60 protein-coding genes (1 of these 60 cut by a window edge) are annotated in these 56,203 nt (G+C 59.6%); 32 read left to right on the top strand and 28 right to left on the bottom strand.

What is annotated here, in order from left to right; genetic code table 11:
* The first annotated feature begins 641 nt into the window (after nt 1-641).
* Both K6U75_11085 and K6U75_11090 read left to right on the top strand, forming a co-directional pair.
* On the top strand, nt 642-881 hold the full coding sequence (locus K6U75_11085; protein ID MCL6475581.1) for a hypothetical protein: 240 nt from the start codon (nt 642-644) through the stop codon (nt 879-881).
* 231 nt (nt 882-1,112) lie between these two features.
* Complete coding sequence (locus K6U75_11090) at nt 1,113-3,116, top strand: hypothetical protein (GenBank protein MCL6475582.1); 2,004 nt, start codon at nt 1,113-1,115, stop codon at nt 3,114-3,116.
* Here K6U75_11090 and K6U75_11095 read toward each other — a convergent pair whose 3' ends face one another.
* From K6U75_11095 to K6U75_11130, 8 genes are all read right to left on the bottom strand, one after another.
* Nucleotides 3,117-3,629 carry a hypothetical protein gene (locus K6U75_11095; protein ID MCL6475583.1) on the bottom strand — a complete coding sequence of 171 codons (513 nt, stop codon included), beginning with the start codon at nt 3,627-3,629 and terminating at the stop codon, nt 3,117-3,119.
* Complete coding sequence (gene ppk1, locus K6U75_11100; protein ID MCL6475584.1) at nt 3,596-5,716, bottom strand: polyphosphate kinase 1; 2,121 nt, start codon at nt 5,714-5,716, stop codon at nt 3,596-3,598. Before ppk1 ends, K6U75_11095 begins: the two co-directional genes overlap by 34 nt.
* A 192-nt stretch (nt 5,717-5,908) precedes the next feature.
* On the bottom strand, nt 5,909-6,415 hold the full coding sequence (sixA, locus tag K6U75_11105; GenBank protein ID MCL6475585.1) for a phosphohistidine phosphatase SixA: 507 nt from the start codon (nt 6,413-6,415) through the stop codon (nt 5,909-5,911).
* Nucleotides 6,412-7,512 (bottom strand): CHAD domain-containing protein, encoded by a 1,101-nt coding sequence (locus K6U75_11110; GenBank protein ID MCL6475586.1) that lies wholly within the window; start codon nt 7,510-7,512, stop codon nt 6,412-6,414. Before K6U75_11110 ends, sixA begins: the two co-directional genes overlap by 4 nt.
* Nucleotides 7,513-7,523: 11 nt before the next feature.
* The gene (locus tag K6U75_11115) at nt 7,524-9,026 is read right to left on the bottom strand and encodes a Ppx/GppA family phosphatase (protein MCL6475587.1); all 1,503 of its coding nucleotides are present in this window, start codon (nt 9,024-9,026) and stop codon (nt 7,524-7,526) included.
* 38 nt (nt 9,027-9,064) lie between these two features.
* Nucleotides 9,065-9,619 (bottom strand): hypothetical protein, encoded by a 555-nt coding sequence (locus K6U75_11120; GenBank protein ID MCL6475588.1) that lies wholly within the window; start codon nt 9,617-9,619, stop codon nt 9,065-9,067.
* A gap of 79 nt (nt 9,620-9,698) precedes the next feature.
* Nucleotides 9,699-10,394, bottom strand: a complete 696-nt coding sequence (gene radC, locus K6U75_11125) for a DNA repair protein RadC (protein MCL6475589.1) — start codon at nt 10,392-10,394, stop codon at nt 9,699-9,701.
* Between the two features lie 9 nt (nt 10,395-10,403).
* Nucleotides 10,404-11,459, bottom strand: coding sequence for a Gfo/Idh/MocA family oxidoreductase (locus K6U75_11130; GenBank protein MCL6475590.1), 1,056 nt, complete (start codon nt 11,457-11,459; stop codon nt 10,404-10,406).
* Between the two features lie 213 nt (nt 11,460-11,672).
* Here K6U75_11130 and prfB point away from each other — a divergent pair.
* The 4 genes from prfB to K6U75_11150 all read left to right on the top strand — a co-directional run bounded on the left by prfB (nt 11,673) and on the right by K6U75_11150 (nt 14,687).
* Nucleotides 11,673-12,801 (top strand): peptide chain release factor 2 gene (gene prfB / locus K6U75_11135; GenBank protein MCL6475591.1). Its coding sequence is split into 2 segments (ribosomal slippage): nt 11,673-11,741 and nt 11,743-12,801, totalling 1,128 coding nucleotides; the frame shifts between segments, so codons are not numbered across the junction.
* Nucleotides 12,776-13,429, top strand: a complete 654-nt coding sequence (locus K6U75_11140; protein MCL6475592.1) for a 5'-nucleotidase C-terminal domain-containing protein — start codon at nt 12,776-12,778, stop codon at nt 13,427-13,429. The genes prfB and K6U75_11140 overlap by 26 nt, the downstream gene beginning before the upstream one ends.
* A gap of 19 nt (nt 13,430-13,448) precedes the next feature.
* Nucleotides 13,449-14,375 carry a M28 family peptidase gene (locus K6U75_11145; protein ID MCL6475593.1) on the top strand — a complete coding sequence of 309 codons (927 nt, stop codon included), beginning with the start codon at nt 13,449-13,451 and terminating at the stop codon, nt 14,373-14,375.
* Between the two features lie 39 nt (nt 14,376-14,414).
* Complete coding sequence (locus K6U75_11150; protein MCL6475594.1) at nt 14,415-14,687, top strand: hypothetical protein; 273 nt, start codon at nt 14,415-14,417, stop codon at nt 14,685-14,687.
* A 192-nt stretch (nt 14,688-14,879) separates the two neighbouring features.
* Here the strand turns inward: K6U75_11150 and trxA are convergent, their stop codons facing one another.
* Complete coding sequence (gene trxA, locus K6U75_11155; GenBank protein ID MCL6475595.1) at nt 14,880-15,290, bottom strand: thioredoxin; 411 nt, start codon at nt 15,288-15,290, stop codon at nt 14,880-14,882.
* 120 nt (nt 15,291-15,410) lie between these two features.
* On the opposite strand from trxA, the gene K6U75_11160 reads away from it, so the two are divergent.
* Nucleotides 15,411-16,118, top strand: a complete 708-nt coding sequence (locus K6U75_11160) for an N-acetylmannosamine-6-phosphate 2-epimerase (protein MCL6475596.1) — start codon at nt 15,411-15,413, stop codon at nt 16,116-16,118.
* An 11-nt stretch (nt 16,119-16,129) separates the two neighbouring features.
* Here the strand turns inward: K6U75_11160 and pth are convergent, their stop codons facing one another.
* The 6 genes from pth to K6U75_11190 all read right to left on the bottom strand — a co-directional run bounded on the left by pth (nt 16,130) and on the right by K6U75_11190 (nt 22,218).
* A complete protein-coding gene (gene pth, locus K6U75_11165) occupies nt 16,130-16,756 on the bottom strand; it encodes an aminoacyl-tRNA hydrolase (protein MCL6475597.1) in 627 nt (208 codons plus the stop codon).
* A gap of 4 nt (nt 16,757-16,760) precedes the next feature.
* The gene (locus K6U75_11170) at nt 16,761-17,726 is read right to left on the bottom strand and encodes a ribose-phosphate pyrophosphokinase (GenBank protein ID MCL6475598.1); all 966 of its coding nucleotides are present in this window, start codon (nt 17,724-17,726) and stop codon (nt 16,761-16,763) included.
* Nucleotides 17,727-17,777: 51 nt separating this feature from the next.
* A complete protein-coding gene (gene glmU, locus K6U75_11175; GenBank protein ID MCL6475599.1) occupies nt 17,778-19,178 on the bottom strand; it encodes a bifunctional UDP-N-acetylglucosamine diphosphorylase/glucosamine-1-phosphate N-acetyltransferase GlmU in 1,401 nt (466 codons plus the stop codon).
* 154 nt (nt 19,179-19,332) lie between these two features.
* A complete protein-coding gene (locus K6U75_11180) occupies nt 19,333-20,388 on the bottom strand; it encodes a DUF2961 domain-containing protein (GenBank protein MCL6475600.1) in 1,056 nt (351 codons plus the stop codon).
* A 64-nt stretch (nt 20,389-20,452) separates the two neighbouring features.
* Entirely contained in the window at nt 20,453-21,340 is an 888-nt protein-coding gene (gene rsmA, locus K6U75_11185; GenBank protein ID MCL6475601.1) for a 16S rRNA (adenine(1518)-N(6)/adenine(1519)-N(6))-dimethyltransferase RsmA, read from the bottom strand.
* 65 nt (nt 21,341-21,405) lie between these two features.
* Nucleotides 21,406-22,218 carry a G5 domain-containing protein gene (locus K6U75_11190; GenBank protein ID MCL6475602.1) on the bottom strand — a complete coding sequence of 271 codons (813 nt, stop codon included), beginning with the start codon at nt 22,216-22,218 and terminating at the stop codon, nt 21,406-21,408.
* 291 nt (nt 22,219-22,509) lie between these two features.
* On the opposite strand from K6U75_11190, the gene K6U75_11195 reads away from it, so the two are divergent.
* From K6U75_11195 to K6U75_11225, 7 genes are all read left to right on the top strand, one after another.
* Nucleotides 22,510-23,721: an MBL fold metallo-hydrolase gene (locus K6U75_11195; protein MCL6475603.1), complete on the top strand. Its 1,212-nt coding sequence runs from the start codon at nt 22,510-22,512 to the stop codon at nt 23,719-23,721.
* A gap of 79 nt (nt 23,722-23,800) precedes the next feature.
* Entirely contained in the window at nt 23,801-24,049 is a 249-nt protein-coding gene (locus tag K6U75_11200; GenBank protein ID MCL6475604.1) for a sulfurtransferase TusA family protein, read from the top strand.
* Between the two features lie 14 nt (nt 24,050-24,063).
* Complete coding sequence (locus tag K6U75_11205; GenBank protein ID MCL6475605.1) at nt 24,064-24,645, top strand: DsrE/DsrF/DrsH-like family protein; 582 nt, start codon at nt 24,064-24,066, stop codon at nt 24,643-24,645.
* 11 nt (nt 24,646-24,656) lie between these two features.
* A complete protein-coding gene (locus K6U75_11210) occupies nt 24,657-25,844 on the top strand; it encodes a putative sulfate exporter family transporter (protein ID MCL6475606.1) in 1,188 nt (395 codons plus the stop codon).
* Nucleotides 25,845-25,859: 15 nt separating this feature from the next.
* Nucleotides 25,860-26,435, top strand: a complete 576-nt coding sequence (locus K6U75_11215; protein ID MCL6475607.1) for a YeeE/YedE family protein — start codon at nt 25,860-25,862, stop codon at nt 26,433-26,435.
* Complete coding sequence (locus K6U75_11220) at nt 26,432-26,989, top strand: YeeE/YedE family protein (GenBank protein MCL6475608.1); 558 nt, start codon at nt 26,432-26,434, stop codon at nt 26,987-26,989. The genes K6U75_11215 and K6U75_11220 overlap by 4 nt, the downstream gene beginning before the upstream one ends.
* 59 nt (nt 26,990-27,048) lie before the next feature.
* Nucleotides 27,049-27,324, top strand: a complete 276-nt coding sequence (locus tag K6U75_11225) for a metal-sensing transcriptional repressor (GenBank protein MCL6475609.1) — start codon at nt 27,049-27,051, stop codon at nt 27,322-27,324.
* A 175-nt stretch (nt 27,325-27,499) separates the two neighbouring features.
* Here the strand turns inward: K6U75_11225 and hypF are convergent, their stop codons facing one another.
* Nucleotides 27,500-29,761 carry a carbamoyltransferase HypF gene (hypF, locus tag K6U75_11230; GenBank protein ID MCL6475610.1) on the bottom strand — a complete coding sequence of 754 codons (2,262 nt, stop codon included), beginning with the start codon at nt 29,759-29,761 and terminating at the stop codon, nt 27,500-27,502.
* Between the two features lie 150 nt (nt 29,762-29,911).
* Between hypF and K6U75_11235 the strand changes: the two genes are divergently transcribed.
* The 4 genes from K6U75_11235 to K6U75_11250 are packed head-to-tail and all read left to right on the top strand — an operon-like array spanning nt 29,912 to nt 31,509.
* The gene (locus tag K6U75_11235; protein MCL6475611.1) at nt 29,912-30,403 is read left to right on the top strand and encodes a hypothetical protein; all 492 of its coding nucleotides are present in this window, start codon (nt 29,912-29,914) and stop codon (nt 30,401-30,403) included.
* Nucleotides 30,400-31,059 (top strand): class I SAM-dependent methyltransferase, encoded by a 660-nt coding sequence (locus K6U75_11240; GenBank protein MCL6475612.1) that lies wholly within the window; start codon nt 30,400-30,402, stop codon nt 31,057-31,059. Before K6U75_11235 ends, K6U75_11240 begins: the two co-directional genes overlap by 4 nt.
* Before the next feature lie 15 nt (nt 31,060-31,074).
* Nucleotides 31,075-31,272: a class I SAM-dependent methyltransferase gene (locus K6U75_11245; GenBank protein MCL6475613.1), complete on the top strand. Its 198-nt coding sequence runs from the start codon at nt 31,075-31,077 to the stop codon at nt 31,270-31,272.
* A 33-nt stretch (nt 31,273-31,305) separates the two neighbouring features.
* Entirely contained in the window at nt 31,306-31,509 is a 204-nt protein-coding gene (locus tag K6U75_11250; protein ID MCL6475614.1) for a hypothetical protein, read from the top strand.
* Nucleotides 31,510-31,554: 45 nt separating this feature from the next.
* Here the strand turns inward: K6U75_11250 and hypB are convergent, their stop codons facing one another.
* From hypB to K6U75_11265, 3 genes are read right to left on the bottom strand one after another with little or no spacing between them, the layout of a single operon-like run.
* Nucleotides 31,555-32,235 (bottom strand): hydrogenase nickel incorporation protein HypB, encoded by a 681-nt coding sequence (gene hypB, locus K6U75_11255; protein MCL6475615.1) that lies wholly within the window; start codon nt 32,233-32,235, stop codon nt 31,555-31,557.
* Nucleotides 32,225-32,584, bottom strand: a complete 360-nt coding sequence (hypA, locus tag K6U75_11260; GenBank protein MCL6475616.1) for a hydrogenase maturation nickel metallochaperone HypA — start codon at nt 32,582-32,584, stop codon at nt 32,225-32,227. Before hypA ends, hypB begins: the two co-directional genes overlap by 11 nt.
* Nucleotides 32,577-33,044, bottom strand: coding sequence for a hydrogenase maturation protease (locus tag K6U75_11265; GenBank protein ID MCL6475617.1), 468 nt, complete (start codon nt 33,042-33,044; stop codon nt 32,577-32,579). The genes hypA and K6U75_11265 overlap by 8 nt, the downstream gene beginning before the upstream one ends.
* A 178-nt stretch (nt 33,045-33,222) precedes the next feature.
* On the opposite strand from K6U75_11265, the gene K6U75_11270 reads away from it, so the two are divergent.
* The 6 genes from K6U75_11270 to K6U75_11295 are packed head-to-tail and all read left to right on the top strand — an operon-like array spanning nt 33,223 to nt 38,980.
* Nucleotides 33,223-34,656, top strand: a complete 1,434-nt coding sequence (locus K6U75_11270) for an efflux RND transporter periplasmic adaptor subunit (protein ID MCL6475618.1) — start codon at nt 33,223-33,225, stop codon at nt 34,654-34,656.
* Nucleotides 34,653-35,591: an ABC transporter ATP-binding protein gene (locus K6U75_11275; GenBank protein MCL6475619.1), complete on the top strand. Its 939-nt coding sequence runs from the start codon at nt 34,653-34,655 to the stop codon at nt 35,589-35,591. Before K6U75_11270 ends, K6U75_11275 begins: the two co-directional genes overlap by 4 nt.
* The gene (locus K6U75_11280) at nt 35,588-36,541 is read left to right on the top strand and encodes an ABC transporter ATP-binding protein (GenBank protein MCL6475620.1); all 954 of its coding nucleotides are present in this window, start codon (nt 35,588-35,590) and stop codon (nt 36,539-36,541) included. The genes K6U75_11275 and K6U75_11280 overlap by 4 nt, the downstream gene beginning before the upstream one ends.
* A gap of 2 nt (nt 36,542-36,543) precedes the next feature.
* Nucleotides 36,544-37,677 (top strand): ABC transporter permease, encoded by a 1,134-nt coding sequence (locus K6U75_11285; protein ID MCL6475621.1) that lies wholly within the window; start codon nt 36,544-36,546, stop codon nt 37,675-37,677.
* A gap of 9 nt (nt 37,678-37,686) precedes the next feature.
* Nucleotides 37,687-38,820: an ABC transporter permease gene (locus K6U75_11290; protein ID MCL6475622.1), complete on the top strand. Its 1,134-nt coding sequence runs from the start codon at nt 37,687-37,689 to the stop codon at nt 38,818-38,820.
* Nucleotides 38,821-38,824: 4 nt separating this feature from the next.
* On the top strand, nt 38,825-38,980 hold the full coding sequence (locus tag K6U75_11295) for a hypothetical protein (protein MCL6475623.1): 156 nt from the start codon (nt 38,825-38,827) through the stop codon (nt 38,978-38,980).
* Nucleotides 38,981-38,992: 12 nt separating this feature from the next.
* Here the strand turns inward: K6U75_11295 and K6U75_11300 are convergent, their stop codons facing one another.
* Genes K6U75_11300 through K6U75_11320 form a run of 5 tightly spaced genes read right to left on the bottom strand, consistent with a single transcriptional unit; the run spans nt 38,993 to nt 43,533 of the window.
* Nucleotides 38,993-40,282 (bottom strand): Ni/Fe hydrogenase subunit alpha, encoded by a 1,290-nt coding sequence (locus K6U75_11300; GenBank protein MCL6475624.1) that lies wholly within the window; start codon nt 40,280-40,282, stop codon nt 38,993-38,995.
* Complete coding sequence (locus tag K6U75_11305) at nt 40,272-41,051, bottom strand: oxidoreductase (protein ID MCL6475625.1); 780 nt, start codon at nt 41,049-41,051, stop codon at nt 40,272-40,274. The genes K6U75_11300 and K6U75_11305 overlap by 11 nt, the downstream gene beginning before the upstream one ends.
* Before the next feature lie 2 nt (nt 41,052-41,053).
* Nucleotides 41,054-41,869, bottom strand: coding sequence for an FAD/NAD(P)-binding protein (locus K6U75_11310; GenBank protein MCL6475626.1), 816 nt, complete (start codon nt 41,867-41,869; stop codon nt 41,054-41,056).
* Nucleotides 41,870-41,888: 19 nt separating this feature from the next.
* Entirely contained in the window at nt 41,889-42,362 is a 474-nt protein-coding gene (locus K6U75_11315) for a cyclic nucleotide-binding domain-containing protein (protein MCL6475627.1), read from the bottom strand.
* Nucleotides 42,349-43,533 carry a 4Fe-4S dicluster domain-containing protein gene (locus K6U75_11320; GenBank protein ID MCL6475628.1) on the bottom strand — a complete coding sequence of 395 codons (1,185 nt, stop codon included), beginning with the start codon at nt 43,531-43,533 and terminating at the stop codon, nt 42,349-42,351. Before K6U75_11320 ends, K6U75_11315 begins: the two co-directional genes overlap by 14 nt.
* Nucleotides 43,534-43,712: 179 nt before the next feature.
* On the opposite strand from K6U75_11320, the gene K6U75_11325 reads away from it, so the two are divergent.
* The 5 genes from K6U75_11325 to K6U75_11345 all read left to right on the top strand — a co-directional run bounded on the left by K6U75_11325 (nt 43,713) and on the right by K6U75_11345 (nt 48,234).
* Entirely contained in the window at nt 43,713-44,960 is a 1,248-nt protein-coding gene (locus K6U75_11325; GenBank protein ID MCL6475629.1) for an MFS transporter, read from the top strand.
* A 33-nt stretch (nt 44,961-44,993) separates the two neighbouring features.
* On the top strand, nt 44,994-46,397 hold the full coding sequence (locus tag K6U75_11330) for a bifunctional folylpolyglutamate synthase/dihydrofolate synthase (protein MCL6475630.1): 1,404 nt from the start codon (nt 44,994-44,996) through the stop codon (nt 46,395-46,397).
* On the top strand, nt 46,357-47,541 hold the full coding sequence (locus tag K6U75_11335) for a trypsin-like peptidase domain-containing protein (protein ID MCL6475631.1): 1,185 nt from the start codon (nt 46,357-46,359) through the stop codon (nt 47,539-47,541). Before K6U75_11330 ends, K6U75_11335 begins: the two co-directional genes overlap by 41 nt.
* Before the next feature lie 110 nt (nt 47,542-47,651).
* Entirely contained in the window at nt 47,652-47,867 is a 216-nt protein-coding gene (locus K6U75_11340) for a hypothetical protein (GenBank protein ID MCL6475632.1), read from the top strand.
* Nucleotide 47,868: 1 nt separating this feature from the next.
* Nucleotides 47,869-48,234, top strand: coding sequence for a hypothetical protein (locus K6U75_11345; protein ID MCL6475633.1), 366 nt, complete (start codon nt 47,869-47,871; stop codon nt 48,232-48,234).
* On the opposite strand, the gene K6U75_11350 is transcribed toward K6U75_11345, so the two are convergent.
* Nucleotides 48,182-49,306, bottom strand: a complete 1,125-nt coding sequence (locus tag K6U75_11350; GenBank protein ID MCL6475634.1) for a Gfo/Idh/MocA family oxidoreductase — start codon at nt 49,304-49,306, stop codon at nt 48,182-48,184. The two genes, K6U75_11345 and K6U75_11350, sit on opposite strands and share 53 nt — an antisense overlap.
* A gap of 121 nt (nt 49,307-49,427) precedes the next feature.
* On the opposite strand from K6U75_11350, the gene K6U75_11355 reads away from it, so the two are divergent.
* Together K6U75_11355 and K6U75_11360 are read left to right on the top strand one after the other, a co-directional pair.
* Entirely contained in the window at nt 49,428-50,201 is a 774-nt protein-coding gene (locus K6U75_11355) for a siderophore biosynthesis protein SbnG (GenBank protein ID MCL6475635.1), read from the top strand.
* Nucleotides 50,179-51,228: a glycosyltransferase family 9 protein gene (locus tag K6U75_11360; GenBank protein MCL6475636.1), complete on the top strand. Its 1,050-nt coding sequence runs from the start codon at nt 50,179-50,181 to the stop codon at nt 51,226-51,228. The genes K6U75_11355 and K6U75_11360 overlap by 23 nt, the downstream gene beginning before the upstream one ends.
* Here K6U75_11360 and lspA read toward each other — a convergent pair.
* The 3 genes from lspA to rfbD are packed head-to-tail and all read right to left on the bottom strand — an operon-like array spanning nt 51,213 to nt 55,332.
* Complete coding sequence (gene lspA, locus K6U75_11365; protein MCL6475637.1) at nt 51,213-51,680, bottom strand: signal peptidase II; 468 nt, start codon at nt 51,678-51,680, stop codon at nt 51,213-51,215. The genes K6U75_11360 and lspA overlap by 16 nt on opposite strands.
* Complete coding sequence (gene ileS, locus K6U75_11370) at nt 51,677-54,442, bottom strand: isoleucine--tRNA ligase (GenBank protein ID MCL6475638.1); 2,766 nt, start codon at nt 54,440-54,442, stop codon at nt 51,677-51,679. Before ileS ends, lspA begins: the two co-directional genes overlap by 4 nt.
* Before the next feature lie 8 nt (nt 54,443-54,450).
* The gene (gene rfbD, locus K6U75_11375; protein ID MCL6475639.1) at nt 54,451-55,332 is read right to left on the bottom strand and encodes a dTDP-4-dehydrorhamnose reductase; all 882 of its coding nucleotides are present in this window, start codon (nt 55,330-55,332) and stop codon (nt 54,451-54,453) included.
* Between the two features lie 174 nt (nt 55,333-55,506).
* On the opposite strand from rfbD, the gene K6U75_11380 reads away from it, so the two are divergent.
* A protein-coding gene (locus K6U75_11380; protein ID MCL6475640.1) for a dockerin type I repeat-containing protein crosses the window boundary here: on the top strand, nt 55,507-56,203 show its beginning. 1,439 nt of this gene lie beyond the right edge of the window; only the first 697 of its 2,136 coding nucleotides appear in the window; the start codon lies at nt 55,507-55,509; its stop codon lies beyond the right edge, outside the window.

Consider the following 56,203-nt stretch of genomic DNA (forward strand, 5'->3'; position numbering starts at 1 on the left):
GTAGTCTAAATCATCGCATTTGGGCGGGTTCATTTTCTGCATCGCTCCCCTTGACTGGCTTCCGTTTTCATGTTATCCATGTTATCATAGTATTGTCGATAGGGGTTCGCGGTCAACTGCGTAACTCCTACTCCGGAGAAGGAAGAGGTTCACGATGCGCAAGGTACTGGTATGGACAGCGGTGGCGCTGTTCGTGGCAAACGTGTTCGCTCTGCCCCGCACGCTCGCCGCACTCGGACTGCGTGGGGGGGCGGCTCCATGTCTTCCCATAGTCAATGATGGATGTGTAGATTGCGTGGAAGGTCTACCCGCGTCTGTTCCCAGTCAGCAGCGACCAGCGAAGAAAGGCGAACTTAAACCCCTTCGAGCAGGGTGCATTGATGTCTATTCACAATGCTTCCCTATGAGTGGAGACTTTCAATACCGTTGCATAGACGTGTTTTGGCCTTGCGACCTGTTTGGCGGTTGGCACGAAAGGCAGCGGCGCGAGCGAGCAATATGGTTTTGTCAGATGCCAAATGGGGGGGAATGCTTCTTTACCTGACTACCGCCCGTTCACGGATTTGTATCGGCACATCATGGAACGGGCAGAGCCAAACCACGGGATCGCGGTGTGTTAGTTGCACGGCAGAAGGCGCCCGATGCCTCCGGCATCCAAAGCGGATGTAGACTACGTGGGGAAGGTCTTACGTCTGCGCCTGGATGGTTCAGTCTCCAGCGCCTATGCGGAGATTCTCTGTTTTAGAGAAAGCCCTGAACGACATTACCCTTCAGAGATGCGCCACCCGTGGTACCTGTATACCGATATTCCCCCCATCCCGCAGGAGGTTATCGATACCGACCCCTATTTGCGCGGAAAGGAGTACTGGCCGTGTGAGTGAGGGGAAGTGGGCTGGATGAATCGTGCCGGTACACCGCAAAAAGCAGCCACATGGGTATCTCCATGATATGTTCAAGTGGGTGGAACCATCCCGCTGCTGCCCCGCCTTTCGCTCGCTCGGTAGGAACTTTCCTCCTTCTGCAGAATTAGAACAAAAGGAATCCGCCCTCGCTTTTCAAAACGTTATAATCGATTTGTGTAAGCGTTATATAGCGGAGGTTTATTCCCATCGATGCAAAAGGCAGCGGCTAAGGTTCCCTCGGAGACGTCGCAAAGGGTGGGTGAGACTCTTTCGGTGACCTTGCCCGTGCGTCCGCGTGCGCTGGTGGTGGGGTTCGTCGGGATTGTGGTGCTGTGCGTGATTGTGTCTGCAGGAGAGCTGATTGCCAAGAACATCCAGATAGGCATGATGCAGCTCGCGCCCGCGCTGGTGGGCGTGCTGTTCGTGATAGTGGTCGTTAATCAGCTGCTGGCGCGATTCGCTCCCCGCTGGAAGCTGACGCCTGCGGAGCTGGCAGTGGCGTTTGTGTTGATGATACCCGCGCCGATGATCACCTCCCGTGGACTGATGGAGCGGTGGCTGCCGCTGCTGGTGGGCGTCAACTATTACGCGCCCGGCAACCGCTGGGATGTACTGTTCTTTCCGCACATCCCTCCGCAGCTCGTGCCGTGGGACCCCGCGAAGGGCGCACGGCAGGATGTTGCCGTGTGGTTCTATGAGCGGTTGCCCGGCGGCGTTGCCCTGCCCTATGCGCAGTGGGTCGTACCTTTGCTGGTGTGGCTTATCCTGATACTCGCCGTGTACGCCGCGTTCTTTTGTATGACCGTCATCCTGCGCAAGCACTGGGTGGAGGGGGAAAAACTCTCCTTCCCGCTGGTGCAACTGCCGTTGGAGATGATGTTGCAGCCGCAGTCCTTCCTGCGAAACAAGCTCATGTGGGCAGGGTTCGTGGTCTCGTTTGGCTTATTTCTGGTCAACGGCTTGCATCAGTGGGTTCCATCGGTTCCCGAAGTGCGATTGTCCATCCAGTTGAACCCGCTTTTCACCGAGCGTCCGTGGAACCAGGTGAGTTACTGGGCTATCTGGATTTCACCTGCCGCTATCGGCTTTTTCTATCTGATGCCCACCGACCTGCTGTTCAGCTTCTGGTTCTTCTACCTGCTGGGCAAGTTACAGGAAGCGGCAGTGGGTTTGTATGGGGAGAACACGCCGTTTGAACACGCGGCGTTTGCGGCGCATGTCGCCTATCAGGGAGCGGGTGCGTTCTTCATGCTGGCGATACTCACCCTTTACAGCGCGCGCCATCACCTGCGTCACGTGTGGCGTCGGGCGATTGGCGCTGTGCCCCCTGACGAGGCGGAAAGCAGGGAAATGTTCTCGTACCGCGTGGCGGTGTGGGGGCTTGTCGTAAGCTTGCTTGTCATCTTACTGTGGGCAACCTATTTCGGGATGACGTGGCAGGTGGCGCTGTTCCATTTTGGGGTGTATCTTTTTGTGCAGGCGATTATCATGGCGCGGTGTACCGCCGAGGGCGGCTTGCTGATTACTGAAGGCTGTTTCACGCCGATGGACATTTATACCTTTGGTGAGCGGCAGATGCTCGGTGCGCGCCAATTGACTTTACTCTCCTTTCTGGACGGCATGCATACCCGTGACCTGCGCGGGATGTTGCTGACGGGCTTACTGGACGCGCAGAAGGTGGCAGAGCAGGCACGCCTGCGGGCGCGGCGCGTGCTGTGGCTGCTGGTAGGAGGGATACTGTTAGCCATTGTGGTGGCGCTGGTGATACAGATGTGGCTGCCCTACAAGTACGGCGCCATGAACCTTTACAGCTACGTGTACAGCGGGGCAAGCATCCAGTTCTTCCGCGAGAACGCGCCGTTTATGGGGGGCGTGCCAACACAGCGTGAGTATCCGAACGGGCCGCTGTTTACCCTGATCGGCGCTCTGGTGTGTGCATTGCTGAGCTATTTTCGGTGGCGCATTTCGGGGTTTCCCCTGCATCCGCTCGGCTATGCGATGGCGCCGTCGTGGGGGATTGTGGTGTTCTGGTTCTCGATGCTGGTGGCATGGTTGATCAAACTGCCCATCGTGCGCTACGGGGGGATGCGCACCTTTCGCCTGCTGCGCCCCTTCTTCCTGGGCTTAATCTTCGGCGAGTTTCTGGCAGCGTGCATGTGGTCGTTGATTGCGTGGTTCTGGCAGCTGCCCACGCCCACCTTCCCGTGGCCCTGATTACAGCAGCCCGCCCGTGACACAGCTGAAAAAGCCCAGCACGGCATTGAGCAGGAACACTTCGTACCAGTCCATTTCGAGGAAGTAGCGCAGGATGAACAGGTCGATGAACCACGCCACAATGAGTATCAACCAGACCTGCGTGAGCAGTGCCACGAGGAGGGTAACGCTGGAGTTCAACACCATGAGCATGGTAATAGGGAGCATCGTGCGGTAGCCTTCCCAGAAGCCCACATGGAACGGTTCGCCAGCGATGCTGCCCGTGATGCGCACCGCAATCCAGAGGATGAAGGTATCGAACAGCCACTTGAAGCCGGTAACCACAGGTATCCACAGGATTGCCAGTCTGCGGATGCTCGCAAGTAATTCAAGGGGAGCAGGCAAGCTTTCTTGCGCCGCCTGCAACGCGCGTGCAAGCACGAATCCCAGTATCACCCCGCAGAACAATACGGTCAGCCCTACCGTCCACAGCGGCAGGTTCAGCACTCGTTCTCGCCAATCGGGAGTGTCCACGGTCGTTGCACCAGCATGGTCTGCACATCGATCTCAGGCTGCCCCTGCGGGGGGTAGAGCCGCTGATAGGTACCGTCCGGTTGCATAATTCGGGCGCGACGGTTGTCCTGCAGGTAGCACTCCAGCACCCGGTCTCGCAGATAGCGGATATGTTCCGGGCTTTCCACAGGGAAAAGCACCTCCACCCGATGGTCGAGGTTGCGTGGCATCAGGTCTGCGCTGCCGAGGTAGATTTGCTCGTCGCCGTTGTTCCAGAAGTAGTAGATTCGGCTGTGCTCGAGGTAGCGTCCCAGCACGCTGATGACGCGGATGTTTTCGCTCAGTTTGGGCACTCCGGGGCGCAAACAGCAGATGCCCCGCACAATCAGGTCTACCTGAACGCCCGCGCACGAGGCTTCATACAGCAGGTCTATCATTTGCTTGTCCACCAGCGCGTTCATCTTGAAGATGAGGCGTGCGGGCAGCCCCTGTTGCGCGTGGGCGATTTCGCGCCGAATCAGCGCCATCAATCTCTGCCGCAAGTTCACCGGCGCAACCAGCAGCTTGCGGTAGTCGTGCTTTCTGGAGTAGCCGGTGAGATAGTTGAACAGGTCGGTGGCGTCTGCGCCAATCTCCTCGTCGCAGGTGAGCATGCCGATATCTTCATAAACCTGGGCGGTGGTGGCGTTGTAATTGCCGGTGGAGAGGTGGACATAGCGCCGAATGCGGTCGCCTTCCTGACGCACCACCAGCGCGACTTTGCAGTGGGTTTTCAGCCCCACGAAACCATATACCACGTGAACACCCGCCTGCTCCAGCCTCTGCGCCCAGCCGATGTTGCTCTCCTCGTCGAATCGCGCTTTCAGCTCCACCAGCACCGCCACCTGCTTACCCGCTTCTGCCGCTTCCAGTAGTGCCTGCACCACCGGCGCGTTTTTCCCAACGCGGTAAATAGTCTGCTTGATAGCTAGCACGTGCGGGTCACGTGCTGCGGTGCGCAGGAACTCGATAACTGGCTCGAACGAGTCGTAGGGATGGTGTAACAGGATGTTGCCCTGTTGAATCGCCTGAAAGACCTGGAATCTGTCTGTGCTCTGCTGCAAGGGCGGCGGAGTGGATGGATGATACGGCGGGAACTTCAGGTCAGGGCGCGGAATCTCGGCGTACACCTGCATCAGACTGCTCAGCCCCAGGGGGTGCGGCAGCACGTACACATCTTGCGGATAGACCTCCAGATTCTGCATCAGCAGGTTGCGCACCCGGCGGGGCATCTCGGGACCAATCGCCAGCTGCACGACGGAACCGAACTTGCGCCGATGGATGGTCTGGCGGATGGTTTCGAGCAGGTCGTCCGCCTCCAGCTCGCGGATTTCAAAGTCGGCGTCCCTCACGACTCGAAACGGGTAGGCAGCTATCACGCGCATCTCGGGGAACAGCTCGTGCAGGTTGGCGGTAACGATGTCCTCTATCCATGTAAAGTATAGTTGCGCGCCTGTGTTTGCCGGCCCGTCGTGATTGGCACGGTGCAGGGGAACCAGACGCGGCAGGGTATTGGGCACCTTCACCCGCGCGAACCGTTCATTGCCGTCCTCGTCGGCCACCACCACCGCCAGATTCAGGCTCAGGTTGGAGATGTGCGGGAAGGGGTGCCCCGGATCGAAGGCGAGGGGCGTCAGCACGGGGAAGACGAACTCGTGGAAGTACTGGTTTGCCCTGCGCTGCTGTGCTGCCGTCAGCCGGGAGTAGGGCACGATATGGATGCCCGCTTTGCGCAGCTGGGGGATAATCTGGCGGTGCAGGCACGCCACCGACCGCCGGTAGAGCTGAAGCGATTTGCGACGGATGCGCTCGATCTCTTCTTTCAAACTCATACCGTCGGGTGGGAGCTGGGTGACCTGCGCCTCGATTTGCTCACGGATGCCGGAGACGCGCACCATGAAAAACTCATCCATGTTCGAGCCGAAGATGGCAAGGAACTTCAGCCGCTCCAGCAAGGGGTTGCGTTCATCCTCTGCCTCCTCCAGCACCCGTTGCTGAAAATCGAGCAGGCTCAGCTCACGATTGAAGTAGCGAATATACTGCTTTCCTTCTGATTTCGTTTTGGGCATAGCCACGCACTTGAGACTGAAGTATCATTCTGCGCGAAATGTCACCCTGAGCGAAGCGAGGAAACGCCGAGATGCTTCGCTAATGCTCAGCATGACAGTGCATGTCCTTCATCATGCCAACATCATGTCACTCTGAGCGAAGCGAAGAGTCTCCAAGATGCTTCACTCCGTTCAGCATGACAAAGAGTGCATCTACTTCTTATTGCCAATCGCAATCATCTGCTTCGGCGTAAGCAGCCACTGCAGCACCGCCGCTGGTGCGCCACTCAGGTCGTCCACCGTCATGTGGCAGACGCCGCCCTTCTTGAAGACAATCTGCAGGCGCGTTACACCCAGCAGCAGGTTCGCCAGCGCGCTCATGTTGGGTTCGTGCCCGACGAGGGCCATCGAGTCGACACCACTGTATTGCTTCAGTTCTTCCCACATGTGGTCGGGATGGGCAAGGGGCAAAAGGTTCTCCGTGAAAACGATGGGGTTTTGCACATCCAGACCCTCCCGCAGGATTTCCGCGGTTTGGCGCGCGCGGACGTAAGGGCTGGAGAGAATAATCTGCGGAGCTACCCCCAGTGCCTTTAGCCCCCGCGTGATGTCGCGCATCTTCGCCCGCCCCTTGTCCGTCAGCGGACGCTGGCTATCGTCTTCGTAGTCCGGCGTGAAGTGTGGAACCGCAATCGCGTGGCGCACCAGATAAAGCTTCACGACCTGTCCTCCTCCTCTTGCGATGTTGCAGACGCAAGTCCATCCCCGTCACCGGGTGTCTGTGCTGTTTCCGGCGTCTCTGCGTCTGGTTGCAGTGCCTCAGACTCTGCTAGGACATCTGCATCAGGTTGTCCGGGTGTTGCTACCTCTTCCAATGCGTCACCAGACACCACCGGCTGCTCGGCGATCGCTGGTTCCTCGCACAAGATGTCGGTTTCTTCCAGCGTTTCCTCCACGCTCGCCAGGGGCGCACCAGCCTCTTCCTGCCACGGGAACAGTGCGTCTGGAGCGGCGCGCCAGAAAGAGTGTACCCTGTCCATGTTCTGAAGGTAAACGTCTACTCGCTCGCGGTGGAGCTGCTCGTAAAACTGGCGTACCGGAGTAAGGTCTGCGCCATCCTTGCGCGGGCGGCTGGTGTACTCTTCCAGCGTGCGCAGGAGTACCTCGGCGTCCTGAATCTCGCCCATCAACGTCTGGTAGCTGTGCATCTGTGCGGGCAGGTCTTCGGGCATATCGTTCAGCAGCGGCTGTACAATCTCGAAGCTGTAGCGGAAGCGTTTGAAGGCGATGCGCACGCGATGGATGGTGGCCACATTTGCCGCATCAACCATCGCCAGCCGGCTCAGCACCGTGTGATAGGCATCGTCCACAGGAGAAAACACGTCGACGGGCATTTCCTCTACCGATTTTAATGCAGCTCGGATGGGCTTTGAGTAGGTGTTATCGACATCCTCAATATCCTTCTGGGCGCGGCGCAGCAATCGCTTCTCCGTCTTTTGCAGGTAGCAGTGGAAAGGCTCGATCTCCGGCAGCTGCGCCAGTCGCTGTCCTGTTTCCAGCAGCATCACCTGGGTATCGCGCAAGGCGTCAAAGGCGTCCAGGTGAGATTTGAGGCTGCGCCGCACTTTTCGCAGGGCTGGTGACGCCGCGAAGAAGTTGAGAAAGTCCACCAGCGCCAGCAATCGGCGCATCGCCACCCGCAGGTCATGCACTGCCTCTTCGCTGAACTGTTTGCGGCACAGCTTCGCTTGGGCACGCAGGGTGCGCAAGCGTGTTTTGGCGGTTTTTGTCAAAAGAGAGAGCGCAGTAACATCCATCGTGTCACCTCCTATGCGATTTCCAGGGAGACTCCAAATACTTCCTCAAAGAGGCTCTTGCGCTTGCGAATCTGCCACTTCTCCAGCAGCATATCCCTTTCACCGGTGAGCAACAGTCTCCACCGGTTCTTGTCCATCGGAACCAGTGTCAGGTCTTGTACGGCGCGGCTGCGGCTGGTGTCCAGTCCGTCGGCTAGTCGGAGGATGGCAGTCAACTTGGTCACGATGAGCCTGTCGCCCTGAGACAGGGTACGGAACTCCTCATCCTTGGGCGAAGGCGGCTCGCGGCGGTGGTAGCGGATAATCTGAGCCACAATCTCCTGCTGTCTGGGCGTCATGCCGAGGAGGGGGCTGTGCTTGACGATGTAATACCCATGCTTTTCGTGGTCCACCGGCTGGATGAACTGCCCGATGTCGTGTAACAGCGCCGCCACCTCCAGCAGGAGTCTCTCTTCTGGGCCCATGTGGTGCAACGGCTCGGACTGCTCGAACAGGCGCAAAGCCATCTGGGACACGTGCCTGCCGTGTTGCACATCCATCCGGTACTTCTGCGCCAGCCTCATCGCTGACGCCCGCACTTGCTGCTCGACGGGAGGGCGTTGTACGATTGCAGCGGGCAGCATGTCCCACAAGATGCCGTCCTTGAGACCCACGTGCGGGATGCGTATCTCCCGTAGCCCGCTTTCCCGCGCCAGCATGTGCAGCACGATGCCTGCCGGAATGATGACGTCCGCACGGTCAGGACGCAAGCCCAGTTTCTCGATGCGTTCCTGAATCGTCATCTTGCCGATGGTTTCGATAAGCGTTTCGAGCTCGTACAGGGTGATGAAGGTGTTACTGCGCCTGCGCAGTAATCGGCAGCGCAGGTCGCCCAATGCTTCGACGTTACCCCCGGTGCCGATGCACAGGTTGATGCGTTGCGCCCCAATCTCGCGATCGATGCGCTGACGCGCCAGCTCGGCGTACTCTCTCACCAGGCGGCTGAAGGAGAGCAGGTCATCGGTCACACACCCGAATTTCTGTAGCAGGCGCACAGTGCCCAGCCGATAACTTTCACTCGACAGAATGGTCTCACCCTCGCTGAGAACGACCTCCACGCTGCCTCCCCCGATTTCGATGAGCATCGCGTACTTGCCGTGCAGGTCCATGGCTTTGGTCACCGCCAGATGAACCAGTCGCGCCTCCTCTTCGCCCGAGATGACCTCCACCTGAATGCCCGTTTGCTGGGCGATGCGGTCGACGAAGATATCACGGTTTTCTGCCTCTCGCACTGCGCTGCTCGCGACGGCACGCATTCGCGGCACGCCCAAGTGCTCGATGATGTCGCGAAACCGCTGCAACGCCTGAATCGCCGCCTGGATGTTCTGCTCGGAGATAAAGCCTTGCGAAAAGGTATCCTCTCCGAGGCGCACAGGGGCACGTTGATAATCTACCAGTTCGAATCGGGTGGTGTCGATGAGTCGTACCACCTGCATTCGAACGCCGTTTGAACCAATGTCAATGGCTGCCAGCATTGTCCTTCTCTATTACCTGCGTTATTGGCACAAGGTAATTACCCGCGTCTGTGTCCTTTTCCTTTTTGCACCAGTGGTTGCAATGGTAAGCCATCCTGCTGCCACTGCGTGATGTTGCGCCAAACCACGTGCCCGTCCAGGTACGCCACGTTGCCGCCATCCTCGTGGTTGCCCACCCAGTTAGAGTACATCACATCGCCGAACAAGGGCACCGAGCCCTCGTCGCCTGAGGAGCGGGGGGGAGTGTACCAGTAGGATACAGCCACCTCAGCGCGCTCGCGTCGGGGGCGAGGGCGGTCGTCCGACGGGCAGAAGAACACGTTCAGGTTGTCAGTGTAAGCCGAGACAAGGCGCACCCAGCGGGCCTGCGTGGGATAATGGTCATCATAGTCTTGAGCGTACAGGTGCAGTGCCTGAGCCAGGTGGCGCAGATTAGCCCGGCAGACGGTGCGGTTGGCGGCTTCACTGCCCGTGCCGTAGAGATGAAGCACCATGCCCATCACAATCAGCATAATCAGGAACACCACGAAGGCTTCAAAGTGGCGACGGTGCAGGGCACGGTCCAGCCAGCGTTCTTTGAATTTGTATGGCATGCTCGACCCCTCCTTTGTGTCTGCAGGAGGCGCAGGATGTTCCCACCCATATTGTAGCACAAAGTGGGAGCGTTGAGGATCAGAAAATTCCCTGTGCTTTGAGGCTGACCCACCTGCCGTCGCCGAGGATGACGTGGTCGAGCAAATCGATGCCCAGCAACTGCCCCGCCTGGTGGATGCGCTTCGTCATCTGGATGTCCTCACTGCTGGGGGTGGGGTCGCCGCTGGGATGGTTGTGCGCAAGGATGATAGAGGACGCGCTGTGGCGGATGGCTTCGCGAAATACCTCGCGCGGATGGAGCAGACTCGAGTCCAGCGTGCCTTTGGTCACGGTGCTTTGCTGTATCACACGGTTTTTGGTGTTGAGCAGAAGCAGGATGACGTGTTCCTGCTTCTCGTCGCGCAGCTGGTGGTGGAGCAGGGCATACACATCTTCGGGGCGGGTGATGGCAGGTTGTTCGCCCATCGCTTCCAGGGCAATGCGTCTGCCCAGCTCCACCGCCGCCAGCAGCTGTGCTGCCTTTGCCAGTCCGATACCCTTCACCTGCGCCAGTTCGGAAGGCTTTGCACTCGCGATGGCACGCAGGCTACCCATGCTGGTCAACAGATGCTGCGCCAGCTGCACCGCCGTCATCTCCGGGGTTCCAGTGCGCAGCAGGATGGCGAGCAGCTCTGCACTGGAGAGCGCGTTCGCTCCGAACTGCACGAGCCGCTCGCGTGGTCGCTCATCCTCGGGCAGCTCCTTGATGGTGTATTTGACGGGAAGCTCGGGCATTTGGTAGTCCTATACGCGTACGAGCTCTGCCGTCTCCGCAGAACGGTAGATACCGTCCAGAATGCGCATCACTGCCACGCCATGCTCAATGGGTGCGATACATGGCTTGCGCTTCAGGATGCACTCCACGAAGTGTTCGATCTCCGCCAGGTGTCCGGGGATGTTGGGCGCATGAGGCACGTAGTCCTCCGGCACGCCGTGGCGGTCGGTGAAGATACGCAGGGGCTCCAGTGTCGCACCGCCCTTCGTGCCCATCAACTGCGAGTAGAACACGTCTCGCTCGATATGCGATGCCCACGAGGCATCCAGTTGACACACCGCACCGTTCTTGAAGCGGATGAGCGCGGTCGCCAAATCTTCCACATCGAAGGTACCGCCCTTCTGCGGGGTTCCCCAGCCGCCCTGTCCGCGTCCGTAGGGACCGAACTTGGCGAAAGTAGCACCGAACACCGCTTCTGGCTCCGGACAACCCATGAGCCACCACGTCAGGTCAAGCACGTGTACGCCGATGTCGATGAGCGGTCCACCGCCCGACAGTGCTCTGGTAGTGAACCAGCCGCCGAAGCCCGGGATGCCGTGCCTGCGCAGCCATCCGCACTTGGCGTAGTAGATGTCGCCCAGGTCACCCGCGTCGATATGGCGCTTCAGCGTCTGGCTTTCGCCGCGGAAGCGGTTGTTCATGCCCATCATGAACAGCACACCCGTCTTCTGTGCTACCTGAAGCATCCGTTCGGCATCCTGCGGATTGTGCGCCAGCGGTTTCTCGCACAGGATATGGCAACCCGCTTCCATGGCAGCGATGGCAACGGGGGCGTGCAGCGCGTTGGGGGTGCACACCGACACCGCATCCAGTTCGACCTTCTCCAGCATCTGCTGGTAGTCGGTGAACACGTGTGGTACGCCGTACTCGTCCGCGACCTGCTGTGCCCGCTTTTCATCGATGTCGCAGACCGCAACGACCTCTGCCTGCGGAAGGCGTTGATAGCCCTGAATATGCAAACTGCCGATACCGACACCGACAACGCCGACTCGCACTTTCTTTTTACCGGAACGCGTTGCTGGCACTGTGGATTACCTCGCTCTTCACACGAAATGGAGTAGTATACAATTGGGCAAGAGAGAAGCAATATCCTGCGCTTGAGCCGACCTTGCGGTTTTCGACGGGGTTACTGCTGTAGGGGAGAGGCACCGTGCGCAGGTTGTCGCGGCACGGAATGCGTGGGACGGTCGCTTTATGGTACAATACCCTTTGTGAGACCATGAGGAGGGAGGGAGCCTGTGTTAGAGGTTTTGAGCCGCGAGCTGCAGGCGTATGGCGAGCGTCTGCGCGCGCTGGGCGAACACCTTTGACGTTGTCCATGTAAAGCAACAGATTGCCCGGCTGGAAGAGGAGACCACCCGCCCCGGTTTCTGGGACGAGCCGCGCGAGGCGCAGGAGACCATTCAACAGCTGAACGCGCTGCGCCAGCGTATCGCCGGTTGGGAGGAGCTGGAACGGCAATGGCAGGAGCTGCAGGCGATGTCCGAACTGCTGCAGGAAGAGGAGGACACGGAACTGCTCGAAGAGCTGCAGCAGGGCTTGCAGGAGCTGGCGAAGCGACTGGACACGCTGGAGATGGAGACCCTGCTTAGCGGCGAACACGATGCCAATAACGCCATCCTGGAAATCAACGCCGGCGCGGGCGGCACCGAATCGTGTGACTGGGTGCAGATGTTGTTAAGGATGTATTTACGCTGGGCGCAGGAACACGGCTTCCGCACCGAGATTTTAGACGAAACTCCGGGCGAAGTTGCCGGTCTAAAAAGTGTAACGGTACGCATCGAGGGTCGCAATGCCTATGGCTTGCTGGAGTCCGAGCGGGGCGTGCACCGACTGGTGCGGATTTCACCGTTTGACGCCAACAAGCGAAGGCATACCTCTTTCGCCTCGGTGGACGTGATACCGGAACTTTCCGAGAGCGAAGAGATTCAAATCAACCCGGACGACCTGCGTATCGAGACCTTCCGCGCGGGTAGCGCGGGCGGTCAACACATGCAGAAGAACGAGACGGCGGTGCGCATCACGCACATCCCGACGGGCATCGTGGTCACGTGCCAGAACGAGCGTTCGCAACAGCGTAACCGCGACATGGCGATGCGCGTCTTAATGGCGCGGCTGGCGGAGCGCGAGCGTCGTGCCAATGCAGAGCGTATTGCCGCTTTGCGTGGCGAGCCTCCGCCGATTGAATGGGGACATCAGATACGTTCCTATGTGTTTCAACCGTATTATATGGTGAAGGACCACCGGACAGAAGCGGAGACGGGGGATGTGCCTCGGGTGATGGATGGCGACATTGACCTGTTCATCCACGCCTATCTCCGATGGAAGGGGGCACGCAGAAATGAAGACAATCCGCCGAGCAGTTAACAGCATCCTGTGGGCAGTGGTTCTCCTGCTGATAACAGGTGTGGCCGGTTGGGCGCAGGAGCTGAGCACCAAAAACGTACGCACAGAGGAGAGCGACCTGGCGAACGTGGTGGTGGATGCCCTGCGCGATGCGAGCGGAGCGGATATCGGCTGGCTTCCGGCGGCAGCGTTCAACGAAGTCACCTTGAGCAAAGACACCCCACCCGCCGAGGTCGTGAGCAGGTTACTGCCCTATCGCGACGACCGCGTGGTGGTGCTGAAGCTCACCGGCGCGCAGATTCAGCAGGCTCTGGAGCGTGCGCTTACGCTGTATCCACAACCCAACGCCGGCTTCCTGCAGGTGAGCGGATTGCAGGTAACGTTCGACCCCGCGAAGCCGGCAGGCGAGCGGGTGGTGCGCGTTCAGGTGGGAACCGAGAACAAGCAGGATTTGAACCCTCAGCGTGAGTACCGTGTGGCGACTTCGGCTACGCTCGCTTACGGTGCGCTGGGCTACTTCAAGGTATGGGAGCGTTCGGCGATAGAGCGCGAAACCGAAAAAACGGTCGGCGATGCGGTGCGGGCATACCTGGAAGCAGGCAAACCGATTGCTGGAGTCTCCGAGCGCATCGTGGCAGTGAAACCGTAACGAGAAAGGAGATGCTTTTTTGCGCCTGGCTGAAAGATTACTGAGTTTTTTATCCCTCTTTGGGCTGTTCCTTCTCTGGGGCTGTGCGCCAGGGGCGGTGCAGGCAGAGCGTCCCGCCTTTGACGGTAAACGGGCGTTCGCCGACCTCGAAAAGCAGGTGTCCTTCGGTCCGCGCGTGCCTGGCACACAGGCTCACCTGCAGTGCCGCGACTGGCTGATGACGGAGCTGGAGAAGGTTGCCGACCGGGTGGAAGTGCAAACCTTCACTCGGGTGGTCAATGGCAAAAGCCTGCGCCTGTACAACATCTTCGCGATTTTCAACGAGAACGCCAGCAAACGGGTGATGCTCTGCGCGCACTGGGATACCCGCCCCACTGCGGACGAAGAGTTAGACCCCGCCAATCGCAAAAAGCCGATTCTGGGTGCAAACGACGGCGCGTCCGGTGTGGCGGTGTTGCTGGAGCTGGCACGGCAGTTCAAACTCAAGCGTCCTGAGGTGGGTGTCATCATCGCGCTTTGGGATGGTGAGGACTATGGACCCACAGTGGACAACATGTTGCTGGGTTCGCGCTATTTTGCGAAGAACATGGGCAAACTGCGCCCCACGTACGGCATCCTGCTGGACATGGTGGGCGATAAGGATTTGCAGATATACAAAGAGGTCAACTCCGTATATGCTGCCCCGCAACTGGTGGAAAAGGTTTGGCGCACAGCGGGCGAACTGGGCTACCGCAAGTATTTCCCTGACGCCCAGAAGTATGCGATTATCGATGACCACATCCCGCTGATCGAGGCGGGTGTGCCCTGCATCGACCTGATTGACTTCGATTACCCTTACTGGCACACGCTGCAGGATACAGTGGACAAATGCAGTCCCCAGTCCCTGCAGATAGTGGGTGAAGTGGTGGCGGCGGTGGTCTACTCGGAACGCGAATCCAAGCCATAATACTGGTAGTGGAGCATAAACGGATATGCAGGTGCTGTCATGGACGAGGTACGCCTCAAAATCTGCGACCTGTGTGGTGCTTTGAACCTGATGGAGAACACCGAGTGCCACGTGTGCGGCTGGCGCGGGCACTTCAGCACCGAACCCGCAAAGGTGCGTTCGGTCATCGAGGTCACCCGCAAACTGCAACTGCACGGCACGGCACAGGCGCGCAGCCTCTTCTGTTTACTCCACCAGAAAGTAGAAGACATCGGTTGGAGCCTGCGCAGCTGGCTGAGCCGCCGCAGACGGTCGCCCCATTTTCCTTTGTAACTACTTTTGAGGCTGGTTTTGCCCGAAAACCAGCAGCAACCCCAGCACTGCCCCGTAGATGGCGGCAATGACAGGGTTGCAGAGAATGCCTCAAGTGCTGCCCATCTTGCGGGACAGCGCGGACAGTATCACACCCGCCACTGCCCCGCCGGCGATGGCAAGAATAGCTTTGAGCGGCATGAGCAATTCCTCCTACACGGTCTCTGTGTTGCCTGCTGTTGCAGGTGCCTCTGCTGGCAGGTGCGGCAGTATCTTCGCCATGATATGCTGTTTGGGCATCAGCCCCACCAGCCGCTCGCGGGCGAAACCGCGTGTGAACAGGATGAGCGTCGGGATGCCCTGAATGCCGTAGGCATTGGCCGTAATCGGGTTCTCATCGGTGTTCAGCTTCACCACCTTTAGCCGCCCCTGATACTCGCGGGCTATATCTTCCAGAATAGGCGCGAGCATCCGGCAGGGTCCGCACCACGGCGCCCAGAAGTCCACCAGCACCGGAATGTCCGACTCCAGTACCTCTTGCTTGAACGTGCTGGCGTTGACATGCTTGATCAACCCGCTTTCGGAGTGGTCAGTTGCCTGTCTTCGCCCGAACAGTCCGAACATACTGGTATTTTCAACCTCCTTACGTTGTACTTTGGTGTTATTCCGAAACATTAGATACCCTTTCGGCAGCGGAAGATTCACGGTAGAATAGAGAAGGCTGCTTCACATTCGGGGGTGAACATGCGTTTAACACAGAAAAAAGGGGGTCTTATCGTCTCCTGCCAGGCGCCGGAAAACACGCCGTTGGGAAAACCGGTTGTGCTGGCGGCACTGGCAGAGGCGGCCGTGCGCGGCGGGGCAGCAGGCATTCGCGCCAACCTTCCGCAAAACATCCGTGCCATTCGGGAGCTGGTTCAGGTGCCGATAATCGGCATCTACAAGCACACTCTGCCAGACTACCCGGTGTACATTACTCCCACTTTTGAGCACGCCCGTGCGGTAGTAGAGGCTGGTGCGGACGTTGTGGCGATAGATGCGACCGACCGCGACCGCCCTGAGCCATTGCAGGAGTTGATACAGCGCATTCATGAGGAACTCGGCGTGCCGGTGATGGCGGACATCTCGACGCTGGAGGAAGGCGTTGCTGCAGCGGAGATGGGGGCGGACCTGGTCGCCACCACGATGTCGGGCTATACTCCGTACACCCAGCACCGCCGCACGATGGGGGCAGATATCGCACTGGTTGGGCAGCTGGCGCAGAAGGTCACCGTGCCTGTTATCTGCGAAGGGCGCATTTCGTCGCCAGAGGAAGCCCGTCTCGCGCTGGAGGCGGGAGCATGGGCGGTGGTGGTCGGCACTGCGATTACCGCCATCGATCAGGTGACTGCCCGTTTTGTGGAGAGGATGCGACAGCGCACCGCCGGTAATGGCAACGAGCACAATAGCTGACCAACAAGCGTTTATGTTTCCCCGGAGCCTGCGGCAGTGTTCTGTGCGTTGAAGCGGTTCATCGCCGCCTGCACCCCTTCGGCGATAATCGCTTCGACTGCGTCGGCGGCGCGTTGTAGAGCCTCGTCGATAATCGGTTGCTCTGGAGGGGCAAAGCGGGAGAGCACATACTCCACCATCTGCCCCGGTGGGGGACTGCCAATGCCCACGCGCACGCGCGGAAACGCCTGCGTGCCCACGCACTGGATGATAGACTCCAGGCCGTTGTGCCCGCCATCAGAGCCAGAAGGGCGAATGCGGATCCTGCCCAGAGGCAGCGCTACATCATCCACCACCACCAGCAAATGAGAAACGTCTCTCGGATAGCGTTGTAGCAGTGCTCGTGCCGCTTCGCCACTGCGATTCATGTAGGTCATCGGCTTCGCCAGCAGCACAGGTACCTCGGCAATCATTCCCAGTCCGTAGCGGGCATGGTCGCGGCTCAGGTTCAGGCGAATGCGATGGCGGCTGGCGAGGATGTCTACCACGTCAAAACCGATATTGTGCCGGGTATGGGCATACTCCGCACCCGGATTGCCCAACCCCAGCACAATCCACTCCGGATGTACCTCTTGAGTTCTTCCAAACCATATCCGCATGGGTTCAGGAGTTCCGCATCCGTACCTCTTCGCTCTGCTGTTCGAATAACTTACTGACAGAGTGGTCGAGGTGAATGCGCAGGATGGCGTCTGCCAGAAGCCGGGATACCGTCAGGACGGTAATTTTTTCGTTCCTTTTGTCCGGTGGTAAGGGAATGGTGTCCGTGACAACAAGCTGCTGGATGGGCGAGCGGCGGATCCGCTCGGGGGCGTCGCCGGAAAGCACCGCGTGGGTGCAACAGGCAATCACGTCCGTCGCACCCCGCTCGATCAGCGCTTCTGCTCCCTGCACCAGCGAACCGCCTGTGTCCACCATGTCATCGATCATGATGGCGGTCTTGCCTTCCACGTTACCCACCACTTCCATCACTTCCACTTTGTTGGGCTCCGGACGTCGCTTGGCAATGATGGCGAAGGGCACATCCAGCATCTCCGCCAGCGCCTTGGCGCGAGGAGTACCGGCTACGTCAGGCGAGACCACCACGCAGTTTTTATGCACCAGTCCCTGTTCGATCAGATACTTGCCAATGATGGGACCGGCATAAAGGTGATCGACGGGCAGGTTGAAGAAGCCCTGAATCTGCTGGGCGTGCAGGTCTACGGTCAGAATGCGGTTTGCACCTGCCACCTCCAGAAGATTAGCCACGAGGCGGGCGGTTATCGGCTCACGGGGTTTCACCTTCTTATCCTGCCTCGCGTAGCCGTAATAGGGGATAACGCACGTGATACGTCTTGCTGAGGCACGCCGGAAGGCGTCCAGCATAATCAATAACTCCATCAGATTCTCATTGACCGGAGCGCAGGTTGGCTGCACAATGAACACGTCCAGTCCCCGTGCGTTCTCTCCAACCTGTACGCGAATCTCCCCGTCTGAGAAGCGGGACACCAGTATCTGCCCCAGCTGCTTCTTGAGGCATTCTGCGATTTTCTGAGCCAGCGCGGGGTTGGCGTTGCCGGTGAAGATGCGCATGCGGTCTTCGTTTGCTCTGTCTTTGTTGTTATTCAAGTCGTCATCCATAGGCTATCCCTCAGAAGAAGATTGTTCCCGACGTCGTTTTGCCCACTCCTCTTTGACTACCTGTCGGCAGCGGGCGATTGCCAGCGAATCCGGTGGCACGTCATCGGTTATCGCCGAGGCGGCGGCGACATACGCACCATCGCCTATCTGTAGCGGGGCAATTAACGTGGCGTGCGAGCCGATGAAGCATCCCCTGCCGATGATAGTGCGATGCTTGCGCTTGCCGTCGTAGTTGCAGGTGATGGTGCCGGCACCGATGTTGGTATTCGCCCCGACCTGCGCATCGCCCACGTAGGTCAGATGCGCCATGCTGACGTTTTCTTCGATAATGGAGTTCTTCACCTCCACGAAGTCGCCAATCTTCGTGCCGTTGCCCACGACAGTGCCCGGACGCAGGTTGGCAAACGGGCCCACGCGCACGCTGTCACCCAGCCGACTCTCCACCACCTGCGACGCCAGCACCGTGGTGCGATTGCCTATCTGGCTGTTCTCGATTCGCGCCATAGGTCCGATTTCGCACTCTTCTCCAATAACGGTGTTGCCCAGAATGTAGGTGTTCGGGTGGACGACGGTATCCTGCCCGATTTGCACGTCAGCGTCGATGTAGGTGTTCGTTGGGTCTACGATGGTAACCCCCGATAGCATCAGGTTTTCCATGATGCGCCGACGCAGGCGCGCCGCGACGTCCGCCAGCTCCACGCGGGTGTTTACCCCCAGTGTTACCTGCCAGTCGTCGGCAATGACAGCTTCCACCCGGTCGCCTTTGCGGGTGAACAGCCCAATGACATCGGTCAGATAGTACTCGCCCTGTGCGTTGTCGGGACGGATTTCCCCCAGCGCGCCAAACAGGGCAGGCGCGTTGAAGCAGTAGATGGATGTGTTGATTTCTCGCACAGCCAGCTGCTGGTGGGAGGCGTCCTTTGCTTCTACTATGCCTGTTACTTTGCCGTTGGGGTCGCGCAGCACGCGCCCATACATCCCTGCATCGTGGGGCAGTACTGCAGTCAACAGGGTGGCAACCGCGCCGCTGCTGTGGTGATGTTCCGCCAGTTTGCGCAGGGTTTCGCCGTCTATGAGCGGGGTATCGCCCGGAAGCACCAGCAGGTCACCTGCGTAGTCGTTCAGCAGCGGCCTTGCGCTCATCACGGCGTGTCCTGTGCCCAGCTGCTCCTCCTGAAGGACAAACTCGCACTGTCCGCGAAAAGCCTCCTGCACACGCTCCGCTTCGTGACCCACCACCACAATGGTGCGGGCGACTCCTGCCGACCGGCAGGCATCCAGAAGGTATGAAAGCAAGGGTTTTCCGCACAAGAGATGAAGCGGTTTGGGCAAACGGGATTTCATTCGGGTGCTTTTGCCCGCCGCCATGATGACGGCAGTCAGTGAAGGTTTACTCACGCCCATCCTCCATGAAAGAAGCAACGCCCTTCCGGGTGTCCTTCAGTGCTCTTTAGCGATAACATGGTATCAAACCCACGCCGAAAATGTCAAACGCGCCAACACCCTCATTTGGTCAAGGGGACGGGGCGTGGGTCAGCCTCGCCCACACCCCTGTCGTTTACCGCGACCATCGCTCGTGCATCGGAGGCAAGGTGGGGAAGGGCGCGTGCGGCTCTGCCTGATACCAGTATGCCACCGATGCGATGTCGTCGGTGAGCGGCTGGAACTTGCCGTTGGGCCACCAGCCCAATGCCTGGATGGTTACCTTCAGGCTTTGCTTGAAGCGGATGGGGTCGTAGATGTGCCAGCGGTACAGTCCGTGCCGGGGCACCTCGCCGGGTTCCTTGCGCCACAGGGGATAGCCTGTAAAGGGCGCGTTGAAGGTTTCACCAAAGCACCATGCGCCGCAGAAGTAGTCTTCCGTGCCCGTACCGCAGATGGTGGGATACTCGGTATCGCCATCCATGTAGAACTTGATTTCGCCTTCGCCCCACCAGCCATTGGAGAGCTGCGTCCACGCCAGAAACGTGCCGACGTAGTGTCCCTGCCCCTTGACCCCGTCCACGATGACGTGTTCAGGGCATTCACGCGAGGTCATGGAACGTCGCCACTGCGCATGAAGATAAGCTGCGTTGTCGGGGATGTCCGTCAGCGCGTAGGTAATCTGGTAGAAGAAGCCGTGAATGGGCTCCCACCGCTGATTCTCAATAGTGATTCGCGCTCGCTTGCGGAAGGGCATCGGCAGGTAACAGTTGAAACCGCCCGACGGGTTAACTGCGACAGGGATGGATACCACGTTATAGCGCAATCCATGCCCGTTGCAGAAAAAGTCTCCCAGAGGCACTTCTACCGACGGCGTGCTTTCGTCATCCCAGTACATGCGCAATATGGTATCGCGGTAGGCTTTCACGTCAACGGTAATCCAGATATGCTGGATGATGCCCGGTCCCTGAATGTCTGCCAGCGTGGTAGTGGTTCCGGGTTCAAGGGTGATGCAGGGACGAACCTTCCAGCCTCTGCCCAGCATGGAAGCGGCGTTATGTTCGTCGGGTTCCGCTTTCGCGCCGCCGCCTCGCTCGCCGTTGGGGTTTTCGGCGGAAATGGAGCGTGTTTCCGCGCTGGACAACAGCGGAAGGCTACCCAATCCCAGGTTCAGCAGGTGCAACTCGTTCATCCAAATCCTCCGTGCAGGGTTTGTCACCGGATAGCATAAAACCTTTTTCGCAGTTCAGTACGGGCTATCCTTCCGCAGACGACTTTTCCCGTGCGGTCTGGACATCGCCCAGTAGCCACCGCGATAGCACGATAAACTCCTCCAGGGTCAGCGTTTCGCCGCGCCGCTGTGGGTCAATGCCAGCGTTTCGCAGTCCGGCTTCCACCTGCTCGCGCGGCAGACCCAGCCCGCCACTGAGGGCGTTGAGCAGGGTTTTTCGCCGCTGCCCGAATGCCGCGCGCACCACGCGGAAAAGCCTCTTTTCCTCGTCGGGCGGCAGACGCTTGGGAAGAGGAGTGAAACGCACAATCGCGCTGTCCACTTCTGGCGGTGGATAGAATACCGTGCGCGAGACCCTCTGCACGATTTCCACTCTGGAATGGTACTGGGCGAAGACGCTGATGGCGCTGTATTCGGGAGTACCCGGCTCCGCGATCAACCGTTCGGCGACCTCGCGCTGCATCATCAGCACCGCGCGATCCCAGCCGCTGGCAACGCCGAAGAGCCGGTCCAGGATGGGGCTGGTGATACCGTAGGGGATGTTCGCCACCACTTTGAAAGGCGTATCTCCAAAGGTGTCCTGTATCAGCTGCGGCAGGTTCTGGCGGAGAAAGTCGCCGTGTATCAGGCGGACATTTTGCAATCCGCGCAGATGGTGCTGGATGATGGGTATCAGTTTGGTATCCACTTCAAAGGTGAGAACCTGTTTGGCGTGTTGCGCCAGCGCACGGGTCAGCGTGCCGATACCGCTGCCGATTTCCATCGCCCCCTCTTCCGGCGAGAGGTCGGCGGCTTGAAGGATTTTCTCCAGGATGTTGTGGTCACCCAGAAAGTGCTGTCCCTTGCGTTTGTCGGGTGTCAGCCCAAATTGCAGCAGCACGAGACGTATCTGAGATGGCGAGGTGAGCTTCACGCCATGCCCTCCGCAGTCAGGGAATGGAAAAGGCGGAGCACAAAGGCTCCGCCCATGTTCAGGTGTTAGTCCAAGATGTATACTTTGACCTTGCGCATACCGACTCGCTTCGCTTGGTGATAAGTGTCGTGCCCAAGGTCGATGCGATTGCCTTTAATGTCTCCGCCGGTATCTGCAGCAATCGCATAGCCATAACCTTCGATATACAGGCGCGTGCCAAGCGGGATGTAGCGCGGGTCTACGGCAACCGTGCCGTAGCCGGCTTTAATCCCGGTCGCGGTGCGTCCCGTACGGCTGCCGCCACAGGCATAAGGTGCGTAGCCCGTAGCGATCATGGTAAGCACACGCCGTCCGCTGAAGAAACCTCGCGCGGGCAGCGAGCCGCCCGCCCCGTACCGCTCGATGCGCGGCTTGGGTTGCGAGATTACTTTGGACGCTAACACCTTTCGGGACACCTCCTGCCCGTCCACGGTGGTGACGAGCCACTGGATGCGCTTCCTCCCATCCTGTCCCTCCTCTACCACCCGCTTGACGCCCGGACGCAGTGCCGGGTCCGCAAATCGCTTCACAGGTGCCGGGATTCTCTGCTCCTCGGTAACCATCTGCTGGCGCACCCGGGTCACCACCACTTCCATGCCATCGGCAAGAGGCGTTGCCGGAGGCGGTTGGACGCGGTCCAACTTCTCCAGGCGTATCTCCGCTTCGCGCAAGAGTTCTGCGACGGTTGCGGCTTGTGTGTCCAATGTACGCACCGTGCCACTTTCGCGCAGGCGCACCGAGAATCGGCGTCCTGCGTCTGCGGTCACGAACGCACACAGGGTTGCAGCTATCAGCAGAGACGCGAACAGCGCTCTGCCGTACGCTTCACGCAAGTGCACGTCGGTACCTCCTTTCGGGCACCCCCCGAGGGGGCTTTTTCGGTGCCGTCGGGACGCAGGTTGTCAAGTTACCCCCGCCTTTGAACAGGCGTTGTAACGCTCGTGCATTTTACCACGAAACAACCGCGGGTGTCAACCGATACGCGGCGAAAATACCCAAAATGTAGCCGCAGGCTTTAGCCTGCACTTTTTCCTTTTTGAATGTTTTGCTTTTGGAAACCTTGCATATACTATACCCCGTATGGTATACTGCTAGCGACAATAAATAGATGAGCTAAAGGAGGTGTCATCATGGCAAGCCTGACCGCTACCAAAACCGAGTGGACGGCGCAAGAGCTGAAAGAGCGACTCGACCGAGAGGAGCCGTTCTACATTCTGGATGTGCGCAACCGCGACGAGTTCGATGCGTGGAAAGTGGAGGGACGCCGTCCTATCCCGACGCACAACGTACCCTATTTCGAGATTCTGGAGCAGGGTGGGGCGGATGACGTGGTGGAGTCGGTCATTGCCTACGCAAAGCAGGAGCTTGCAGGGTGGCTTCCCAAGGACCAGCCCATCCTCGTGGTCTGCGCGAAGGGTGGCACCTCTGCCTTGGTGGCTGAGGGGCTTCGTGCGCTGGGCTACGAGGCAATCAATCTGGCAGGGGGAACGCTGGCATGGGGTAACTTCTACGATGTCAAAGCCGTCGTGGAGCAGCCTGCATTGAGCATCTATCAGGTGAGCCGACCGGCGCGCGGTTGTCTCAGCTACATCATTGCTTCCAATGGCGAAGCAGCGATTGTCGACCCACTGCGGCATACGGAACACTACCTGCGCTTCGCGGAGGAGAAGGGGCTAAGCATTCGCCTGATTCTGGATACGCACGCCCATGCTGACCACATCAGCGGCGGCTCGTATCTCTCCAGGCAGCTGGGTGTGCCATACTACATGCATCCCTACGATGGTATCCACCCGATCGATGTGTTGCCTCCGCGCCTCGAATACCAGCCGCTGTGGGATGGTCAACAGTTCCGCGTGGGCGAGGCGACCATCGAGACCATCCACATTCCCGGCCATACGCTGGGCAACGTGGTGTATCTGGTCAACGGGCAGTACCTCTTGACCGGCGACAGCATCTTCATCGAGTCTATCGCTCGTCCCGACCTCGGCGGTCGCGGCGACACCTGGGCACCCATTCACTACCATTCGCTGCGCAAGCTGCTGAGCCTGCCCGATGAGGTGGTGGTGTTTCCCGGACATTTCAGCTCGCTGCGAGAAGCGGACGCAAACGGCGTGTTTGCAATGACCCTGGCCGAGCTGAAGCAGAGGAACGAGGGGCTGGTCATGGCACAGCGCAGTGAGAAAGAGTTCGTGGAGTATATCCTGAGCAGCCTGCCCGTCTTCCCGCCCCAGTATGTGGATATCAAGCGGGTCAACGCGGGGCTGCTCATCCCGGACGAGGAGAAGGCATCTGAGCTGGAGCTGGGCAAGAACATCTGCGCGCTGGCGCAGGCATACCAGTAAGACCGTGACAGGTTGGGCTGGCGCAAGCGCCAGCCCAACCGCCCATCCCTTCTAAAGAACAACGACAAAGGAGGTAACGATGATGAACTTCGACAAGATGCTGGACGTTCGTGGACTATCGTGCCCCATGCCGATTGTCAAGGCACGGCAAGAGGTAAACACGCTGCAGCCCGGTCAGGTGCTGAAGGTATTGAGCACTGACCGCGGCTCGGTGAAGGACTTCCAGGGCTGGGCGCAGGCAGCGAAAAACATCGAGCTGCTGGCTCAGGAGACGGAGCAGTTAGACGGCAAGGAAGTGTATGTCCATTACGTCAGGCGAGTGAGCTAGAAGGAGGTGCGAGCATGAATCCGCAGACAGAGGTGTTGCAGCACGACGTATCGTCCAACGGGCACGCCGTGTACGAGCGTCTGCAGGCGCTCGAGGCGCGTGTGCAGGAGCTGGAGAGCCGTCTCCCCGATGACCGCGTGTCCATCGTGGTGTTCTCGGGTGAGTTGGACCGGGTGCTGGCAGCGTTCGTGATTGCGACTGGCGCGGCAGCGTTGGGACAGAACGTCTCGATGTTCTTCACGTTCTGGGGTCTCAACGCGCTGCGCCGCAAGAAGCAGCTATCGGGCAAGAAGTTCGGGGAGAAGCTGATGGCGCTGATGTCACCATCCGGTTCGCGCGACCTGCCGCTGTCGCGGATGAACTTCTTCGGCATCGGCGCGAAGATGATGCGGGCCATGATGCATGAGAAGAAGGTGAGTTCACTGGAGGAGCTGATGCAGCTGGCAGACGACCTGGGCGTGCGCACCATCGCCTGCGAGATGTCGCGCGATGTGATGGGCGTCACCGACGAAGAAATCCGCGACGGGGTCGAGCTCGGTGGCGTTGCCACCTTTTTGGGCGAGGCACTGCGCTCGCGCGTGACTCTGTTCATCTGAGGAGGTGACCTATGACCACGAACGTTGTCAATAATCGCCTCGCGTATGCGCTGTTTGGGGTCGGTCGTTTCAGCGAGGTGCGTCAGCTGCTGCCGGGTGTGGCAGTGGCGGCAGGCATCATGCTGGTGTCCCTGTGGCTGGCGGACGTCATCGGCATCGCTCTGCTCCGGGCGCAGGGCATCGACCCCACGGGCAAAAGCGCGCCTCTATCCGGGGTGTTGGTGGCGATACTGGTGGGCATCTTGCTGCGCAATGTGTTGCCCCTGCCCCAGAGTTTACAGCCCGGTATCCATTTCGCCGTCACCAAGCTGCTGCGGCTGGGCATCATTCTGGTGGGCATCAAGCTCAGCCTGCTGGATGTGCTGAAACTGGGTGCCTGGGGCATTCCCATTGTCGTGGTGGCGATTGCCAGCGGTCTGGTGCTTATCAGCTGGTTCAACCGGATGCTGAAACTGCCGGAGCGGTTAGGCACTCTCATTGCGGCGGGCACAGGCATCTGTGGTGTGACCGCGATTGTGTCTACCGCTCCTGCCATCAAGGCAGAACAGCGAGAGGTGGCATACGCCGTAGCGAACGTAACCCTGTTCGGGCTGTTGGGCATGTTCCTGTATCCCTATCTGGCACATTCCCTGCTGTCTACTTCCGAGCAGGTGGGGCTGTTCCTCGGCATCGCGGTTCACGAAACCGCTCAGGTGGTGGGTGCCGCGCTGGCATACAAGGAGATGTTCCATGACGATGTCGCGTTTCAGGCGGCAACCGTGACCAAGCTCACCCGCAACCTGTTCCTGGCGGTGGTCGTGCCACTGATGGCTTTCTACTACTTGCGCCAGCTGCGTGCGTCGGGGCAGGACGGGGGCGATTCGCGCGTGAGCATCCTGAAGCTGTTCCCCGCTTTCGTGCTGGGCTTTCTGGCGATGGCGCTGGTGCGCTCGGCTGGGGATGCGACGCTGGCGAACGGTGCCGCCTTCGGCGTGTGGAGTGCGGAGCAGTGGAAAGCGATGACCACCCTGATCGGCGAGCAGTGGGGCTCGCGCTATCTGCTCGGCACGGCGATGGCAGCGGTGGGACTGGGTACCAGCTTCTCGGTGTTCAAGGGGCTGGGCATGAAGCCTTTTGCGGTTGGCTTCGTGGGCGCCCTGCTCGTCGGGGCGATTGGGCTGGTGCTGTCCCTGCTGCTGGGGCAGTTCGTGAAACTTTAATCGCGGAGGGATACCATGACGACTGTATCGCAGACCAAGCAAACTTCCACGACTACCCGCGCCAGCTGGGTCTCCGTACCCGGCTGGCTGCGGTGGGGCGCGCTGATTGGTGTGGTGCAGATACTGGCTATGCTCTCCTACGCGCCCCTTGGCGTATCGACCGCTTACCCCCAACTGGTGGGATATGTTCTTGACCGGCTATCGCCGGGGTTTGCTGAACGGCAGCCTTACCTGCAAGAGGTAGGCGCCAGAATCGGCTGGGAGGTGATGCTGGTTCTGGGCATGTTTCTCGGGGCGATGCTCGCTCACTGGCTCTCCCGTCGGGCGAACGCCCAACCCGCGGCTGCGCCAGTGGTGGTGATCCGCGGCTTTGAAGGTAGCCCCGTCCGCAGATGGCTGCGCGCCTTCATGGGGGGCTTTCTCATCTTGTTTGGCGCGCGGCTGGCGAACGGTTGTACCACTGGACATATGCTCAGCGGTATCGCACAGATGGCGGTGAGCGGGTTCCTGTTCGGGGCGGTCGCCTTCGCCACCGGACTGCTCGTCGCCAAACTGCTTTTCCGAGAACCAACAGGAGGTGCAACACCATGAACGAGAAATGGCTGGGCTTGATGTTCGGTCTGGCTTTCGGTTACGCGCTGTATCGAGCGGGGTTCTCCCGATGCAATATCGTGCATCGAGGGTTGTGGCTACGCGACTTCACGATGCTGAAGGTGATGCTTACTGCCATCGCTGTGGGGCTGGTCGGCAGCGCGGTGCTGGACGTGCTGATGCCGGGTGCGATACACTTTAAGGTGAAGTCTTTGCACCTGTGGGGTATCCTCGCAGGCGCGGCAGTGTTCGGCGTTGGCATGGCGTTAGGCGGCTACTGTCCTGGCACGGCGCTTGTAGGCGCAGCCAGCGGAATACGAGAAGGCATAGCCACCCTATTTGGGGCACTAGCGGGGACGGTGGCGTTTATCTTTGCTTACCCATTGCTGAAGCCAGTCTTCTTTGAGGTGGCAAACTTCGGGAAGGTCACCCTGCCATCGCTGACAGGACTACCTGCGGTGGTTCTGGCATTGGGCATCGGGGCGTTGCTGATGTTTTTGGTGGCGGTGCTATCTCGCATGGAGCGTGCGCATCGCGAAAGGTCAGGCGCGTAGTGAAACCATGAGAACGGAGAAAGAGGAGGCATCATCACGTGCAAACAACCGCGAATGAACTGAAGCTGGTGAGACGGGAAGATAAGAAGGAGCTGCAGGACCGCCTGGCGCGCATTGAAGGGCAAATCCGCGGCATCCGTGAGATGATCGAGCGCGAGGAGAGCTGCGAACTGGTGGCTCAGCAGCTAGCGGCGGTACGTGAGGCATTGAATAAAGCCTTCGCCCACATGGTCGCCAGCACCATCCAGCACAACTGCTCGGGTGGTCAGATGGCAGACCCGGCGGCACAGGCGAAACTGCTCTCCCTTGTGCGCATCCTGATGCGGTATTCATAGGCGCGATGGCTCCGCACTGACGCCTGTGTTCTCGTCGGTCGCAGCATAGGGGCGACTGCCCCGCTGGCGTAGTCTAAGCGCAAGAGACGGCTGTGGTGTGGGCAGTGCCAATCCGCACAGGTCGATTACCGATGTCTGCTCGCGCACCTGAAAGCAAACGGGAGCAACCCGGTCTTCAGCCTAAACCGCTCGCCCCTACGATTTGCCCCAGCGCGATTCCCCCGTCGTTGGGAGGGACGCGCTGATGCCAGTAGGGGCGAAACCCTTCCTCACGCAGGCGTTGCACTGCTCGCCCCGTCAGGTAGGCGTTCTGGAAACAGCCGCCGCTCAGCGCGATGCACTCCACACCCGCCCGCTTCAACACTGCGACCATCATCTCGACAAGCATGTTGTGGAACCTGGCGGAAATCCAGCCGACAGGCACGCCAGCGGCTACATCCAGCAGCAGTTCAGGTAGCATCGGACGCCAGTCGAGGATGACTGGCGCGTCGGACGAGGTCTGGTCTACCGCGAAGGGGTAACTCTCATCCGTCGTCACGCCGTGCAGACGGAACTCCAGCTCCATCGCTGCCTGCCCTTCATAGTTCACCACCTGCCGTAAGCCGACGAGGCAAGCCACCGCGTCGAACAACCTGCCTGCGCTGGTGGTGATAGGGGCGTTGATGCCACGTCGGAGCATTTGGCTCAAGGCGGCGAGTTCTTGTTCCGTAAATACGCCCCGTAGCGTCTGGAAAGCCTGTTCGCCATAGCGCTCGTAAAGCACTCCCAGCGCAGAGCGGCGCGGCTCCTTGATGGCGCGGTCGCCGCCAGGCAGGCGGAAAGGACGCAGATGGGCAACCCTTTGCCAGCCACCCTCGTGGATAAGCAGGAACTCGCCGCCCCAGATGGTGCCGTCGGTACCGTAGCCCGTGCCGTCCCACGAGATGCCCAGCACTGGCGGTTCCAGCTCGTTTTCCGCCATGCACGACAGGATGTGCGCTACGTGGTGCTGAACGGGCACAACAGGAATGCCCATCCTGTGCGCCGCCTGCGTGGAGAGATAGTCGGGGTGCATGTCGCAAGCGACCGCCTGTGGCTGGTGCTCCCACAACTCTTTCACATCCCTGATGACGCGATGGAACGCCTCCAGTGCCTGCGGTGTCTCCAAATCGCCGATGTGCTGACTGATGAACACCTGATTGCCCACGCTCAGGGCGACGGTGTTTTTCAGATGCGCCCCCACCGCCAACAAAGGGGGAAGGGGCTGTTTCACCAGAACGGGCAGGGGGGCATAGCCGCGCGCCCGCCGGAGTACCAGTTCGCGTCCTAACAGCACCCGCACCACCGAATCGTCCACATGGCGGGCGATGGGACGATTGTGAACCAAAAACAGGTCGGCGATGCCCGCGAGGCGATGCAAGGCTTCGCGCTCGTCGGTGCAAATCGGCTCGTCCGAGAGGTTGCCGCTGGTGGCAACCACAGGGAAACCCAGCTCGTGCATCAGCAGATGGTGCAGGGGAGTGTAAGGCAGCATCACTCCCAGATAGGGGTTGTTCGGGGCGACGGATGGGGCAACCGCCTCTATCTCCCTCCTGCGCAACAACACAATGGGCGATTCGGGCGACCGGAGTACACGCTCTTCCGCTTCGTTCACCTCGCAGTGCGCTATCACCTGCTCCAGTGACGGGTACATCAGCGCAAAGGGCTTCTCTTCCCGCCGTTTGCGCTCGCGCAGGCGTCGAATGGCGGCATCGTTGCGGGCATCCACTATCAGGTGAAAGCCTCCCAGCCCCTTGACCGCGACAATACGCCCCTCACGGATTGACTCCGCCGCCTGAAGCAACGCCTCATGGTGTCGGGCAAGGCAGCTGCCCTGCTCATCCCACAACTCGAGATGGGGTCCGCATTCGGGGCAGGCGTTAGGCTGTGCATGGAATCGGCGGTCGGCAGGGTTTTCGTACTCCTCCCGACACATGGGGCACATGGTGAACGCCTTCATGGTGGTGTTCGGGCGGTCGTAGGGCAACGCCTCCATGATGCTGTAGCGCGGACCGCAGTTGGTGCAGTTAGTGAAGGGATAACGGTAACGGCGGTCGGCGGGGTCGAAGATTTCGTGCAGGCAGTCGGGGCAGGTGGCGATGTCGGGCAGGATGAGTGCAACCTTCTCGCCGCTCTCCTCGCTGTGGCGGATTTCGAAAGCGGTGTAGCCTATCGGGTCGAGTATCGACTGCTCGAGGCTCTGGATGAAAGCGCGCGGGGGCCTGTCGCTTTCCACGCGCCGCACGAACTGCTGCAGGGTTTCCACTGGTCCCTCGACCTCGATGAACACGCCCTGCGCAGAGTTGAGTACCCAGCCTTTTAAGCCGAGCTCGGTCGCAAGGCGGTAGATAAACGGGCGAAAGCCCACCCCCTGTACCGCCCCACGAATGACCAGACGTATCCGAACCGTGCTGTGCATCGTCGAATGAAGGCGCGCACCAGGTCGTGCTGTCGAAGTATAGCAGAATCTACAAGCCTGTTTCAAACTGACTGCACACCCTCTCAGGTTGTCGAGATACCTGTCCGATAATTCAGTAGGTACTGACGCCACAGGGGCTATTTCTGGGAGATGACCATGCACACGGCTGGGGTAACAGGTTTAAGCGGGATTGTCACGGCAGATGATGTGGAGCGTTTTCTTCGAGCAAGCGACGAGATGCAACCCGAATCGTTTCGCGCTTACAAACGCGACGACAACGCATTCACTCTGCACCTCGCGTTCAAAAAGTTCGCTGTTCACCGGCGGCTCATCGTTCCGGATATTCAGGTGCGTGGCGATGCCAACGGCTGGACGATAGAGAGTGCCCCTGTGTACAATGCCTTTTGGCGGGCTGGCGGTCAGTCTTTGACCTCAGTTCTGTATGCGATTATTCAGGTGACAGCGCAGCACTTGCGCCACGACACGCTCTGGGGTGCCCATTTATCGCCTAAAGCGCAACTGCCCCCCGCGCCCCTGCCGAGCCCCGCGTGGTTTTCAACGAAAGTGATATCATCGATATTCAGAACCTCGCGCGCTGGTACAGGCAGGCACAACTTCTTTTGGAGGGAAGGAAGATTTTGAATGTGGCTGGGGGCGGAGGCATCGGTGCGAAACTATTATCCTCATGGGCAAGCCAGTGCCTGAACGTGGACTGGGACGCCACCAGTTTGCAAATCGGCTTTGAAACTTTTGACGCGCCCAACCTGCACCACTACTGGTTGGAATCCCCACTGTCGCTACCCAGTGTCATGGAAGACTATCAGCCTGATGTGGTCTGCTGGTTTCAGGGCACGGATGTTGCCCTTCTCGGGGTCATCGCCGCGGGCATGAAGGAAGGCACAACGCTGGTTTGTCCCGCGCTCCAGATGTTACACCGTGAGACGACGGAGTGGTTTGACCGATGTGAAATAACTGGAGACCTTCTGGTGTGCAGTCGCCCCAAACGGCGGACGTCCCCGGATGACCGCGTGTCCTTGAATCTCCAAGCCAATCGCTGGACGAATGGGAACTGGCAAATGCTACTTTCTCGTAACACCCTGCCTATCACCGTCAACGGGGTGCTGGGATATGCTGTGCCTGCGGATATTCAGACCCTCTACGACTCTGTGAGATATATTCGGTCAGAACATGCGGTCGTCGTGGAAATCGGCAGCTTTTGTGGGCTGTCCGCGTGCATCTTCGCGCACAGTTTGAGACGGCATGGTCTGACCGGGCAGGTCTTCTGTATCGACCTGTAGGACACCTACGTCGAGATGAACCCAAGTGCGAAAGAGACGGGCTTTTTCGCTTACAAAAGTGGACAGCTTCGCCAGCTGTTTGACCATTATACCAAGACGGCGGCGGCAACGGGCATTATCCCGATATGCGAAGGCAGCGCGCAGGCGTGGAGACGGTTCTCCGATGAAACCATCGACCTGCTGTTCGTCGATGGTGACCACTCGTACGAGTGATGCCTGAACGACCTGCGGAACTGGTATCCGAAAATGAAGCCGCAGGGCATCATCGTAGGGCATGACTACGATTGGGACACTGTGCGGGCAGCTGCCCAGCAGTTCGCCCGCGAAAAGGGATTGCGGTTTTTACCGTCTTCGACGCAAACCATGTTTTTGCTGCCGATGCCGCAGGCATCACCCCAGCCTGAACGTCCCTCCGCGCCCGTAGACCTGTTCGTTGCCTCGTGCGTGTAGGTGAACTGGGGGTGCTGGAAACCACGGGATCGTAGCCGCAGGGCTTTAGCCTGCGCCACCGAGTGCTCCGGACATAACGGTGCTGCCGGTCTGGTTCAACAGCCAGCCTGTCCACTCCGTCAAACCCTCACCCGTGCGGCACGAGACGCGCAGGATGGGCATCTCCGGGTTCAGCCGCCGCACGTCCCGCGTGAACTGCGCCTCGTCGAAATCCAGATACGGGATCAGGTCTACCTTGTTCAGCACAGTAACCTGCGCGGTGCGGAACAGGGCGGGGTACTTGGCGGGTTTATCGTGTCCTTCTGCCGCGCTCACCACTGCCACCCGTCGTGTCTCGCCGAGGTCGAACACGACCGGGCAGACCAGATTGCCCACGTTTTCGATAAACAGCAATTGCACGCCGTCCAGGTCGATTTGCTCCAGCGCACGCAGCACCATGGTCGCATCGAGGTGACAGCCGCCTTCCGTGTTAATCTGCACCACCGGCACGCCCAGTTTGGCGATGCGCTCGGCGTCGCGGGTGGTGTCGGGGTCGCCCTCGATGACGGCGATGTGGACTTTATCTTTCAGTTCGCGGATAGCGCACTCGATCAGGGAGGTCTTGCCCGAGCCGGGCGCACTGATGAGATTGAGCGCGACGACCCCAGCCTCTTGCAACTGCTGGCGCACCACCTGCGCGTGCTGTTCGCTTGCCTCCATAATTCGCCTGATCACTTTAATCTCCATCGGATCCCTCCATCAGTGTAATGGCGACTATCTCCAGCTCCTCGCCTGCCACCACCTCCGCACCCATCGCGCCGCAGGACGGACACTCCCAGAAAACGTCTTTCGGGCGATACTCGTTGCCGCAGACTTTGCACCGCACCTGCGCGGGAACCGTTTCCCACTGCAGGGAAGCCTCCGACAGGGGGGTATCCTGCTTCAGGATGTCAAAGGCGAAAAGGAGGGCGTCGGGCACGACCTGGCGCAGCTCACCGATGCGAAGATGTATCTGGTTGACCTTTCCGCCTCCGTTCGTCTGGACAACCTCCTGTGTGGCGCGCACGATGGCGTCGGCTATCGAAAACTCATGCATCCTCTTCGCCTTTCTGCAAGTCTAGCAAGATATAGCGTACCACATCCTCTACGGCTTTTGCGACCTCTTCGGACAAGCCTTCGCCCTCGCCAAAATCGCTGCCCTCGATGCCATAGATGACCAGTTTCTGGGGGAGCCGGTTCAGCGCATGTGCCAGGGCAAGGATTTCGTTCAAGCCCATCGCGTGTGTTGAAGAGAAGCGCATGTTTGCGGGAAGGGTTTGCGTTGAGGCGTCAAAGCGCATCACCTCGCCAGCTGCCCGCCCCGAGCGCATGGCGTCAACCACGATGACCCGGCCAAAGCCCTGCCAGATGTCCAGTACCATCGTCAGGTCGCCGGGGCACTCTATAACCTCCACATCTCGGGGTGCAAGCAGGCGGATGCGGCGAACAACAGCTATCCCCGCGCCGTCATCCCGACGATACGGGTTGCCAATACCGATGACGATGGCTTTGTGCATGGTGAGTGTCTCCCGCGTTGAGTGGCAGATGCGGTGGAACGTCTCTCCATTTGTTCACCACGCCAGCGCCTGAGACCTCTATCTGTCCAGCGTGTCGGTGGCTGGAGCAGGGGTTGGATGGGAGGAGCGCAAAGGATAGAATAGGGTTCGTCTCATTCTTCGCTGGAGGAACAAAGCGTTGAAAGGGCACCGAAGAGCGAAGGTTGTAATCGGGGTCGTGTTGCTGGCGCTGGCAGCGGGGATGGCATGGCGCTGGTGGGGGATGGGGTCTTCCCATCTGCGAAACGTGGTGTTTGCCAGCGGCACCATTGAGGCTACAGAGGTGGATGTCAGCGCAAAGGTATCCGGTAGAATCCTCAAACTGCTGCTCGATGAGGGAGATGCAGTGCTCGCGGGGCAGGTTATCGCCCTGATAGACGCCAGGGAGATTCGGGCGCAGGTTGCGCAGGCGCGGGGAGCTTATGAGGCAGCGCAGGCGCGACTGAGGGAGCTGTTGAGCGGAGCACGCGAAGAAGAGATACGCCAGGCACAGGCGAACCTCGCACAGGCGCAAGCGGCTGCAGAGGGCGCACGCCGGACTCTGGAAACTGTTCAGGAGATGTTTGCGAAGGCAACGGAGTTGAGAGCCCAGCTGGTGGGTGCCCAGACCGCTTACGAGTCCGCCGAAAAAGCCTATCGACAGGCAAGGGCGAAGCTGGAGCTGGTCGAAGCAGGGACGCGCCACGAGCAGATAGAACAGGCACGCGCCGCGGTGGAACAGGCTAAAGCACAGGCAATGAACGCCCGGCAAGATGCCGAACGTGCAGAGAACCTGTATGCCGCCGGTGCCATCTCCAGGCAGCAGCTGGATGCCGCTATCGCCCGGCGCGACAGTGCGCAGGCGACGGTCGCTGCTGCAGAGGCAAGACTGGCGGAGCTGCTTGCCGGAGCGCGAACGGAAGAGCGTGAAGAGGCTCGCGCGGCGGAGGCGCAGGCGAAGGCACAGCTGGAAGGTGCGAGGCGCAACCTGCAGGTGGTCAGGGAGCTGTACGCCGACCGCCTGCCAGCGAAGCAGCAGCTGGAGCTAGCCCGTACACAGTATCGCACTGCGCTGGAGCAGGTTGCTGCAGCAAGGGCGCGTTTAGACCTGCTGCTTGCCGGTGCACGGGAGGAAACCATTCAGGCGGCGCGAGCACAGGTGGAGCAGGCTCGCGGTGCACTGGAAGCTGCGAAGGCAATGACCGATTACTTGACCATTAAGGCGCCCTTATCCGGCAGGGTGATACTGAAGGTTGCCGAGCAGGGTGAACTGGTCACGCCGGGGATGCCCATTGTGCGCATTGCCAATCTGGATACTGTATGGCTGAAGGTGTATGTGCCCGAGCCGAATATGCGTGTCAAACTGGGCGACCGGGCGGAGGTAGCGGTAGATGCCTATCCCGGCAGGCGTTTCGTGGGCAGGGTCACCGAGATCGCGGACAAACCCGAGTTCACCCCCAGGAATGTGCAGACGAAAGAGGAGCGGGTGAAGCTGGTTTTCGGGGTGAAAATCACGCTGGAAAACCCGCGGGGGGAGCTCAAACCCGGGATGCCAGCAGACGCCACCATTTTCCTGTCCGGGGCTTCGCCATGAGCGAGTGGGCGATAGAAGCACGGGGTCTTCGCAAGACCTTCGGGCATATCGTGGCGGTAGACTCGTTGCATTTACAGGTGCGCCCGGGAGAAGTATTCGGCATCGTCGGTCCCGATGGCGCGGGCAAAACCACCACTTTCCGCATGCTGGTGGGCGCCATCGAACCCGATGCCGGGGAAGCCTTTGTTGCCGGGTTTAATGTATGCACACATCCCGAGGAAGTCAAGCGGCGCATTGGCTATATGTCGCAGCGATTCAGCCTCTACGGTGACCTGACGGTGCAGGAGAACCTGGACTTCTTCGCCGATGTCTATCAGGTGCCCAGGGAAGAGCGTCTTGCCCGGCAGAAGGAGCTGCTGGAGTTCAGCCGACTGGCTCCGTTCACAAAACGTCTGGCTCAAAACCTGTCGGGTGGGATGAAGCAGAAGCTTGCGCTGGCGTGCACGCTGATACATACGCCAGAAATCCTCTTTCTCGACGAGCCGACAACGGGGGTAGACCCCGTGTCGCGCCGCGATTTCTGGAGGATACTCTACACGCTGGTGGGCAGGGGCATGACGCTGGTGGTGAGCACGCCCTATATGGACGAAGCCGAACGGTGCAGCCGCATCGCTTTCATGTACAACGGTCGTATCATCGAGTGCGACACCCCCGATAACCTGCGCAGTCGGATGAGTGGTAATCTCTGGGAGATGATCTGCCATCCGCAGCGGCGGGCAAGGGAAATCCTTGCGCAACTGCCCGAGGTGAAGAGTGTACAGGTGTATGGAGAGCGTCTGCATGTCTGGCTGGAAGGTATCCGTACCGGGTTCCAGCCCCTGCAGGAGATTCTGACGCAATCCGGCATTCAGGTGGAGCATATTCGGCAGGTTGTAGCCGGGCTGGAGGATGTCTTTGTGTCCATTATCGAGAAGCAGCGGCAGGAAACGCGATGAGCGAGTGGGCTGTTGAGGTTCACGGGCTGACCAAACGCTTCGGAAGTTTTACGGCGGTGGATGGTATCACCTTCGCGGTGAAGCGCGGCGAGGTTTTCGGGTTTCTGGGTCCCAATGGCGCGGGGAAGTCCACCACCATCCGGATGCTGTGCGGTATTATCTCGCCGACCTCCGGCACAGGAACCGTTGCCGGGCTGGATATCCGCACACAGTCCGAACAGATTAAAGCGCGCATCGGTTACATGTCCCAGAAGTTCTCGCTGTATGAAGACCTGACCGTTTCGGAAAATATCGATTTTTACGCAGGGGTCTACGGGGTGTCTGCCGAGCGGCTGGCGAAACGGAAACGGTGGGTGCTGCAGATGGCTGGTCTGGAAGGGCGTGAACAGAGCCTGACCGGTGAACTGCCAATGGGCTGGAAGCAAAGGCTGGCTCTGGGATGCGCCATTGTGCATGAGCCGGAGATACTTTTTCTGGACGAACCCACATCAGGAGTAGACCCCATCTCCCGACGGCAGTTCTGGGACCTGATTGACGTGCTGGCAGGAGAGGGCGTTACCGTGTTTGTCACCACGCACTATATGGATGAGGCGGAACATTGCAACAGGCTCTGCCTTATCTATCGGGGCAGGATCGTGGCGATGGGCACGCCCGCCGAGCTGAAGACGCACTACTCGTCGGGAAAGCTGATGGAGGTTGAGGTAGAACCGCAGATGGCTGCACTGGAGAGCCTGCTGAACGACCCGGCGGTATACGATGCAGCGGTTTTCGGCAGGCGACTGCACGTGGTTCTGCCAGCGGATGTGGATGCCGCAGGGCATGTCAGACAGCAGCTGGAGAAGGAAGGCTTCCGCATTATCTATCTGGATGCGGTAGTGCCCTCTCTGGAAGATGTGTTCGTTTCGCTGGTGGAGCAAACCGATAGAGGACTGGGAGAGGACGGCGTGTAGACATGTGGACGCGAATTCGCGCAGTGATGCGCAAAGAGTTCATTCATGTCCTCCGTGACATACGCACGCTGGCGGTGGTTATCGTGCTACCGGTGCTCATGCTGATTCTTTACGGTTACGCGATCAATCTGGATGTGCGTCATCTGCGCACGGCGATTCTGGACGAAGACAGAACTTCCGCTTCACGCGAGTTCATTCGCTCTCTTCAGCACAACGAGTACTTCGACATCGTGCTGTATCTGGACAGGCCGGAGCAGGCAGATATGGTGCTTGCACGTGGCGGAGCGAGGCTGGTTTTCGTGATTCCACGAGGGTTCGGACGTGATGTGGCTTCGGGCAAGCCGCCGCAGGTGCAGGCGCTGATTGACGGCTCCGATTCCACCACCGCCACGATTGCCCAGAGCTACGTATCGGGATTCCTCCAGACAATCTCCGTCGGTTACGCACGGCGACAGGCTGCTCGTGCCGGGTTGCCTGTGGAGCGACTGGCAATGCCCTTCGATTTACAGCCGCGCGTGTGGTACAACCCCGAAATGAAGAGCACCTATTTCATCGTGCCGGGGTTGATTGCCGTCATCTTGATGCAGATTTCCGCACTGCTGACATCGCTGACCATTGTGCGCGAGCGCGAGCGGGGGACGATTGAGCGGCTGGTAGTTTCGCCCATCATGCCCCACGAACTGATGATAGGCAAAATCGTACCGTATGTTATCATTGCTTTCGCGGACGTGTTGCTGGTGCTGGCAGCAGGGCGGCTGCTGTTCGGTGTGCCATTAAGGGGTAGCGTCGTGTTGTTGCTGGTGCACTCGGCAGTTTTTCTGTTCGCATCGATGGGTATCGGCTTGCTGATTTCGGTGATAGCGCGCACGCAGCTGGTAGCGTTTATCGCTGCGATGCTGGGCACAATGTTGCCATCGGTGCTGCTTTCCGGTTTCATGTTCCCTATCAGTGCAATGCCGCAGGTTCTGCAATATCTCACCTATCTGATACCGGCTCGCTATTTCATCGTGATTCTGCGCGGCATTTTCCTCAAGGGAGTGGGACCCGAGGTGCTATGGAAGCCCGCCCTGTCGCTGATTGCCTTTGGGCTGATTGCTATCGCTGTGAGCGTGCGCCGATTCCAGAAGAGGTTGTGAGGTAAGGGTATGTCCTGGCAGCGGATTCGGCATCTGATACGTAAGGAGTTCATCCAGCTGCGGCGCGACCCGAGGATGTTGCGGCTGGTCATAATTGCGCCCGTTGTCCAGCTTATCATTTTCGGCTACGCGGTCAACACCGATATCAAACATATCCCCACCGCTGTCATCGACGCCGATAGAAGCCGTGAGAGCAGGGAGCTGGTCGCTCGCTTTAGCAACACCGGCTATTTCGAAGTGGTTGCCGTGCTGGATCGCCCTCAGGACCTTGTGGCTCTCATGGACAGCGGCAGGGTGCAGGCAGGCGTACACATCCCCCGGGGCTTTGCAAGGAGACTGGTGCGTGGCGAGAGCGCACCGCTGCAGGTTATTATGGACGGCACGGATTCTACAACTGCAGGCGTGGTACTGGGTTATGCGTCTGGCGTGCTGAAGAAGTACTCGGAAGAGGTGCTGAGCGAGAGATTGCAGAGGCTGAGCACGCAATGGATACGCCTGTCCATCATTGAAGAGCGTACGCGCGTGTGGTTCAATCCCGAGCTCAGAAGTGTGAACTATATGGTGCCGGGTGTGCTGTGTACCATCCTGCTGGTGGTCACCATGGTGTTGACCTCCATGGCGATTGTGCGGGAGCGCGAAGTCGGCACGCTGGAGCAGATTATCGTCACCCCCGTTCGGTCAACGGAGTTGATGGCAGGTAAAACTATCCCTTTTGTGCTGATTGGGTTTGTGGATATCGTGCTGATTCTGCTGGTAGCCATGTTCTGGTTCCGCGTGCCTTTACGGGGAAGCCTGTTGCTGCTTTTTGCGCTGGCGCTCGTCTTCTTGCTCACCACACTGGGACTGGGGCTATTTATCTCCACAGTATCCCACACACAACAACAGGCGATGATGACTGCTTTCTTTATTATGCTGCCTTCCATCTTGTTGTCGGGCTTTATGTTTCCCATCGAGAACATGCCGCGAGTTATCCAGTGGGTAACGTATCTTATCCCCCTGCGTTATTTCCTGAACATCGTTCGCGGCATCTTCCTCAAAGGGGTCGGGATAGAGGTTCTGTGGGGTGACGCATTGATGCTGCTGGTGCTGGGGCTGATACTGTTTGCCATGGCAAGTTTACGCTTTACAAAGAGGCTGGAGTAGGGTAGTGTACCGGGTTCCGTCGGTGCGCTTCGTGGTGACCATCATCTGGAATGTGAGCATCCTCGTCAGCGGAGTCCCACCTGAGCTCACCGCACGCGGGAAGGGGAGACAGTTCGGCGGGAGCCTCGCCCCCGCCGGAAGTAACGAGATGCACGTTTAGTGTCCGCTGGTGCTATTCCCTGACCACCTGCATCTTGAGGAAATGCGTGGCGCAGGAGATACACGGGTCGTAATTGCGTATTGCCTGTTCGCATCGCCACTGCAGCTGCTCCAGAGGCAGGTCCGCGTTTGCCTTCACCAGACTCCAAAGGTCCGCCTCGATGCTTTTCTGGTTCTGGGCGGTAGGTGGTACGATTCTCGCATCCAGAATGGTGCCGTATTCGTCGACGCGGTATCGATGGTAGAGGATGCCTCGTGGAGCCTCGGTGCAGCCGTGACCTGTCGCCGCGTAAGGACGCACCTCCACGGCGGGCTTATCGGGCATGGTGTAGTTGGCGATAATGCGCAACGCTTCATCGCAGGCGTAGAGGGTTTCAATAGCACGTACCACGATGCTTTGGAAGGGGTTTCGACACGGCGCGACGACCCCTACCTCCTTCGCCACATCCTGCGCCAACGGTGAGAGCCTGTCGAAGTTCAGATTGAACCGCGCCAGCGGCCCCACCATGTATGCACCGCGACGGGCGATGCGTGCGTGCAGGGCGTTGGAGTAGGGCACGTGCTCTTCCACAATGTGCGCCTCAAACTCATCGATAGCGATATCCAGCCCTTTGTTCGAAACCAGTCTCCCTTCGTTCAACGGATATTCCGCCGGGCGGCGCAGAGCGACAAATTCGTAGTCCTGCTCGAACTCGGGGGTGGGCAGGCTTGCCGTCCACTTCACCAGTTGGATGGAGGCGTCGCGCGCCCATTTCAGGCGTTCCTCTATCTCCTGCAAGTCACGTCGGCGGGGCACCTTGTAGAAGCCTCCCACCCTGACGTTAATCGGGTGAACCTCCCTGCCGCCGATAAGGGTCACCAGGTCGTTTCCCACCTTTTTCAGCTTCAGTGCGGTTTCCACTATCTGGGGATGGTCACGTGCCATCTGGATGGCGTCTTCGTAGCCCAGAAAATCGGGGGCGTGTAGCATCGCGACATGCAGGACATGGCTTTCAATCCACTCGCCGCAGTATATCAGTCGTCGCAGGTCGCGGATGGGGCCCTCGATCTTGATGCCGAAGGCATCTTCCATTGCGTGCGCCGCGCTCATCTGGTAGGCGATGGGGCATATCCCGCAGATGCGAGCGGTGATGTCAGGCGCTTCACGGTAGCTTCGCCCGCGAAGAAAGGCTTCGAAGAAGCGGGGAGGTTCGAATATCTTAAAGCGCACCTCCGCTGGCTGTCCGCCCTTGAAGCGGACATATAGGGCGCCTTCACCTTCTACCCGCGCCAGGTAGTCTACCTTAATCGTGTTACCTTTCATGGCTTTCACTCTCTCTTCGGAAGGCTTCGGAATAGGCGTTGAATCCTCGGTAGGCACGGATCAGGTCTTCCTCTTTAACGCCCAGCTGCTTCCATCGCTTGCTGAGCGATTGCGTGTTCGGTGTCTCTTTCGGGCCGAAGCAGCCATAGCATCCACGGGAATACGATGGGCATATCGCGCCACATCCCGCGTGGGTGACGGGTCCCAGACAGGGCGTGCCTTTGGCTACCATGACGCACACAATGCCCCGCCGCTTGCACTCGGAGCAGACGCTATGGGGAGCGATGTTCGGCTTGCGCCCGTTGAGGTAAGCGTTGATGACTTCCAGCAGCTGGTATTTGTTCACCGGGCAACCGCGCAGCTCGAAGTCCACGAACACATGGTCATGCACCGGCGTGGATCTGCTCAGCGTCTGGATGTACTGCGGCGTCGCGTACACGAGAGAGATGAATTCACGCACATCTTTGAAGTTGCGCAGTGCCTGAATACCGCCGGCGGTCGCACACGCGCCGATGGTAATCAGGAAGCGCGACACACGACGTACCTGATGGATGCGTTCCGCGTCGTGCGGCGTGGTGATGGAACCCTCCACGAGCGAGATGTCGTACGGCCCCTTGACCGTCGCACGGCTGGCTTCCAGAAAGTACGCTATCTCTACTGTCCCCGCGACTTCCAGCAGTTCGTCTTCGCAGTCGAGCAGACTCAGTTGACATCCATCGCAGGAGGCGAACTTCCATACAGCCAGTTTGGGTTTGGTGGTGCGCGCCATCACTATATCTCCCGTCTCTCAAACAGATGTTGTACCCTGTCGTAGCGGAACACGGGTCCGTCCTTGCAGACGAAGTAAGGACCGAACTGGCAGTGTCCGCAGATGCCTGTTCCGCACTTCATGTTGCGTTCCATCGAAATGTAGATTTGCGAGGGCGGAACGCCTCGTCGTTGCAGTTCCAGCACGGTGAACCGCATCATGATTTCCGGGCCGCATACCAGCGCGATCGAGTTGCGGGCGTCAAAGGGCGCGCGAGGTATCAGCGAAGTGACCACCCCCACGTTGCTTCGCCAGCCACCCATCGCGCGGTCGACGGTGATATGTACTTCCAAATCGAACTGTGAGCGCCATCTTTGCAGTTCGCGCCTGTAGAGGATGTCGTTGGGTGTGCGTGTTCCATACAGCAGGACGATTTTCTCGTAACGGTCGCGGTTGGCGAGCATCTGATACAGCGCGGAGCGCAGGGGCGCAAGCCCGATGCCACCAGCTACAATCACCACGTCTGCGCCCTCCGCCTGCTCAACGGGCCACGGAGTACCGAAGGGACCTCGCACCCCGATGACATCTCCCCGTCTGAGCTTCCCCATCGCCTTCGTCACAGTGCCCACCTCGCGCGTGGTGTGCATGAGGATGCGCGGGTTGGTCGGGTCGCTGCTGATAGAGATGGGTATCTCGCCAACGCCGAACACGTAGAGCATGTTGAACTGCCCCGCCTGAAAAGCGAAGCTATCCGACCCCTTTACCGGCTCGAGCTCAAGGGTAAAGGTATCGTGAGTCTCGTGTCTCACTTGCTGAACTCGAAAAGGACTCGGAACCATCGTCACAGAAAAGCCCCCTCTACGTGGTGTGCCTCTCTTTGGTGCTGTAAACGTCCAGCAGCTGCAGGCGCGTTGCCTGAAGCCTCTGAGTAATAACCTCCGCAAAGCGTTTCAGCAGCTCATAGCCCAGGTCGTGGTCTTGCTCGCACTTGCGGCGCAGACACTCGCCGTCCATCGCGATAGCCCGGGTGGCCTCTATCGCTCGTGCGTCGAAGTGCCACCGATAAGGTGGAACCAGCCACGACCACCCTAAGATGTCTCCTGAGTTCAATGTTTGGATGGTAATCGTTCCCATGCCTGCGGCATGTATCTCGAGGGCTACTTTACCTTCGCGGATGAGGTAGAATGTATTTGCCTCTTCTCCCTCGCGGAAGATGATGTGCCCTTCCTGGAAAACCACATTCGATGCGCAGCCGGTGAGGACTTCCAGATGTCGTTTGTCCAACCCAGCAAAGAAGGGATGTTCGGCAAGGATGGGTTCAAGCGTTCGCATGGCTCTCCTCCTTTGGTGATGACTGGGCAGCTTTGCCCTCCTCGCTTCGCCGCAAGACCCGCACCTCTTCGGTGATATCTATGCCAACGGGGCACCAGGTAATGCACCGTCCACATCCCACGCAACCGATCACGCCAAACTGGTCCTGCCACGATGCCAGCTTGTGCGTTATCCACTGGCGGTAGCGCGAGGCTTCAGAAACCCGCACCGGACTGCCGTGAATGTAGGAGAAGTCCACGTGGAAGCAGGAATCCCACTTGCGCCGCCGTTCGGCAACGGTTCCCTGCAGATTGGTTACGTCCTCCACCGTATGGCAGAAGCAGGTCGGGCAGACCATCGTGCAGTTCGAGCAGGTCAGACAGCGTTTCGCTACATCTTCCCAGTGAGAGCTATCCAGATGGCGGTAGAGCAGGTCTTTGATGTCCGTGGTGTCCATGCGCTTGACAATGCGCCGGGCGGCGTTCTCTACCACCTGCTGCGCTTGTTGCCAATGCCTTTCGGTGGCGGGCTGAACAGGCACTCCGTCCAGCACCGCCAAGCCCAGTTCCGTGCCGACCTCTATCACGAAAAAGTGTTCTTTGCTGTCTAACACTTCGGTCAGCGCGAGGTCGAAACCGCCCCGCGCTCGAGGACCCGTTCCCATAGAGGTACAGAAGCAGGTTGCTGCAGGATGGGTGCAGTGGACGGCTATCAGCAAAGCGTTCTCGCGCCTGCGTGCGTAGAAGTGGTCGCGGTGCTCCTCGCCGAGAAACACTTTATCCTGTATGGCTATTGCCGCCAGCTCGCAGGCACGTACACCGAGAAAGGCATAACGGGGTGCCTCTCCTTCTTCGGGAATGACCTCGAAGCCACCGTCGCCGTTTCGCTTTGCCTGCCACAGTCGCAGGTTGGGGGGATAAAGGTAGTATTTCCACGAGCGTGGTCCCACGGCGTACCCGAAGAAAGTCTTGTCCGCACGCCTTTTGACACGGTAAACTGCGGCGCGCTGCTCATCGGTCAAACCGATGGGCAGGTCGTCGGCGGACTCTATCGGCTCGAGCACGATGGCGTCATCTCGAAGGGTAGGGGCGATAATCTGGTAACCAAGGCGTTGCAGGCTGTCGAGCAGCTGCTGGAACTCTGCGGCAGGCAGTATCCATCGGTTTTCTGTAACAGCACCCGACTGTGGCATGGAAGATTTCCTCCAGCAGAATAAAATCCTTGTCCGAAAGAATGGACTATCAGTGAGATAGTTTCCTCACTCCAATTACTTCAACAAATAGAATATCATATCCTTTATGGTTAAGCAAGCTGTGCAGAGTCCTTTTTCGGGTTGCTCCATACAAAACATGCATGTTAAAATGATAACGTATGAAACGACACGGGGAACATAGCTCCGAGCTTTCGCCTCCTTCTGCTGTGGCGCTCTGGCACAATAGCGTTTATCGCTCCTACTGGATTGGGGCGTTTGTCTCTTTTCTCGGAAGCTGGATGCAAACAGTCGCTCAGGGATGGGTAGTGTACGAAATCACCAACAGCAAACTGCTTCTTGGTCTTTTGGGTTTTGTCGGTTCGCTGCCGACGACGTTGTTCAGCCTGTTTGGTGGAGTGGTCGCCGACCGCATGGAAAAGCGGAGGCTGGTTATCACCACGCAAGCACTGTTTGCCGTCAATGCTTTCGTGCTGGCAGTGTTGATTCTGACCGGACGGGTGGAGTTCTGGCACATTGCACTCATCGCTGCGCTGAACGGGCTTGTGACCGCAGTGGATGCCCCTGCCCGGCAGGCAATGGTCATGGACCTGGTCGGCGCGCAGTTTGTGACCGTAGGGGTGGCGATGAACTCTGCTGCGTTCAACACCGCGCGTATTCTGGGTCCTGCCATTGCGGGTAAACTCATCGAGATGGTCAACGCGGGATGGTGTTTCATGCTCAATGCGGTGAGCTACCTGGGCATCATCATTGCTCTTTTGCGGATACCGGCGACGCCCAGCCGGGGCCCTGTGGACCGCCTCTCCATGTGGTCGGAGCTGAAAGAAGGGTTGATATACGTCTATCGCGACGGCTTATTGAGAAGCCTGGTGCTTCTGGACTGCGTGTTAAGCATCTTTGCCATGTCATACACCACGTTGATGCCTGTGTTTGCTCGCGATGTTTTACAGGTGGGCAAACAGGGACTGGGCAATCTCTTTTCGGCGACGGGTTTTGGCGCGTTGATGGGTGCGCTAACCCTAGCGAGGGTAGCGGGCAGTGTTCCGCGGGGAAAGGTGGTCATTACAGCGGCAACAGGGCTGTGTATGGGCTTGACGCTGTTTGCGCTGTCGCGCAGCTATCTGCTGTCGCTTGCCTGTCTGGTGCTGGTTGGCGGGTCGGCAGTGAGCACTCTGGGTTCCATCAATGCACTATTGCAGTCTCTAAGCCCAGAGCATCTGCGGGGTCGCACGATGTCGCTGCATGTGTTTGCGCTGATGGGGCTGGCTCCATTTGGCAACCTGCTCATGGGCTGGATAGCCTCGCAATGGACAGCCACCTCTGCGCTGGTGACGGGTGCTGTCGTTTGTGCGCTGGCAGTGGGCTTCACCGCGGCACGCCGCGACGTGCGGCAGCTACCAGCGGTGTGATATCGAAATCTGGCAAGCAGGGAAGGAGGCGAAATGGACTACTCGCGTGCAGTCATGTATATGCAGGGATTAAAACGCTTCGGCATCAAGCTGGGCAACGAACGGTTCGAAGCCTTGCTGGAGCGTTTGGGCAATCCTCACCATCAGCTGCGTGTTATCCACGTGGCGGGCACGAACGGTAAGGGGTCTACCTGCACGTTCATCGCCACTATTTTACAGGCGGCAGGGTATAAGGTGGGGTTGTACCTCTCGCCGTATGTGTTCAACCTGCGCGAACGCATTCAGGTCAACGGCTATATGATCCCCGAGGCGGACTTCGCGAGGCTGGTGACATGGATAAAACCGCACATCGAAGAGCTGGCGCAGACGCCGCTGGGGCAAGTGACAGAGTTCGAGCTGAAGACGGCGGTTGGCTTCAGCTGTTTCGCCGAACAGAGGGTAGACTTTGCTGTGATCGAAGTGGGTCTGGGGGGCAGGCTGGATGCCACCAATGTAGTGCGTCCGCTGGTGAGCGTGATTACGTCCATCGGCTGGGACCACATGGACAGGCTGGGAGACACCCTGGGTAAAATCGCGGCGGAGAAAGCGGGCATCATCAAGCCCTGTGCGCCAGCGGTTACCGGCGTTACCGAGCAAGAGCCACTGGAGGTCATTCGTGAACATGCGCAGCGAGCCGGCGTGCCTCTGACGGAGGTGAAGCCGGAACGCATGGTTGTTCCGCCGCCGGTGCGTACCGTGCACTGGCAGGATGAGGGAGTGCATCGGGCGCGACAGAGGGTATCGGTGCGTACCACAGATGGGGTGTATCGCCACCTGAGCCTGCGTCTGCTGGGCAAGCATCAATGTTCCAACGCCGCGGTCGCCATCGCGGCTATCGAGGCACTGCGGCACGCCTGTCGTGTGGAGATACCTGAAAGCGCAATCCGCATGGGGCTGGAACATGCGACTTTACCTGGCAGGATGCAGATAGTCAGGCGTTCACCGACGCTGTTGCTGGACGGGGCGCATAACGTGAGCGCTGTCGAGTGCCTGGTTCAAGCCATTCAGGATACCTTCCGCTACCGCAGGTTGATACTGGTCATGGGGATGACCAAAGGGCACGACGCGCAGGCGGTGGTCGATACGCTGGCGCCTCTGGCTTCACACATCATCTTTACGCAACCCAGCGAGCCGCGCGGACGTCCCGCAACAGACCTGCCGAAAGCTGCTACGGTGACCTTGCCCCCGTACGACATCGTTCCGTCGGTGCCAGAGGCGGTGGAGCGCGCAATGAGTATGGCGCAGGCAGATGACCTTGTGTGCGTAACAGGCAGTTTTTACGTGATAGGAGAAGTACCGGTGGAGAAGTGGCAAACCGCTTCTCGCCAAACAGCCCACATAGAGGAGGGAACCATCCATGCAGTTTCAGGAGAAAACGCTGGCGATGTATCGCACTGAAAAGCATTTCACAGGAGTGGTGGTGCTGCTGGTGGCGCTTGCGCTGCTCGCTGGCTGGTGGCTGGGCACGCGGTCGCGCACTGCACCTGTCCCCACCGAGCCCAAACTGCCCACCTTCGAACAGGCTTCCACTCAGCTGAAGACGAGCTCGGAGGCGTTCGCGGCAGTGGCGAGGCAGGCAACCCCTGCAGTGGTGAACATCAGCGCAGCGACTATCATCCCGGGCAGAAGGTCGCCCCTGTTCGATGACCCGCTGTTCCGCTACTTCTTTGGCGATGAAGACATCCCGTTTCGTCAGCCGGAGCGCGTCGTGCGCAGCCTCGGGTCCGGCGTCATTGTGAGCCGCGACGGTTTGATACTTACCAATAACCATGTCGTGGCGGGAGCCAGCCGCATCACGGTGACGCTGGCGGATGGGCGCAAGTTTTCGGATGCCCAGATAGTGGGTACCGACCCGGCGACCGACCTGGCTCTGCTGCGTATTCGCGCCAGTAACCTCCCCGCCATCAAATGGGGCGACTCGCGTGCGCTGGAGGTCGGTGAATGGGTGCTTGCCATCGGCAACCCGTACGGGCTGAGTCAGACGGTGACCGCCGGTATCGTCAGTGCGAAGGGGCGGCGCGATGTCGGCATCTCGGTTTACGAGGACTTCATCCAGACCGACGCGGCGATTAACCCCGGCAACTCGGGTGGCGCGCTGGTAAACATTCGCGGCGAGCTGGTGGGCATCAACACCGCCATCCTGTCGCAGAGTGGGGGCAACGTGGGCATCGGGTTCGCCGTACCCAGTCATGAGGCGCGCCGGGTGATGGAGTTGCTCCTGCGCGACGGCAAGGTGTCGCGTGGATGGCTGGGGATTATCCCCGCCCGAGTGGAAGACGAGACGGTGCAGGGCGTCATTGTCGCCAACCTGTTCCGCAACAGCCCTGCCGACCTTGCCGGACTGGACATTGACGATGTCATCCTGGAGTGTAATGGGAAGAGAGTGTCCTCTCCGGGCGAATTGAAGAACATGATTGCCTCCATGCCCGCTGGTGCAGAGGTTACCCTGCTGATACAGCGCGGCAGCGAGCGGGGAAGGGTTCGCCTGCGCGTCGCCGACCATCCTTTCGACCGCTTCGGGCGACCCGTGCCGGGGATTTAGAAAAAATCCTGTTCGAAATACCGATTCGGGTGAAACCTGCAGGCTGCGCCAATCGTCTGAGTATTTTGCCAGTGCCCAGCCGCTGCTGGCTGAAAGGAGGTTGGGATGCGATGGCAGAGACGCTGGCGCGTAACAGGCGGCTCCGACACGCAGAGCCATCCCAGCCCCGGATGGTAGAGAGCCCGAACTGGCTGTTTACCTGTCTGGTGTGTGGAGAGCCGATAACGTTTGACGAGCCGCTGATGACATGGACGCAGGGAAACGAGGTCAAGGTAGCGCACTGTCGCTGTATGCCTCGCCCACCCGGGCGTGCAAAGGAGCAATAAAATGCGAGTGACCGATCAGCACCCGGAAGTTCGTCGGGTTTTGCGTGCGCTTGTCGAGGACGTTCAGGCAGGGGTGCCCATCCTGCTCGAACGGCGTGAACGCTATGGCGCGATTCTCGGCGACTTCCGGGTGCAGTTCGAGGGTGAGGACGACCTCCTGCATCTATCCATCACGCGCGTGGATGGCGGGCGCGTTTCCCACGAGGACGCGCAGCATATCGCCGACCTCTTCTTTCACGCCGTACCCAAAGGGCTTATCTACTCACGCCCGGCAGAGTATTCTGTACATTATTACGTTGCCCACGACCTGCTGGTCAGGTACCTGATTGAGCCTGCTGAGGCGGATCGCCCCAATCGGGAACCTTGAGCAGTTCTCCATCGCGCAGGGCGGACATGTGCGCTACCACGCCGGGCGCAAGATACCGCACCGCTTCCCAAACGTGAATGCGCGGCAACCGTCCCCTGTTGCAGGCATCCACAAACTCGTGTACGAGATAGGCGTGATAGCCTCCATGCCCTCCTTTGTCGGCTGCCAGCGGCTCGGGCAGGAGCTCGCCGACCATGCTCAGGTCTACCGGCTCCCAGCCGCTTTTGGTGACCCACTTCGCTCCGGAAACGTCGTTCTCGAAGCTCGCTTCCGTGCCGTAGATGCGGAACCCTTCCCGTCCCACATGACCGACACGGCGGAACTCGCAAATGCGAGCGGTCGCGCCGTTGCTCATGCGAAAGAGAGCCACCTCGTTGCAGAAGGGGTTACCCCAGATGGTGTCCAGACGGTGCCACTCGTCATCGGGATAGATGTATCCCTGCGCGGAGACCTCGGTCATGTGTGCGCCCATGACACTAATCACCCCGCTGGTGGAGTGGGTGGGGTAGTACATGGGCGGATCGCCGGTCTTATCCCTGCCGAACTGCTCGCCCCAGCGGTTGCGCAGCACCTCATATAGTCCGTGCGAAATGTCATGGAAGTATTCGCCCTCAGCGTAAACAAAGTGCCCGAACGCCCCTTCCTGCGCCTTCTGCCGGCAGAAGATGGTTTCTGGTCGGAAGAAGGTGGTTTCACCCAGCATGTAGAGTTGCCCGGTGCGTCGGACGGTTTCCACCAGACGGTCACACAGTTCCAGGGTCTGCTCGGGTTCACGCGCGTACGCTGGGGGCACCGCGCTGTATACATGCTTGCCCGACTCCATCGCCTGTATCGCCTGTTCCGCGTGCAGCCAGTGCTGTGTGATGATGGCGAGGGCGTCCAGGTCGCTGCGGCAGATTTCGTCCAGCGAGGAGTAGGTTTCGGTGACGCCAAACTCGCTGGCAGCGTGCGCCAGACGCTCGGCGTTCAGGTCGCAGAGAGCGATGCGGTGTACGTCGGGATGGTCACGGAACAACCGGATGAAATGCCTGCCGAACTGTCCTACGCCCACAATGCCAACGCTGATGCTCATCGTGTTCCTCCTGACGGGTGGTTATGGCTAGTTTCGGTTGTGGGCACGGATTCCCTGCCCGACAGGAACCGATGGGCGTGGGCGCGAAAGAGAACTCCACATACAGGAGGCGAAAGTGAAGATGCACGTCAACAAGGTGCTTCAGAAGTTGCGCGAGGGTAAACCGGTGCTGGTGGGCATCGTCTGGACGGTACCGCACTGGAAGATTGTGGAGATGATGGGTATTGCAGGCTACGACTGCGTGTGGATCGAGATGGAACATTCGGATTTCACGCTCGAACAGGTATCGCAGATGATTCTGGCGGCGCGGGCGAAAGGCATCGAGACGCTGGTGCGTATTCCGCGTGGCAGTTACAACGATGTTATCCGTCCGCTGGAGGCGGGGGCAACGGGGCTGCTTTTGCCTCACTGCACAGGCGGAGAAGATGCACGGGAGTTTGTACGAATGGCGCGGTTTGCCCCGCTGGGCTGGCGCGGCATCGGTGGCAGTGTGGATATCGCCTACGGGACAGAGTTCTCGGACGAGTACTACAGGTGGGCGAACCGCGAAATCCTGCTGGGCGTGATGATCGAGCGTAAGGAAGCCATAGAAGACATCGATGCCATCGCGGGCACCGAGGGGTTGGACCTGTTGCTGGTAGGTCCCGCCGACCTGTCGCAGAGTTTGGGTGTGCGTGGTGACTTCACACATCCTCTCCTGCAGGAGGCAATGGCGCGACTAGCCGATGCTTGCGCCCGACACGGCAAGGCATGGGGAATCGCGGGCAACGTGCCGCCTCCCAAAGAGCAGTATGCTATGGGTGCGCGCTTTTTCACCGTGGCGCATGAAATGGGTCTGCTGATGGATGGGTTCCGCCAAGCGAAGGAGACGTTTGAGAAAGAGTTGGCAGGGTAGGGCAGCGGTGGACTGCCAGCCTTCACGTGTGTTCGTCTTCATGCGCGAGCATATCGGCGATGTGGTGAACAGCACGGCGGCGTTGTACTGCCTGCGTCGGCGGTTTGCGGAGGCTTATCTCTGCGTGGAGGTGGGCGAGCGAGCGGCAGAGGTGCTGCGGAACTTCCCGGGTATCGACGAACTCTGGCTACGTCCCACCCATCAGGGGCTGTGGGGCAAACTGCAGTTTATCCGCCGGCTTCGCAAGGGGCGGTTTGACCTTGCGGTGATACTTGACGACAGTGCGGACATGGTGCTGCACGCATGGCTTGGAGGCATTCCGTTGCGAGTGGGGGTCAGACGCAAAAGCAGGTTCCAGCGGCTGTATACGGCTTGCGTACCTCACCATCCTTCGCGCCACGAAACACTGGAGCACTTCCGCGATGTGGTGAAGCTGCTCGGTTGTGACACCTCCGATTACCGTCCCCTCCTTTATCCTTCCTCAGAGGACGTGCAAACCGCCGGGCGCGAGCTCCGTCAGGCGGGGTGGAACGGTGAAACGCCTCTCGTGGGTATTCATCCGGGCGCGAGCCGCGAACACCGGCAGTGGTTTGCCGACCGTTTTGCCCAGGTGTGTGACATGCTGGCTGAAAGGGGTGTGCAGTGCGTCGTGATTGGAGGCAAGCGAGACTTACCTTTAGCCCAGCAGATACTCACGAACTGCCGCACCCATCCCCTGATGTTGACTGGTCGATTGACGATACTGCAGACCGCTGCACTGATGCCCTTGCTCCGTCTGTTAATTACCGCTGATAGTGGCCCCATGCACATCGCGGCAGCGATGGGCACGAAGGTAGTTGCCCTCTATGGAGTCAGTGACCCTGTGTACACCGGTGCCTTCGGCGAGGGACACGTTATCATCCGCCATAACGAGCCATGCGTCGGATGCACTGCCGAACGGTGCGTGCACGACAGGGAGTGCATGAAGAGAATCCGTGCGGAGGAGGTGCTGGAGGCTACGGCTGGCATCCTTCAACTCTCGCTCTGAGCATTCTGCCCGGCGGACAACAGTACCCAGTGCCGGATAATCCACAGGATGGTCGCACATGTGACCGCCGTATCCGCCACGTTAAACACCGGGAACACGCGGAAGTCAATAAAATCTACGACATGTCCCAGCCGTATCCTGTCCAGCACGTTCCCCAGCGCGCCGCCCACCAAAAGGCTGGCGATGGCGGTTGTCCATGCGCAGGCATCGCGCAGGCGCAGGTAGTATATCAGCACGGCTACCACCAGCACCAGCGAGATCCACAAAAAGGCGCGCCCATACTGCGGAAACAGCCCGAACGCAATGCCCGAGTTGAACGAAAGTGTGAACTGCAACACGCCCGGCACAACCGGCACCGATTGGCCGGGCGCAAGGTTCCATTGTATCCACCACTTGCTGACCTGATCCAGGGTGATAACCAGCAGAGTGGCTGCGAAGAACCATATCTTCATGCGATGGCTCTCACCGCAGTGGCACAGCGCGCGCACAGGTCGGGATACTCTGCGTCCACACCGATATCGGTGCGAATCTGCCAGCAGCGCGGACACTTCTCGCCCTCCGCTTTGTGTACCGTCACTAACACCTCTTCTTCGTCCCATTGCTCTACCTCTACCGACGATACCATGTACAGCGTCGGCAGGTCGACAAAGAAGGGTTTGAGTGCGCTCCAGGTCTCGTCGTCCAGCTTGATGTGCAGAGCGGCCTCCTGCGAGCGGCGAATCATCTCCGACTGCCGCGCCTGTTCGATCGCCTTGTTCACCGTTTCGCGCATCGCCAGCACCGGCTCCCACCGCTCCAGCATCGCCGCATCGTGCACCGAGAAGGGGTCCTCAGGCAGCTGCGAGAGCAACACGCTCAGCGGTTTGTTCTCGCCAGGCAGGGATTGCCAAACCTCCTCCGCGGTGTGCGTGATGATGGGCGCGAGCAGCTGCGCCAGCGTCTGCGCGATAAAGTGCAACGCGGTCTGCGCCGAACGGCGTTCGTGCGAAGTGGGCGGCGAGCAGTACAGGCGGTCTTTCAGCACGTCCAGATAGAACGCGCTCATGTCTACCACGCAGAAGTTATGCACGTTCTGGTACACTCGGTGGAACTCGTAAACCTCGTAGGCTGCCACGCAGTCCGCGAGCAATTTGCGGGTGCGCGCCATCGCCCACTGATCCAGCGGCAACATCTGGCTCTCCACCACGCGGTGCTGGGCGGGATCGTAGTCGTACAGGTTGCCCAGCAGGAAGCGCATGGTGTTGCGGATGCGCCGGTATGCCTCGGCGGTGCGGTCCAGAATCTCGAAGGATAGTCGCACGTCCTCGAAGTAGTTGCAGCTGGACACCCACAACCTCAGCACGTCCGCGCCGTATTTGTGAATGACCTCCAGCGGGCTGATGACATTGCCCCAGGACTTGTGCATGGCGCGTCCTTCGCCGTCCAGCATCCAGCCGTTGGTGATGACCGCGCGGTAAGGGGCATCGCCTTTCGTGGCGACGGCAATCATCAGGCTGGAGTTGAACCAGCCGCGGTGCTGGTCGGAACCTTCCAGATACACGTCGGAGGGCCAGCGCAGTTCCGGGCGGTGCTCCAGCACGGCGCGGTGCGTGCAGCCGCTGTCGAACCACACGTCCAGAATATCATCCTCTTTATCGAAGGTGGTGTTGCCACACTTCGGGCACCTGATGCCTTCGGGCAGGAAGAACTCCGCAGGTTTCTCGAACCACACGTCGCTGCCTGCCTTCTCTACCTCGTCGGCGATGCGGGCGATGATGGCAGGGTCCAGCAGCACCTCGCCGCATGCCCTGCAGTAGAAAGCGGGGATACCCACGCCCCACGCCCGCTGGCGGCTGAGGCACCAGTCAGGGCGTGCCTGCACCATGCTGCGGATGCGGTTGATGCTCTGCGGCGGGAACCACTTCACGCGGTCAATCGCTTCCAGACACCGCTGACGGTGATTGTGGTGGTCGATGTTCATGAACCACTGCACCGTCGCACGGAACAGCAGGGGGGAGTGACAGCGCCAGCAGTAGGGGTACTGATGTTCGTAAGGCTCGTATGCCAGTAACGCGCTCTGCTCCCGCAGCCACTCGATAATCTCCGCATCGGCATCGCGCACGTATTTGCCAGCGATGCGCTCGCCCACCTCGCTGGTGAACTTACCCTGCACGTCCACCGGACACAGCACCTGCAAGCCGTATTCCTGACCGGTGTGGAAGTCCTCTTCGCCATGCCCGGGGGCGATGTGCACCACGCCAGTGCCTTCGGTCATGGTCACGTAGTCCGCGAACACCACCGGCGACTCGCGCCCGTACAGGGGATGCTGGAACAACAGCCCCGAAAGCTGATTGCCCGGCACCGTGCGCACCACGCGGTACTCCTTCGCGCCGATGCGGGACATGGTGCTTTCCACCAGCGCCTCTGCCAGCAGGTATTGCACACCGTCCGTTTCCACGATGGCATACGGCTCCGCGGGGTGTACCGCCACCGCCAGGTTGGACGGGATGGTCCAGGGGGTGGTCGTCCATATCAGGATGTATGCCCGCTTCCCGTCTTCGTCGGGAAAGACGCCGTTGGGGTCTTCCTTCAGGGCAAAGCGCACGGTGATGGATGGCGAGGTATGCGTATGGTATTCGATTTCGGCATCCGCCAGCGCGGTTTCGCACACCGGACACCACAGCACCGGCTTCAGACCGCGATAGATGTAGCCCCGCTCCACCAGCTCCCCGAACACGCGCACCAGCGTGGCTTCAAATTCGCAGGACATGGTGAGGTAGGGGTTCTCCCAGTCGCCGATACAGCCCAGTCGCTGGAACTGCTCGCGCTGCCGGTTGACGAAGTGCGCGGCGTACTCGCGGCAACGCTTGCGCAGGGTGACCTTGTCGGGCTTTTCGCCTTTGCGTCGGAACTCTTTGGTGACCTCGTTTTCGATGGGCATGCCGTGATTGTCCCACCCGGGCACGAACGGCGACCGATAGCCCTGCAACATGCGGAACTTGACGATGATGTCCTTCAGGGTTTTGTTGAGCGCGTGCCCCATGTGAATGTCCCCGTTGGAATACGGGGGACCGTCGTGCAGGATAAACAGACCGCGCGGAGCGGGTTTCTCCAGTGCCTTATGGTAGATGTCCTGTTCCTGCCAGAACCGCTGAAACTGCGGCTCTCGCTTTACCAGGTCCGCCTTCATCGGGAAGGAGGTTTTCGGCAGATTCAATGTGTGATCCCAGTCCATTGCTCACCTCATCCGTTCAAACGATACATGAAATCTCTCAACGCCTCTTTCCAGTGTCGGGGCAGGGGGATACCTGCCCAGCGCAACCGTTCCATCGCCAGCACTGAATACGCAGGACGCTGCGTTGGCGACAGCCACTCGCGGCTGCTAATCGGTGTGATAGGCACCTCCGCCTCAAGCCATCCGCGTTCTCGCGCCAGCCTCAATGTTTCACACGCCAGTTCGTACCATGTGGCGGAGCCGCTGTTCACAGCGTGATACGTGCCGTACGGAACCGCCCTTTGCACCATCTGCAGCAGCACTTCCGCCAAATCCCAGGTGAACGTGGGCGAACCCACCTGGTCATTCACCACGCGCAGCGGCTTGCCCTTTTGCGCCGCGTTCAGGATGGTACGCGGGAAGCACTTTCCCGCCGTGCCGTACAGCCACGCGGTGCGCACAATCCAGTGGCGCGGGCAGGACTGGCGTATCCATTCTTCTCCTGCCAGCTTGCTGGCGCCGTACACGTTCAGCGGGCGGGGAGGGTCCCACTCGGTATAGCCGCTGCGCTTGCTGCCGTCGAACACGAAATCGGTGCTGATGAACAGCAGCCGCGCTCCCACATCTGCGCAGGCGGACGCCACGTTCGCCGCTCCAAAAGCGTTGGTGCGGTATGCCTCTTCGGGATGGCGTTCGCAGCCCTCCACGTCCGTGTGTGCCGCACAGAGTATCACCACGTTCGGGGCAGCCTGCTCGACCACGCGCTGCACGACGGCGGTATCGGTGATGTCCAGCGTGAAATCTCCCGCACGCCGCGCTGCGGTGAGCAGATGGAAGTGGGGCGCAAAGCGGGCGCAGATATCCTGCCCCAGCATTCCACTTGCCCCGATGACCAGAACCGTGTCCCTCACCGCCCCATAAACGCCTCTCTGCACAAGATTATACCAGAATCTGAAAGTTGGGGAGAGGTAACGGAAATCGCTTGCCGGGTCTGAGAAAACCTTGACAAATCACCAATACGTGGTGTATATTCTAACCAAACCCGTGTTGTCGGGCGAGTGCGAAGGGAGGCTTATCAAGGTGTCTTGCAATCTGCGCTTTTCTGCCCCCCCCTTATCGCGTGGGCAGCGGTGAGCGTGTGTTTACTGGTCTCTCCCCTGCAAGCCCAAGACCTCCACATCACCCTGCTCAACGGCGACTGCGACGGCGATAACGAAGTCACCCTCCTGGATTTCGGGATTGTGGTCAGCGCGATGGGAAGCGTGCCCGGCGACCCCAACTGGGAGCCGCGTGCTGACTTGGACGGCGACGGCGAAGTGACCCTGTTTGACTTCGGCATTGTGGAGCGCAACTTTGGACAGGTGGGTGCGGAGCCGTTTGACCCCACGCTGCCCCGCATGCCTGCGGCGAGTGAGGGATATGCTCTGCAAGGGAGTGTCGAACTGCAGGACTGGGTTGGCGCGCCTCAGCCCGTGCGCATTGAGGCTTTGCGCGAGGACGACCCTGACCAGATAGTGTACTGGATGGAGGTTCAGAGTGGGGAGCCATTTACCCTGCATCTACCGCGATCCGGCTTGTGGTGGGTGAAGGTGAGCGGGGCACCGCAAGGCCAGGCTCGCCATTTGACCGGGCAATCCGCCGCTAAGCGGTACTATCTGCCCGGAGACCCCATTCAAGCGTTTTTCATTACTCCGAGAGAGGGAGAGGCATTTGCAGACGCCGCCCTCGAGGACGCCCCAATCGGGGTCTCCGTGTATGCGCAGGACTATGATGACGTGTTTT

The organism is Bacillota bacterium, from assembly GCA_023511455.1.
GTDB lineage: Bacteria > Armatimonadota > HRBIN16 > HRBIN16 > HRBIN16 > HRBIN16.

Coding starts and splice junctions, on each gene's coding strand:
- K6U75_11310 (MCL6475626.1), bottom strand. CDS start 41,869: ATGGTTCCGAGTCCTTTTCGAGTTCAGCAAGTGAGACACGAGACTCAC.
- K6U75_11170 (MCL6475598.1), bottom strand. CDS start 17,726: ATGCGCATCTTCACCGGCAACGCCAACCCCGCGCTGGCTCAGAAAATC.
- K6U75_11195 (MCL6475603.1), top strand. CDS start 22,510: ATGGCAAGCCTGACCGCTACCAAAACCGAGTGGACGGCGCAAGAGCTG.
- K6U75_11275 (MCL6475619.1), top strand. CDS start 34,653: ATGAGCGAGTGGGCGATAGAAGCACGGGGTCTTCGCAAGACCTTCGGG.
- K6U75_11285 (MCL6475621.1), top strand. CDS start 36,544: ATGTGGACGCGAATTCGCGCAGTGATGCGCAAAGAGTTCATTCATGTC.
- K6U75_11350 (MCL6475634.1), bottom strand. CDS start 49,306: ATGAGCATCAGCGTTGGCATTGTGGGCGTAGGACAGTTCGGCAGGCAT.
- K6U75_11340 (MCL6475632.1), top strand. CDS start 47,652: ATGGCAGAGACGCTGGCGCGTAACAGGCGGCTCCGACACGCAGAGCCA.
- K6U75_11315 (MCL6475627.1), bottom strand. CDS start 42,362: ATGCGAACGCTTGAACCCATCCTTGCCGAACATCCCTTCTTTGCTGGG.
- K6U75_11205 (MCL6475605.1), top strand. CDS start 24,064: ATGAATCCGCAGACAGAGGTGTTGCAGCACGACGTATCGTCCAACGGG.
- K6U75_11215 (MCL6475607.1), top strand. CDS start 25,860: ATGACGACTGTATCGCAGACCAAGCAAACTTCCACGACTACCCGCGCC.
- K6U75_11120 (MCL6475588.1), bottom strand. CDS start 9,619: ATGCCATACAAATTCAAAGAACGCTGGCTGGACCGTGCCCTGCACCGT.
- pth (MCL6475597.1), bottom strand. CDS start 16,756: ATGCGGATATGGTTTGGAAGAACTCAAGAGGTACATCCGGAGTGGATT.
- ppk1 (MCL6475584.1), bottom strand. CDS start 5,716: ATGCCCAAAACGAAATCAGAAGGAAAGCAGTATATTCGCTACTTCAAT.
- K6U75_11250 (MCL6475614.1), top strand. CDS start 31,306: ATGAAGCCGCAGGGCATCATCGTAGGGCATGACTACGATTGGGACACT.
- K6U75_11220 (MCL6475608.1), top strand. CDS start 26,432: ATGAACGAGAAATGGCTGGGCTTGATGTTCGGTCTGGCTTTCGGTTAC.
- radC (MCL6475589.1), bottom strand. CDS start 10,394: ATGCCCGAGCTTCCCGTCAAATACACCATCAAGGAGCTGCCCGAGGAT.
- hypA (MCL6475616.1), bottom strand. CDS start 32,584: ATGCATGAGTTTTCGATAGCCGACGCCATCGTGCGCGCCACACAGGAG.
- K6U75_11160 (MCL6475596.1), top strand. CDS start 15,411: ATGCGTTTAACACAGAAAAAAGGGGGTCTTATCGTCTCCTGCCAGGCG.
- K6U75_11305 (MCL6475625.1), bottom strand. CDS start 41,051: ATGGCGCGCACCACCAAACCCAAACTGGCTGTATGGAAGTTCGCCTCC.
- K6U75_11210 (MCL6475606.1), top strand. CDS start 24,657: ATGACCACGAACGTTGTCAATAATCGCCTCGCGTATGCGCTGTTTGGG.
- hypB (MCL6475615.1), bottom strand. CDS start 32,235: ATGGAGATTAAAGTGATCAGGCGAATTATGGAGGCAAGCGAACAGCAC.
- trxA (MCL6475595.1), bottom strand. CDS start 15,290: ATGTTCGGACTGTTCGGGCGAAGACAGGCAACTGACCACTCCGAAAGC.
- K6U75_11265 (MCL6475617.1), bottom strand. CDS start 33,044: ATGCACAAAGCCATCGTCATCGGTATTGGCAACCCGTATCGTCGGGAT.
- glmU (MCL6475599.1), bottom strand. CDS start 19,178: ATGGGCGTGAGTAAACCTTCACTGACTGCCGTCATCATGGCGGCGGGC.
- K6U75_11110 (MCL6475586.1), bottom strand. CDS start 7,512: ATGGATGTTACTGCGCTCTCTCTTTTGACAAAAACCGCCAAAACACGC.
- lspA (MCL6475637.1), bottom strand. CDS start 51,680: ATGAAGATATGGTTCTTCGCAGCCACTCTGCTGGTTATCACCCTGGAT.
- K6U75_11245 (MCL6475613.1), top strand. CDS start 31,075: ATGAACCCAAGTGCGAAAGAGACGGGCTTTTTCGCTTACAAAAGTGGA.
- K6U75_11090 (MCL6475582.1), top strand. CDS start 1,113: ATGCAAAAGGCAGCGGCTAAGGTTCCCTCGGAGACGTCGCAAAGGGTG.
- K6U75_11325 (MCL6475629.1), top strand. CDS start 43,713: ATGAAACGACACGGGGAACATAGCTCCGAGCTTTCGCCTCCTTCTGCT.
- hypF (MCL6475610.1), bottom strand. CDS start 29,761: ATGCACAGCACGGTTCGGATACGTCTGGTCATTCGTGGGGCGGTACAG.
- K6U75_11320 (MCL6475628.1), bottom strand. CDS start 43,533: ATGCCACAGTCGGGTGCTGTTACAGAAAACCGATGGATACTGCCTGCC.
- ileS (MCL6475638.1), bottom strand. CDS start 54,442: ATGGACTGGGATCACACATTGAATCTGCCGAAAACCTCCTTCCCGATG.
- K6U75_11085 (MCL6475581.1), top strand. CDS start 642: ATGCCTCCGGCATCCAAAGCGGATGTAGACTACGTGGGGAAGGTCTTA.
- K6U75_11300 (MCL6475624.1), bottom strand. CDS start 40,282: ATGAAAGGTAACACGATTAAGGTAGACTACCTGGCGCGGGTAGAAGGT.
- K6U75_11115 (MCL6475587.1), bottom strand. CDS start 9,026: ATGCTGGCAGCCATTGACATTGGTTCAAACGGCGTTCGAATGCAGGTG.
- K6U75_11235 (MCL6475611.1), top strand. CDS start 29,912: ATGACCATGCACACGGCTGGGGTAACAGGTTTAAGCGGGATTGTCACG.
- K6U75_11355 (MCL6475635.1), top strand. CDS start 49,428: ATGCACGTCAACAAGGTGCTTCAGAAGTTGCGCGAGGGTAAACCGGTG.
- K6U75_11335 (MCL6475631.1), top strand. CDS start 46,357: ATGCAGTTTCAGGAGAAAACGCTGGCGATGTATCGCACTGAAAAGCAT.
- K6U75_11150 (MCL6475594.1), top strand. CDS start 14,415: ATGGACGAGGTACGCCTCAAAATCTGCGACCTGTGTGGTGCTTTGAAC.
- K6U75_11140 (MCL6475592.1), top strand. CDS start 12,776: ATGAAGACAATCCGCCGAGCAGTTAACAGCATCCTGTGGGCAGTGGTT.
- K6U75_11280 (MCL6475620.1), top strand. CDS start 35,588: ATGAGCGAGTGGGCTGTTGAGGTTCACGGGCTGACCAAACGCTTCGGA.
- K6U75_11180 (MCL6475600.1), bottom strand. CDS start 20,388: ATGAACGAGTTGCACCTGCTGAACCTGGGATTGGGTAGCCTTCCGCTG.
- K6U75_11200 (MCL6475604.1), top strand. CDS start 23,801: ATGATGAACTTCGACAAGATGCTGGACGTTCGTGGACTATCGTGCCCC.
- K6U75_11290 (MCL6475622.1), top strand. CDS start 37,687: ATGTCCTGGCAGCGGATTCGGCATCTGATACGTAAGGAGTTCATCCAG.
- K6U75_11330 (MCL6475630.1), top strand. CDS start 44,994: ATGGACTACTCGCGTGCAGTCATGTATATGCAGGGATTAAAACGCTTC.
- K6U75_11345 (MCL6475633.1), top strand. CDS start 47,869: ATGCGAGTGACCGATCAGCACCCGGAAGTTCGTCGGGTTTTGCGTGCG.